Annotated in this window: 53 protein-coding genes (1 of these 53 running past the window's edge); 39 read left to right on the top strand and 14 right to left on the bottom strand. The window is 59.8% G+C overall.

The window, feature by feature from the left end:
• On the bottom strand, positions 1–867 hold the 5' portion of the coding sequence (tauA, locus tag AD669_RS25950) for a taurine ABC transporter substrate-binding protein (protein WP_053124853.1). Its footprint begins 120 nt before the window's first position; 867 of the gene's 987 nt are visible here — the first part of the coding sequence; the start codon lies at positions 865–867; its stop codon lies off the left edge, out of view.
• A gap of 367 nt (positions 868–1,234) precedes the next feature.
• On the opposite strand from tauA, the gene AD669_RS25945 reads away from it, so the two are divergent.
• The 8 genes from AD669_RS25945 to AD669_RS25910 all read left to right on the top strand — a co-directional run bounded on the left by AD669_RS25945 (position 1,235) and on the right by AD669_RS25910 (position 8,601).
• Positions 1,235–2,593 carry an OprD family porin gene (locus AD669_RS25945; protein WP_053124851.1) on the top strand — a complete coding sequence of 453 codons (1,359 nt, stop codon included), beginning with the start codon at positions 1,235–1,237 and terminating at the stop codon, positions 2,591–2,593.
• A gap of 295 nt (positions 2,594–2,888) precedes the next feature.
• Positions 2,889–3,527: a peroxiredoxin gene (locus tag AD669_RS25940; protein WP_053124849.1), complete on the top strand. Its 639-nt coding sequence runs from the start codon at positions 2,889–2,891 to the stop codon at positions 3,525–3,527.
• 334 nt (positions 3,528–3,861) lie between these two features.
• The gene (gene ssuE, locus AD669_RS25935) at positions 3,862–4,455 is read left to right on the top strand and encodes an NADPH-dependent FMN reductase (protein WP_053124847.1); all 594 of its coding nucleotides are present in this window, start codon (positions 3,862–3,864) and stop codon (positions 4,453–4,455) included.
• A gap of 90 nt (positions 4,456–4,545) precedes the next feature.
• Complete coding sequence (locus AD669_RS25930) at positions 4,546–5,511, top strand: sulfonate ABC transporter substrate-binding protein (protein ID WP_053124845.1); 966 nt, start codon at positions 4,546–4,548, stop codon at positions 5,509–5,511.
• A gap of 25 nt (positions 5,512–5,536) precedes the next feature.
• On the top strand, positions 5,537–6,685 hold the full coding sequence (gene ssuD, locus AD669_RS25925) for an FMNH2-dependent alkanesulfonate monooxygenase (protein ID WP_008085337.1): 1,149 nt from the start codon (positions 5,537–5,539) through the stop codon (positions 6,683–6,685).
• 8 nt (positions 6,686–6,693) lie between these two features.
• On the top strand, positions 6,694–7,476 hold the full coding sequence (gene ssuC / locus AD669_RS25920; RefSeq protein ID WP_053124842.1) for an aliphatic sulfonate ABC transporter permease SsuC: 783 nt from the start codon (positions 6,694–6,696) through the stop codon (positions 7,474–7,476).
• Positions 7,473–8,279, top strand: coding sequence for an aliphatic sulfonates ABC transporter ATP-binding protein (gene ssuB / locus AD669_RS25915; protein ID WP_053124840.1), 807 nt, complete (start codon positions 7,473–7,475; stop codon positions 8,277–8,279). The genes ssuC and ssuB overlap by 4 nt, the downstream gene beginning before the upstream one ends.
• A 106-nt stretch (positions 8,280–8,385) precedes the next feature.
• Positions 8,386–8,601: a molybdopterin-binding protein gene (locus AD669_RS25910; RefSeq protein WP_003229256.1), complete on the top strand. Its 216-nt coding sequence runs from the start codon at positions 8,386–8,388 to the stop codon at positions 8,599–8,601.
• A 186-nt stretch (positions 8,602–8,787) separates the two neighbouring features.
• Here the strand turns inward: AD669_RS25910 and AD669_RS25905 are convergent, their stop codons facing one another.
• Positions 8,788–9,420, bottom strand: a complete 633-nt coding sequence (locus AD669_RS25905; RefSeq protein WP_053124838.1) for a TetR/AcrR family transcriptional regulator — start codon at positions 9,418–9,420, stop codon at positions 8,788–8,790.
• 270 nt (positions 9,421–9,690) lie between these two features.
• Positions 9,691–11,067, bottom strand: coding sequence for a glutamine synthetase family protein (locus tag AD669_RS25900; RefSeq protein WP_007913842.1), 1,377 nt, complete (start codon positions 11,065–11,067; stop codon positions 9,691–9,693).
• Between the two features lie 278 nt (positions 11,068–11,345).
• Here AD669_RS25900 and AD669_RS28510 point away from each other — a divergent pair, with 278 nt between their 5' ends.
• From AD669_RS28510 to AD669_RS25865, 8 genes are all read left to right on the top strand, one after another.
• Positions 11,346–11,702: a glutamine amidotransferase gene (locus tag AD669_RS28510; RefSeq protein ID WP_156316191.1), complete on the top strand. Its 357-nt coding sequence runs from the start codon at positions 11,346–11,348 to the stop codon at positions 11,700–11,702.
• Positions 11,703–11,795: 93 nt separating this feature from the next.
• The gene (locus AD669_RS25895) at positions 11,796–13,154 is read left to right on the top strand and encodes a glutamine synthetase family protein (protein ID WP_007913846.1); all 1,359 of its coding nucleotides are present in this window, start codon (positions 11,796–11,798) and stop codon (positions 13,152–13,154) included.
• A 56-nt stretch (positions 13,155–13,210) separates the two neighbouring features.
• Complete coding sequence (locus AD669_RS25890; RefSeq protein ID WP_053124836.1) at positions 13,211–14,575, top strand: aspartate aminotransferase family protein; 1,365 nt, start codon at positions 13,211–13,213, stop codon at positions 14,573–14,575.
• Between the two features lie 171 nt (positions 14,576–14,746).
• The gene (locus AD669_RS25885; protein ID WP_053124834.1) at positions 14,747–15,859 is read left to right on the top strand and encodes a polyamine ABC transporter substrate-binding protein; all 1,113 of its coding nucleotides are present in this window, start codon (positions 14,747–14,749) and stop codon (positions 15,857–15,859) included.
• A gap of 186 nt (positions 15,860–16,045) precedes the next feature.
• Positions 16,046–17,143, top strand: coding sequence for a polyamine ABC transporter substrate-binding protein (locus tag AD669_RS25880; protein ID WP_053124832.1), 1,098 nt, complete (start codon positions 16,046–16,048; stop codon positions 17,141–17,143).
• Positions 17,144–17,209: 66 nt separating this feature from the next.
• Entirely contained in the window at positions 17,210–18,352 is a 1,143-nt protein-coding gene (locus AD669_RS25875; RefSeq protein WP_008085321.1) for an ABC transporter ATP-binding protein, read from the top strand.
• A 35-nt stretch (positions 18,353–18,387) separates the two neighbouring features.
• A complete protein-coding gene (locus AD669_RS25870; RefSeq protein ID WP_172680169.1) occupies positions 18,388–19,269 on the top strand; it encodes an ABC transporter permease subunit in 882 nt (293 codons plus the stop codon).
• Positions 19,266–20,156, top strand: coding sequence for an ABC transporter permease subunit (locus AD669_RS25865; protein WP_053124828.1), 891 nt, complete (start codon positions 19,266–19,268; stop codon positions 20,154–20,156). The genes AD669_RS25870 and AD669_RS25865 overlap by 4 nt, the downstream gene beginning before the upstream one ends.
• An 89-nt stretch (positions 20,157–20,245) precedes the next feature.
• Here the strand turns inward: AD669_RS25865 and AD669_RS25860 are convergent, their stop codons facing one another.
• Positions 20,246–20,887, bottom strand: coding sequence for an HD domain-containing protein (locus AD669_RS25860; protein ID WP_053124826.1), 642 nt, complete (start codon positions 20,885–20,887; stop codon positions 20,246–20,248).
• A 224-nt stretch (positions 20,888–21,111) separates the two neighbouring features.
• Here AD669_RS25860 and AD669_RS25855 point away from each other — a divergent pair, with 224 nt between their 5' ends.
• Complete coding sequence (locus tag AD669_RS25855) at positions 21,112–22,077, top strand: GlxA family transcriptional regulator (RefSeq protein ID WP_053124824.1); 966 nt, start codon at positions 21,112–21,114, stop codon at positions 22,075–22,077.
• A 180-nt stretch (positions 22,078–22,257) separates the two neighbouring features.
• Here AD669_RS25855 and AD669_RS25850 read toward each other — a convergent pair whose 3' ends face one another.
• Together AD669_RS25850 and AD669_RS25845 are read right to left on the bottom strand one after the other, a co-directional pair.
• The gene (locus AD669_RS25850; RefSeq protein ID WP_053124822.1) at positions 22,258–24,669 is read right to left on the bottom strand and encodes a penicillin acylase family protein; all 2,412 of its coding nucleotides are present in this window, start codon (positions 24,667–24,669) and stop codon (positions 22,258–22,260) included.
• Positions 24,670–24,771: 102 nt separating this feature from the next.
• Positions 24,772–25,350, bottom strand: coding sequence for a DUF6436 domain-containing protein (locus AD669_RS25845; protein WP_053124820.1), 579 nt, complete (start codon positions 25,348–25,350; stop codon positions 24,772–24,774).
• Positions 25,351–25,449: 99 nt separating this feature from the next.
• On the opposite strand from AD669_RS25845, the gene AD669_RS25840 reads away from it, so the two are divergent.
• Positions 25,450–26,397, top strand: coding sequence for an alpha/beta hydrolase (locus AD669_RS25840; RefSeq protein ID WP_053124818.1), 948 nt, complete (start codon positions 25,450–25,452; stop codon positions 26,395–26,397).
• Between the two features lie 104 nt (positions 26,398–26,501).
• Here AD669_RS25840 and AD669_RS25835 read toward each other — a convergent pair whose 3' ends face one another.
• Positions 26,502–27,233, bottom strand: a complete 732-nt coding sequence (locus AD669_RS25835) for a DUF2059 domain-containing protein (RefSeq protein WP_053124817.1) — start codon at positions 27,231–27,233, stop codon at positions 26,502–26,504.
• Between the two features lie 108 nt (positions 27,234–27,341).
• Here AD669_RS25835 and AD669_RS25830 point away from each other — a divergent pair, with 108 nt between their 5' ends.
• On the top strand, positions 27,342–27,974 hold the full coding sequence (locus AD669_RS25830) for a 2OG-Fe(II) oxygenase (RefSeq protein WP_053124815.1): 633 nt from the start codon (positions 27,342–27,344) through the stop codon (positions 27,972–27,974).
• A complete protein-coding gene (locus tag AD669_RS25825; protein ID WP_053124813.1) occupies positions 27,974–28,459 on the top strand; it encodes a DUF523 domain-containing protein in 486 nt (161 codons plus the stop codon). The genes AD669_RS25830 and AD669_RS25825 overlap by 1 nt, the downstream gene beginning before the upstream one ends.
• 224 nt (positions 28,460–28,683) lie before the next feature.
• Here the strand turns inward: AD669_RS25825 and AD669_RS25820 are convergent, their stop codons facing one another.
• The gene (locus AD669_RS25820; RefSeq protein WP_053124811.1) at positions 28,684–29,253 is read right to left on the bottom strand and encodes a transporter substrate-binding domain-containing protein; all 570 of its coding nucleotides are present in this window, start codon (positions 29,251–29,253) and stop codon (positions 28,684–28,686) included.
• A 135-nt stretch (positions 29,254–29,388) separates the two neighbouring features.
• Between AD669_RS25820 and AD669_RS25815 the strand changes: the two genes are divergently transcribed.
• Positions 29,389–29,814, top strand: coding sequence for a DUF4399 domain-containing protein (locus AD669_RS25815; RefSeq protein WP_053124809.1), 426 nt, complete (start codon positions 29,389–29,391; stop codon positions 29,812–29,814).
• A 120-nt stretch (positions 29,815–29,934) separates the two neighbouring features.
• On the opposite strand, the gene serA is transcribed toward AD669_RS25815, so the two are convergent.
• Positions 29,935–31,164 (bottom strand): phosphoglycerate dehydrogenase, encoded by a 1,230-nt coding sequence (gene serA / locus AD669_RS25810; RefSeq protein WP_053124806.1) that lies wholly within the window; start codon positions 31,162–31,164, stop codon positions 29,935–29,937.
• A gap of 204 nt (positions 31,165–31,368) precedes the next feature.
• Here serA and AD669_RS25805 point away from each other — a divergent pair, with 204 nt between their 5' ends.
• The 4 genes from AD669_RS25805 (at position 31,369) to AD669_RS25790 (ending at position 35,804) form a co-directional block, all read left to right on the top strand.
• Positions 31,369–32,763 (top strand): FAD-binding oxidoreductase, encoded by a 1,395-nt coding sequence (locus AD669_RS25805; protein WP_053124803.1) that lies wholly within the window; start codon positions 31,369–31,371, stop codon positions 32,761–32,763.
• 41 nt (positions 32,764–32,804) lie between these two features.
• Positions 32,805–33,470 carry a fumarylacetoacetate hydrolase family protein gene (locus AD669_RS25800; RefSeq protein ID WP_053124802.1) on the top strand — a complete coding sequence of 222 codons (666 nt, stop codon included), beginning with the start codon at positions 32,805–32,807 and terminating at the stop codon, positions 33,468–33,470.
• 288 nt (positions 33,471–33,758) lie between these two features.
• Positions 33,759–34,682: an SdiA-regulated domain-containing protein gene (locus tag AD669_RS25795; protein WP_053124800.1), complete on the top strand. Its 924-nt coding sequence runs from the start codon at positions 33,759–33,761 to the stop codon at positions 34,680–34,682.
• Between the two features lie 204 nt (positions 34,683–34,886).
• The gene (locus AD669_RS25790; protein WP_053124798.1) at positions 34,887–35,804 is read left to right on the top strand and encodes an SdiA-regulated domain-containing protein; all 918 of its coding nucleotides are present in this window, start codon (positions 34,887–34,889) and stop codon (positions 35,802–35,804) included.
• 177 nt (positions 35,805–35,981) lie between these two features.
• Here the strand turns inward: AD669_RS25790 and rpiA are convergent, their stop codons facing one another.
• Positions 35,982–36,656 (bottom strand): ribose-5-phosphate isomerase RpiA, encoded by a 675-nt coding sequence (rpiA, locus tag AD669_RS25785; protein WP_007913886.1) that lies wholly within the window; start codon positions 36,654–36,656, stop codon positions 35,982–35,984.
• Between the two features lie 260 nt (positions 36,657–36,916).
• Between rpiA and ilvA the strand changes: the two genes are divergently transcribed.
• Together ilvA and AD669_RS25775 are read left to right on the top strand one after the other, a co-directional pair.
• Complete coding sequence (gene ilvA / locus AD669_RS25780) at positions 36,917–38,431, top strand: threonine ammonia-lyase, biosynthetic (protein ID WP_053124796.1); 1,515 nt, start codon at positions 36,917–36,919, stop codon at positions 38,429–38,431.
• Positions 38,432–38,470: 39 nt separating this feature from the next.
• Positions 38,471–38,896, top strand: a complete 426-nt coding sequence (locus AD669_RS25775; protein WP_053124794.1) for a DUF2269 domain-containing protein — start codon at positions 38,471–38,473, stop codon at positions 38,894–38,896.
• Positions 38,897–39,001: 105 nt separating this feature from the next.
• On the opposite strand, the gene AD669_RS25770 is transcribed toward AD669_RS25775, so the two are convergent.
• The gene (locus AD669_RS25770) at positions 39,002–39,658 is read right to left on the bottom strand and encodes an HAD family phosphatase (protein WP_053124792.1); all 657 of its coding nucleotides are present in this window, start codon (positions 39,656–39,658) and stop codon (positions 39,002–39,004) included.
• A 143-nt stretch (positions 39,659–39,801) separates the two neighbouring features.
• Between AD669_RS25770 and AD669_RS25765 the strand changes: the two genes are divergently transcribed.
• Entirely contained in the window at positions 39,802–40,281 is a 480-nt protein-coding gene (locus AD669_RS25765; protein ID WP_003229203.1) for an RNA pyrophosphohydrolase, read from the top strand.
• A 22-nt stretch (positions 40,282–40,303) separates the two neighbouring features.
• Positions 40,304–42,583 (top strand): phosphoenolpyruvate--protein phosphotransferase, encoded by a 2,280-nt coding sequence (gene ptsP, locus AD669_RS25760; protein WP_053124790.1) that lies wholly within the window; start codon positions 40,304–40,306, stop codon positions 42,581–42,583.
• 249 nt (positions 42,584–42,832) lie between these two features.
• Here ptsP and AD669_RS25755 read toward each other — a convergent pair whose 3' ends face one another.
• On the bottom strand, positions 42,833–43,579 hold the full coding sequence (locus AD669_RS25755) for an NRDE family protein (RefSeq protein ID WP_053124788.1): 747 nt from the start codon (positions 43,577–43,579) through the stop codon (positions 42,833–42,835).
• 130 nt (positions 43,580–43,709) lie between these two features.
• On the opposite strand from AD669_RS25755, the gene AD669_RS25750 reads away from it, so the two are divergent.
• From AD669_RS25750 to AD669_RS25740, 3 genes are all read left to right on the top strand, one after another.
• The gene (locus tag AD669_RS25750) at positions 43,710–44,492 is read left to right on the top strand and encodes a sulfite exporter TauE/SafE family protein (RefSeq protein WP_053124786.1); all 783 of its coding nucleotides are present in this window, start codon (positions 43,710–43,712) and stop codon (positions 44,490–44,492) included.
• 79 nt (positions 44,493–44,571) lie between these two features.
• Positions 44,572–45,387, top strand: a complete 816-nt coding sequence (gene lgt, locus AD669_RS25745) for a prolipoprotein diacylglyceryl transferase (protein ID WP_007913003.1) — start codon at positions 44,572–44,574, stop codon at positions 45,385–45,387.
• Between the two features lie 50 nt (positions 45,388–45,437).
• Positions 45,438–46,409 (top strand): thymidylate synthase, encoded by a 972-nt coding sequence (locus AD669_RS25740; protein WP_008088441.1) that lies wholly within the window; start codon positions 45,438–45,440, stop codon positions 46,407–46,409.
• A gap of 126 nt (positions 46,410–46,535) precedes the next feature.
• Here the strand turns inward: AD669_RS25740 and cadR are convergent, their stop codons facing one another.
• Complete coding sequence (gene cadR, locus AD669_RS25735) at positions 46,536–46,985, bottom strand: Cd(II)/Pb(II)-responsive transcriptional regulator (RefSeq protein WP_053124784.1); 450 nt, start codon at positions 46,983–46,985, stop codon at positions 46,536–46,538.
• An 84-nt stretch (positions 46,986–47,069) separates the two neighbouring features.
• Between cadR and AD669_RS25730 the strand changes: the two genes are divergently transcribed.
• The 7 genes from AD669_RS25730 to AD669_RS25700 all read left to right on the top strand — a co-directional run bounded on the left by AD669_RS25730 (position 47,070) and on the right by AD669_RS25700 (position 56,207).
• Complete coding sequence (locus AD669_RS25730; RefSeq protein ID WP_053124783.1) at positions 47,070–49,379, top strand: heavy metal translocating P-type ATPase; 2,310 nt, start codon at positions 47,070–47,072, stop codon at positions 49,377–49,379.
• Positions 49,380–49,394: 15 nt separating this feature from the next.
• A complete protein-coding gene (locus AD669_RS25725; protein ID WP_053124875.1) occupies positions 49,395–50,258 on the top strand; it encodes a LysR family transcriptional regulator in 864 nt (287 codons plus the stop codon).
• A gap of 224 nt (positions 50,259–50,482) precedes the next feature.
• On the top strand, positions 50,483–51,559 hold the full coding sequence (locus AD669_RS25720) for a putative 2-aminoethylphosphonate ABC transporter ATP-binding protein (RefSeq protein ID WP_053124781.1): 1,077 nt from the start codon (positions 50,483–50,485) through the stop codon (positions 51,557–51,559).
• Positions 51,559–53,283, top strand: a complete 1,725-nt coding sequence (locus AD669_RS25715; RefSeq protein WP_053124779.1) for a putative 2-aminoethylphosphonate ABC transporter permease subunit — start codon at positions 51,559–51,561, stop codon at positions 53,281–53,283. Before AD669_RS25720 ends, AD669_RS25715 begins: the two co-directional genes overlap by 1 nt.
• A 35-nt stretch (positions 53,284–53,318) precedes the next feature.
• A complete protein-coding gene (locus tag AD669_RS25710) occupies positions 53,319–54,344 on the top strand; it encodes a putative 2-aminoethylphosphonate ABC transporter substrate-binding protein (protein ID WP_053124777.1) in 1,026 nt (341 codons plus the stop codon).
• A gap of 169 nt (positions 54,345–54,513) precedes the next feature.
• Positions 54,514–55,647, top strand: a complete 1,134-nt coding sequence (locus tag AD669_RS25705; RefSeq protein WP_053124775.1) for a TIGR03364 family FAD-dependent oxidoreductase — start codon at positions 54,514–54,516, stop codon at positions 55,645–55,647.
• On the top strand, positions 55,647–56,207 hold the full coding sequence (locus AD669_RS25700; RefSeq protein ID WP_053124773.1) for a phosphonate degradation HD-domain oxygenase: 561 nt from the start codon (positions 55,647–55,649) through the stop codon (positions 56,205–56,207). The genes AD669_RS25705 and AD669_RS25700 overlap by 1 nt, the downstream gene beginning before the upstream one ends.
• Positions 56,208–56,273: 66 nt before the next feature.
• On the opposite strand, the gene AD669_RS25695 is transcribed toward AD669_RS25700, so the two are convergent.
• Positions 56,274–56,630: integrase core domain-containing protein (locus AD669_RS25695; RefSeq protein WP_156316190.1), on the bottom strand; the 357-nt coding region annotated here is incomplete at its 5' end.

The raw sequence follows: 56,630 nt of genomic DNA, 5'->3' as shown, positions 1-56,630 counted from the left end.
CAGCAGCGCCGTGGTTTGTTGTGCCTTGGCATCCGGGAATGCGGAACCGGCGAGCAATTCCGGCACGTCGGCGGCATTGGCACCGGTCAGTTTGGCGATTTTCTGTACAGGCACCGAGTCAGCCGTCCAGCTGTCTTTGTGCGCCGCGTAATCAGCAAACGAGTCCAGCGTGACCTTGGCGAATTTGGCCACGACGTCCGGGTGCTTCTCGGCAAAGTCCTTGCGCGCCACCCACACTTCAAAGGTCGGCGCGCCCCACTGGCCAACTTGCGCAGCATCGGTCAACGTCTTGCCGGTCTTGCGGATTTCACCCAGCGCCGGCGACCAGACAAACGCACCATCAATATCGCCACGCTTCCACGCCGCGGCGATTTCTGCCGGTTGCAGGTTCACCACTTTGACTTTCGAAGCGTCCAGACCCCAATGCTTCAGGGCACCGAGCAGGCTGTAATGCGAGGTGGAAACGAAGGGTGTGGCGATGGTCTTGCCGACCAGATCCTGCGGGGAATTGATGCCGCTGCCATTGCGCACCACCAGTGCTTCGGCGGCGTTGATCTGCGCCGAAACGATGAAGGCGACGATCGGCAGATTACGCGAGGCCGCCGCCGCCAACGGGCTGGAACCGAGGTTGCCGATCTGCACGTCGCCGGAAGCAATGGCTGTCACAACTTCCGGGCCGCTGTTGAAGCGACGCCAGTCGATCTTCTCGCCGATGGTTTTCTCGTAGACACCGTCAGCCTGCGGGACTTTGCTCGGATCGATGCCGGTTTGGTAGCCAACCGTGAGGTTGGCCGCCTGTGCGGAAAAAGAAAATATCGCCGATACACAAACTGTAACAAATTGACTCGATAGTGCGCGTTTGGCCATGATGGCGTCGCCTTTTGGATAGGGTTTGACGTGATTTGATACGCCAAAGCTAATCGATCTAAAAAAAGGCTAACAAATACCATTTAGGAATGAGCTTAGTAGCCGATATCCTGTATCCCGCTGCAGGTGGCCATTAATGGGCCATATACTCGAATGGTATTAAAAAGAATGAAATAATTCTTTTTGGGGTTATCAGGAAATCAGTACTGTGCAGGGACCCAAATAACTGCGATTAGACCTTGGTCGTAGACACACGAGGTTACGATTGACTTGTCAGTCACGGTCTGGCGCTAATCGCGCATCTTAGGATCCAGGGCATCAGACCCCGGGCCAGGAACACAAAAATTAGAAACGAGAGGAGCTATACATGAACAAGTCCACCTTGGCCCTGGCTGTGGCCGTAGGGGTTATGGCGCAGCAGGCAGGCGCCGCCGGTTTCATCGAAGACAGCAAGGCCACACTGGGGCTGCGTAACTTCTACATCAACACTGATAACCGTGACTCCGGCACCAAAGCCGCTGGCGCTCAGAGCAAGAACGAAGAATGGGGCCAAGGCTTCGATCTGCGTTTCATCTCCGGTTACACCCAAGGCACCGTCGGCTTCGGTATCGACGCCATCGGCCTGCTGGGCATCAAGCTGGATTCGGGCGGCGGCACTAACGGCGCTACTGCTACCTCTTACGGCGGCACTGTGTTCCCGAGCAAGTCCAACGGCGAAGCGGTTGATAACTACTCGAGCCTGGGCCTGACTGCCAAAGCCAAGATCTCCCAGACCGAACTGAAATTGGGCACCCTGCAGCCAAAACTGCCGGTCATCGTGACCAACGACGGTCGTCTGCTGCCACAAACCTGGCAGGGTGGCCAGATCACTTCCGGCGACATCAAAGACCTGACCCTGGTCGGTGGTCAGATCGAAGCCGTGAAAGGTCGTAACTCCAGCAACAACGAGCAACTGTCGATTGGTGGCGCTAACAGCCCAACCATCACCGGTCGCGACAGCAACAAGTTCATCTACGCCGGTGGTGACTACAAAATCACCAAAGACCTGACTGCCCAGTACTACTACGGCAACCTGGAAGATTTCTACAAGCAACACTTCCTGGGTCTGGTTCACAACTGGGCAATCGGCCCGGGCGTGCTGAAGTCCGATCTGCGTTACTTCAACAGCTCCGATGACGGCGCCAACGGCGACACGCCTGCTTACTACAGCACCGGTAGCTACGCTGGTTTCGCCAACGGTCGCGGTAAAGTCGACAACAACCTGTACAGCGGCTTGTTCCTGTACACCGTTGCCGGTCACACCTTCGGTGGTGGCTATCAGGTCAGCAACGGCAGCAGCGACTTCCCTTGGCTGAACCAGGGCGACGGTTCGTCGAACTACACCATCACCGACATGCAAATCCAGAAGTTCGGCCGTGCCGGCGAGCGCACCTGGCAAGCACGCTACTCCTATGACTTCGCCAAAGTGGGCGTGCCTGGCTTGACCGCTGGCATGGTTTACCTGCGTGGCGACAACATCGATACCTACAACGCCGGTCGCGTTCAAACCTCGAATGGCGCTTCCGAGTGGGAACGCGATTTGACCGTCGCGTACGTGATCCCGGAAGGCCCGTTGAAGAACGTGGGCTTCATGTGGAAAAACGCTTCGTGGCGCAACGACATCGCCGGTCAGCGCGACCAGGACGAAAACCGTCTGATCCTCAGCTACTCGCTGCCGCTGCTGTAATAGCGTTTTCAAGTATCTGACGTAAAAAAAGCCCCGTCCGGCATCGCGCCGGACGGGGCTTTTGCGTTTTCGAGTCAGGCCCACCCCCGTAAGCCCTCCCCGAATTTCCCTCTTTACTGCAACTCAAGGCCTTCTCGAACCTTGCGACCGATGTTCGTCGGGATGCCGTTCAGCGTCCAGTGAACAGATGTTTAATATTCACTTATGATCTAGATATCTGATTATTTATTCTTTTTCAGAATGGCAAATCCCGAGCTACAGTTGAGGTCTCCAACAACTCATCAGGAGCAGCACCATGAGCCTCAGACTCGGCGACATCGCCCCCGACTTCGAACAGGATTCCAGCGCCGGCAAGATTCGTTTTCACGAGTGGCTGGGCAATAGCTGGGGCGTGCTGTTCTCCCACCCGGCGGACTTCACCCCGGTGTGCACCACCGAGCTGGGTTTCACCGCCAAACTCAAAGATGAATTCAGCAAGCGCGGCGTCAAAGCCATTGCGCTGTCGGTCGACCCGGTGGACTCGCACCACAAGTGGATCGAAGACATCAACGAAACCCAGAACACCGTCGTCAACTTTCCGATCCTGGCCGATGCCGATCGCAAGGTCTCGGATTTGTATGACCTGATCCACCCGAACGCCAACGACACGCTGACCGTGCGTTCGCTGTTCGTGATCGATCCGAACAAAAAGATTCGCCTGACCATCACCTACCCGGCGAGCACCGGGCGCAACTTCCATGAGATTCTGCGGGTGATCGATTCGCTACAACTCACCGACAACTACAAAGTGGCCACGCCGGCCAACTGGCAGGACGGTGATGAGGTAGTGATCGTGCCTTCGTTGAAGGACGAGGAAGAGATCAAGCAGCGCTTTCCGAAGGGCTATCGGGCGGTGAAGCCGTATCTGCGCCTGACGCCACAGCCGAACAAGTGATCTCACCGGGCAGATCGTTCCCACGTCGAGACGTCGAACCGTCCGCGTGGGAATGCCGCCCGTGACGCTCTGCGTCACAGTGGACGCGGAGCGTCCATGGATTCATTCCCACGCAGAGCGTGGGAACGATCAGTGGTAGCTACTAAGCAGGGGATTTCAGGCCGTTTCGACGGCCTTTTTTTTCGCCTGAAACAAAGCAATCCGCATATCTCCAAAACGCATAACCAAATGAATAAATATGATTTATGGATATATAAATCAGCTGGTAAGGTCACTCCCATCGAAGCGAGATCGCAACCCGCGAATCGCCTGTAATGCTTAAGGAATCGTCTCAATGCTGGTTGTCTCACTCGGTGGCAGTCCCAGCCTGCGCTCCCGTTCCGGGGTGCTGCTGGAGCGCTCGCAACGTTGGTTGCAGCAGCAAGGCGTGGGAGTGGTGAGTTATCAGATTCGGGATTTCCCGGCCGAGGATTTGCTCCATGCCCGCTTCGACAGCCCGAAGGTGCTCGACCTGCTGCAACAGATTGAAAACGCTGACGGGCTGTTGATCGCCACACCGGTTTACAAAGCGTCTTTTTCTGGCGCGTTGAAGACGCTGCTGGACCTGCTCCCAGAGCGTGCCCTGAATCACAAGATTGTTTTGCCGATGGCCACCGGCGGCAGCATCGCCCACATGTTGGTGGTCGATTACGCGCTCAAGCCTGTGCTGTCGGCATTGAAAGCCCAGGAAATGCTCCAGGGGATTTTCGCCGAGGACAGCCAGATTGCTTACGGCGAAGGCAGTGCTGCCGCGCAACTGGCACCGGCGCTGGAGCAGCGACTGCATGAAGCGCTGGATCAGTTTGTCGGCGCCATGGCCCGCCGCCCGAAACCGCTGGAACCGGGCCTGTTGAACGAACGTTTGTTGAGTGCTCGCTGGAGCATTTAAGCCTCACCCGCATTTGATGTACTTCACCTTACTCAGCCGCTAACGGCCAAGCAGGTGCAGCCAAAACCCAACAGCAAAAAGGAGAGCGCTATGCGCACTGTATTTTTGCGTCGTGGTCTGGTCGCTCTGTTTGCTGCGGCTGTCACCTTCGGCGCCATTACTCAAGCTCAAGCCGAGACACTTCGGATTGGTTATCAGAAATACGGCACGCTGGTGCTGCTCAAAGCCAAAGGCACGCTGGAAAAACGTCTGGCCGCCCAAGGCGTCGACGTGCAATGGACTGAGTTCCCCGGCGGCCCGCAGTTGCTGGAAGGCCTGAACGTCGGCTCGATCGACTTCGGTGTCACTGGCGAAACTCCACCGGTGTTCGCTCAGGCTGCTGGCGCTGATCTGCTCTACGTTGCCTACGAACCGCCAGCGCCCAACAGCGAAGCGATCCTTGTGCCGAAAGACTCGCCGATCAAATCGGTGGCTGATCTCAAGGGCAAGAAAGTCGTGCTGAACAAAGGCTCCAACGTCCACTACCTGCTGGTGCGTGCGCTGGAAGATGCCGGTCTCAAGTACACCGACATTCAAACCGTATTCTTGCCGCCAGCTGATGCTCGCGCTGCGTTCGAACGTGGCAGCGTTGACGCCTGGGTCATCTGGGATCCGTACCAGGCCGCCGCCGAAAAACAACTGCAAGCGCACACCCTGCGCGATGGCAAGGGCATCGTCGACAACCACCAGTTCTATCTCGCCACCAAGCCTTACGCACAGAAAAATCCTGAGGTGATCAAAGCCCTCGTTGAGGAAGTGCGCGCCGTCGGCGAGTGGTCGAAAGCCAACCCTGAAGACGTGACTCAACAAGTCGCGCCACTGCTCGGCCTGCCGGCGGACATCACCCTGACCTCGGTGAAACGCCAGGGCTACGGCGCACTGTTCCTGACCCCGGAAGTGGTCGCCGCGCAGCAAAAAATCGCTGACACGTTCTACCAGCTCAAGCTGATTCCGAAGCCGCTGAGCATCAAGGATGTGATCTGGACACCACCGGCCGCTGTGGCCAAAGCGCTGTAATTCGAATCCCCAAGGAGACCACTCCATGAGCCTCAATATCTTCTGGTTCCTGCCTACCCACGGTGACGGCCATTACCTTGGCACCGCCGAAGGCGCTCGCGCCGTCGACCACGGTTATCTGCAACAGGTCGCGCAAGCGGCGGATCGTCTGGGTTTCGGCGGCGTGCTGATTCCGACCGGCCGTTCCTGCGAAGACTCGTGGCTGGTGGCGGCGTCGCTGATCCCGGTGACCCAGCGTCTGAAGTTTCTTGTTGCGCTGCGCCCCGGGATCATTTCCCCGACGGTCGCGGCGCGGCAGGCAGCGACACTGGATCGTCTGTCCGGCGGCCGTGCGCTGTTCAACCTGGTAACCGGCGGTGACCCAGAAGAATTGGCTGGTGACGGTCTGTTCCTCAGCCACGAAGAACGCTATCAAGCCTCGGTGGAATTCACCCGCATCTGGCGCCGTGTGCTGGAAGGCGAAACCGTTGATTACGACGGCGAGCACATCAGCGTGAAAGGCGCGAAGTTGCTCTATCCGCCGATCCAGCAACCACGTCCGCCGCTGTACTTCGGTGGCTCGTCGGAAGCGGCGCAGGATCTGGCCGCCGAACAAGTGGAAATGGTGCTGACCTGGGGCGAGCCGCCAGCAGCCGTCGCCGAGAAGATTGCCCAAGTTCGCGCCAAAGCCGCCAAACTCGGCCGCACCGTACGCTTCGGCATTCGTCTGCACGTGATCGTTCGTGAAACCAACGCAGAAGCGTGGCAAGCGGCGGATCGGCTGATCTCGCATCTGGACGACGACACCATCGCTCGCGCTCAAGCGTCGCTGGCGCGTTTCGATTCGGTCGGCCAGCAACGCATGGCCGCCCTGCACGGCGGCAGCCGCGACAACCTCGAAGTCAGCCCGAATCTTTGGGCTGGTGTTGGTCTGGTGCGCGGCGGTGCCGGTACGGCGCTGGTCGGCGATGGCCCGACTGTGGCCGCTCGCGTGAAGGAGTACGCGGATTTGGGCATCGACACCTTTATCTTCTCCGGTTATCCACACCTTGAAGAGTCGTATCGCGTTGCTGAACTGTTGTTCCCGCACCTCGACATCGAGCGTCCGGAACTGCCGAAAAGCGCCGGTTACGTCAGCCCGTTCGGCGAGATGGTCGCCAACGACATTCTTCCCAAAGCAGCGTCGCAGAGCTGAGGCGCGCCATGAAAAAAATCATCCACAGCCTCGCGCCCTGGGCGTTGCCGGTGTTGTTGCTGGCGGTGTGGCAGTTGTCGGTGTCGGCGGGCTGGTTGTCGACACGGATTCTGCCGGCACCGGTGGCAGTGATCGAAGCCGGCGTGAACCTGGTGCGCAGCGGCGAAATCTGGACGCACCTGGCGATCAGCGGCTGGCGCGCGGCGCTCGGTTTCACCATCGGCGGCAGCATCGGTCTGGTCTTGGGTTTCATTACCGGCCTGTCGAAATGGGGCGAACGCTTGCTCGACAGCTCGGTACAGATGATCCGCAACGTGCCGCACCTGGCGCTGATTCCGCTGGTGATCCTGTGGTTCGGCATCGACGAGTCGGCGAAGATTTTTCTGGTGGCGTTGGGCACGTTGTTCCCGATCTACCTCAACACTTATCACGGCATCCGCAATGTTGATCCGGCGCTGGTGGAGATGGCGCGCAGTTATGGCCTGTCCGGTTTCAGCCTGTTCTGGCAGGTGATTCTGCCGGGCGCGCTGCCTTCGATTCTGGTCGGTGTGCGCTTCGCACTGGGCTTTATGTGGCTGACGCTGATCGTCGCCGAAACCATTTCCGCCAGCTCCGGCATCGGCTACCTGGCGATGAACGCCCGGGAGTTTTTGCAGACCGACGTAGTGGTGCTGGCGATTCTGCTTTACGCGGTGCTCGGCAAACTCGCCGACCTCGCCGCCCGTGGACTTGAGCGTGTGTGGTTGCGCTGGCATCCGGCCTATCAGGTTGCCAAAGGAGGTGCAGCATGACCGCTCAACAACCTCCACGCCTGCTGCGCGGGATTCCGCTGGCGGTGCGCAACCTGCAGAAAACCTTCGGCGCGCGGCAGGTGCTGCGTGACATCGATCTGCACATTCCGGCGGGGCAATTCGTCGCGGTGGTCGGGCGCAGTGGCTGCGGCAAAAGCACCTTGCTGCGCTTGCTCGCCGGCCTCGATCAACCGACTGGCGGCGACTTGCTCGCCGGTTCTGCGCCGCTCAGCGATGCGCGGGAAGACACCCGATTGATGTTCCAGGAAGCGCGTCTGCTGCCATGGAAAAAGATCATCGACAACGTTGGGCTCGGCCTTAAAGGCAACTGGCGTCCGCAGGCATTGGATGCGCTGGAAGCAGTCGGCCTGGCCGATCGCGCCAATGAGTGGCCGGCGGCTTTGTCCGGTGGGCAGAAGCAGCGCGTCGCACTGGCCCGGGCGCTGATCCATCAGCCGCGCCTGCTGTTGCTCGACGAACCGCTCGGCGCACTGGACGCGCTGACCCGCATTGAAATGCAGCAACTGATCGAACGTCTCTGGCAGCAACACGGCTTCACGGTGTTGCTGGTGACCCACGACGTCAGCGAAGCGGTGGCGATTGCCGACCGGGTGATTCTGATCGAGGACGGCGAAGTCGGCCTTGACCTGCACGTCGAACTGCCGCGCCCACGGGTACGCGGTTCGCACCGACTGGCCGCGCTGGAAACCGAAGTGCTCAACCGAGTTTTGTCCCTGCCCGGCGAACCGCCGGCGCCGGAACCTGTTTCACCACTGCCTACGCAATTGCGTTGGGCGCAATGAAGCAGCTGCGAGCTTCAAGCTACAAGCTACAAGTAGACGCGCTGTGCTTTTGCTTGCCGCTTGAAGCTTGCCACTTGCCGCTTATTTCGACCTCAGGAGAAATATCATGACTATTAAAGCCATCAACGTGCGCAACCAGTTCAAAGGCTCGATCAAGGAAATCGTCCTCGGCGACGTGCTGTCGGAAATCGACGTGCAAACCGCTTCGGGCATCGTCACTTCGGTGATCACCACGCGTTCGGTCAAGGAGCTGGAACTGGTGGTGGGCAGCGAAGTGATCGCCTTTGTGAAATCCACCGAGGTGTCGATCGCCAAGTTGTAAGCCAGTGAGTAAAAAACAACCCCGGAGGGCGTGAGCCCTTCGGGGTTTTTTGTGTCTGGCTTGAAATCGGCGGCGCGGCCTTCGCGAGCAAGCTCGCTCCCACAGGTTCTGTGTTGTTCACAGGTGTTGTGTTCAGCACAAATCACTGTGGGAGCGAGCTTGCTCGCGAAGGGGCCGGTAAGGGCGCTAGAGATCTCTTTTGGGCAGATAAGGTGGCAGATACAGGCCGATATAGGCATCAAACACGCGCATCCCTTCCTCGGCCATGCGCGGGGTGATCTGCCCATGCTGCTGCACCGAGCGCGCATACACCCGGTCGCCCAACTCCATCGCCAAGGCAAACACATCAACATCCTCCGGCAGCCTCGGCAACTCGAAGTGATGATTGAACAGCTTGTGCATCAGGTCGCCCAGCTCAATGTCGTGCTGGCGGTCTGCCTGAGTCACTTCGGTCAAACCGTGCTGAGCGAGAATCAACTGACGTGCGGCGGCGTCTTCGTCGTAGATCTCCAGCATCCGTTGCTCGACCAACCGCGACAGATCGCGCCAGTCGCGCAGCGCTTCGTGATCGATCGGCGCTTGCAGGCAGGCGCGAAACGCCGCATGAACATCCGCCGTCAGCGCTTCGAGCAAGGCCGGTACGCTGGCGAAAAAGTGGTACACGGAGGAGGGCGGAATCTGCGCGCGCTCGGCGACGCTGTAGATCGAAAGACTCGCCACACCCTCGGCGGCCAGCAACGTGCGCGCGGCGTCGAGTATCGAATCGATGCGCGCCTGACTGCGGGCACGGGGTTTGCGAACGGGGGCGGGACGCGTCATGAAAGTCTCCTGCGGGGCAGCGGGCATTGTACGAGCCGGCTTCCGTGTTGTCTGCCAGTACCCTGTGGCGAGGGGATTTATCCCCGATGGGTTGCGAAGCAGCCCCAAAGCCATCCCACTCGGTGTGTCAGGAGTATCCAGCTCTCAGGTTTTACGACTGCTGCGCAGCCGATCGGGGATAAATCCCCTCGCCACAGGGTTTGTGTTTGGCCATAAAAAAACGCCGTTGGCTGAATCAGCCGACGGCGTTCTTTTTGGTGCTACAACCGCTTAAACGGTATGCAAATACCAGTTGTACTCAAGGTCGGAGATGGAGTGTTCGAACTCCTCCAGCTCGCTTTCCTTGCAGGCGACGAAGATATCGATGTACTTCGGATCGATGTACTTGGCCATCACCTCGCTGTCGTCCAGCTCGCGCAGGGCATCGCGCAAGTTGTTCGGCAGGCTTTGCTCGTTTTGCTCGTAGCTGTTGCCTTCGACAGGCGCGCCCGGCTCGATCTTGTTGGTCAGACCGTGGTGCACGCCGGCCAGTACCGAAGCCATCAGCAGGTACGGGTTGGCGTCGGCGCCGGCCACGCGGTGTTCGATACGTACGGCATCGGACGAGCCGGTCGGTACGCGAATCGCCACGGTGCGGTTGTCCAGACCCCAGCACGGCGAGTTCGGCACGTAGAACTGTGCGCCGAAACGACGGTAGGAGTTGACGTTCGGGCAGAGGAAAGCCATCTGCGCGGGCAGGGTCTCGAGCACACCGCCGATCGCGTGACGCAGCGCGGCGTTCTGCTCGGGATCCTCGCTGGCAAAAATGTTTTTGCCTTCTTTATCCAGAATCGAAATGTGTACGTGCAGACCATTACCTGCCTGGCCCGGGTACGGCTTGGCCATGAAGGTGGTGTCCATTTCATGGTCGTAAGCGATGTTCTTGATCAGACGCTTGAGCAGTACCGCGTAGTCGCAGGCCTTGATCGGGTCGGCGACGTGGTGCAGGTTCACTTCGAACTGCGCCGGGGCACTTTCCTTGACGATGGCGTCGGCCGGGATGCCTTGCTCTTTCGCGCCTTCCAGAATGTCCTGGAGGCAGTCGACGTATTCGTCGAGGTCGTCGATCAGGTAGACCTGAGTCGAGTGCGGACGTTTACCGGAGATCGGCGAGCGTGGCGGCTGTGGACGGCCGTTCACGTTTTCCTGGTCGATCAGGTAGAACTCGAGTTCGAATGCGGCGCAGATGGTCAAGCCCAGCTCGTCAAACTTTGCAACAACTTGACGGAGCACTTCGCGCGGATCGGCGAAGAAAGGGTCGCCTTCGAGTTCGTGCATGGTCATCAACAGTTGCGCGGTTGGGCGCTTCTGCCATGGCTCGTTGCACAGAGTATCGGGGATTGGATAGCAGATTCGATCGGCGTCGCCGATGTCCAGACCCAGGCCGGTGCTTTCCACCGTGGAGCCGTTGATGTCCAGAGCAAATAGAGAGGCCGGCAGGTTGATGCCTTTCTCGTAAACCTTGTGGAGACTGGTGCGTTCAATGCGCTTGCCGCGCACCACACCATTCATATCCGCAATCAGAAGGTCAACGTACAGAACCTCAGGATGTTCCTTAAGGAACGCGTTCGCTTCGTTAAGCTGAACGGCACGCGGGGGTACCGACATGATGCAACACCTTTGTTGTTAAAAATATCAATCATTGATCTTTTCTGGTTTCAGTCAACCCGAACGGCCTGCCGAAGTCAAGCGAGGCCTTTTTTGCCCTAAAAAAGCGCTGCAAGGGCATTTATGGGGCACTTTGGGGCGCTTTTGAGACGCCGGGACGCTTGCCACCCGCGGGCTTGAGCAGGCCGTGTTGTATTTTTTACGGGGGTGTTGTGTAAAAAAATGAACAAGGCTAAGCTCGGATCAAACCCATAACAGCAATAATACCGGGGTGCTTCATGTCTCGCCTGCCGTTAATCGGCATCACCGACTGCTCGCAACAGTCCGGTCTGCATGCTTATCACATCAGTGGCGACAAATCCGTCCAACGCTCCGCCAATAAGGCGCGCAGCCTGTCGACGAGGTTCTCGTCAGCAGCAGGCAAAACGGCAGCGTCCGATATTCTGGACGTACGACAAGGCACTCTGTTTATGGCGTCCCCTTCCAATATAGATCTCTTTTACTCTCAAAGCCTGTGCCGGCTGCCAAGCCGTGCTCACGATTCTGCACGCCTGAACTGTGCACAGGAAATGCAACGCCAGCGTAAAGGGCAGGTAAGCTCCTCTTTCATTGTCTATGCGCGGTGCCTGGCGTAAGCCCGCACTGCGCACAAGCAAGCCCTTTATCGCGACGCCCCGGCGTCAAACTTTGCCTGACATAGCGTCAGGAGACTCAGCCCAGAGGCATCTATGAGTAACAACCTCGACCAGCTCACCGATTGGTTGAAAGACCACAAGATCACAGAAGTCGAATGCATGATCGCCGACTTGACCGGGATCACCCGTGGCAAGATTTCGCCGACCAACAAGTTCATCGCCGAAAAAGGCATGCGCCTGCCAGAGAGCGTTCTGTTGCAGACGGTGACCGGCGATTACGTCGAAGATGACATCTATTACGAACTGCTCGACCCGGCCGACATCGACATGATCTGCCGTCCCGACCAGAACGCCGTGTACATGGTGCCGTGGGCCATCGAGCCGACCGCGCAGGTGATCCACGACACCTACGACAAGCAAGGCAACCCGATCGAGCTGTCGCCGCGCAACGTCCTCAAGAAAGTCCTCAAACTCTATGCCGACAAGGGCTGGCAGCCAATCGTCGCGCCGGAGATGGAGTTCTACCTGACCAAGCGCAGCGACGACCCTGACTATCCATTGCAGCCGCCAATCGGTCGCTCGGGCCGTCCGGAAATCGGTCGTCAGTCGTTCTCGATTGAAGCGGCGAACGAATTCGACCCGCTGTTCGAAGACGTCTACGACTGGTGCGAACTGCAAGAGCTGGATCTCGACACGCTGATCCACGAAGACGGCACGGCGCAGATGGAAATCAACTTCCGTCACGGCGACGCACTGTCGCTGGCTGACCAGATTCTGGTGTTCAAACGCACCATGCGCGAAGCCGCGCTCAAGCACGATGTGGCTGCGACCTTTATGGCCAAACCGATGACGGGCGAGCCGGGCAGTGCGATGCACTTGCACCAGAGCATCATCGACATCGAAACCGGCAAAAACGTCTTCTCTAATGAAGACGGCACCATGAGCCAGCTGTTCCTGCACCACATCGGTGGTTTGCAGAAACTGATTCCTGAGCTGTTGCCGTTGTTCGCGCCGAACGTCAACTCGTTCCGCCGCTTCCTGCCGGACACCTCGGCACCGGTGAACGTGGAATGGGGCGAAGAAAACCGCACCGTGGGTCTGCGCGTACCGGATGCCGGCCCGCAGAACCGTCGCGTCGAAAACCGCCTGCCGGGCGCCGACGCCAACCCGTACCTGGCGATTGCCGCGAGCCTGCTCTGCGGTTACATCGGCATGGTCGAAGGCCTCAACCCGAGTGCGCCAGTGGTCGGACGCGGTTATGAACGCCGCAACCTGCGCCTGCCGCTGACCATCGAGGATGCACTGGAGCGTATGGAAAACAGTGCAACCATCGAGAAGTACCTGGGCAAAACTTTCATCACTGGCTACGTCGCGGTCAAGCGGGCCGAGCATGAAAACTTCAAGCGCGTGATCAGTTCGTGGGAGCGCGAGTACCTGCTCTTCGCCGTCTGATACGCCGGGCGCGGCGTGCAGACGCCGCGCCTTCACCGATAACAAGGAGAATTGGCATGACCAGCAACAACCCGCAAACCCGCGAGTGGCAAGCACTCAGCAATGATCACCACCTGGCGCCGTTCAGCGACTTCAAGCAGCTGAAAGAGAAAGGTCCGCGGATCATTACCAGCGCCAAGGGCGTGTACCTGTGGGACAGCGAGGGCAACAAGATCCTCGACGGCATGGCCGGTCTGTGGTGCGTGGCCATCGGTTACGGTCGTGATGAACTGGCCGACGCCGCCGCCAGACAGATGCGTGAACTGCCGTACTACAACCTGTTCTTCCAGACCGCGCACCCGCCGGCACTGGAACTGGCCAAGTCGATCGCCGACGTGGCGCCAGAAGGCATGAACCATGTGTTCTTTACCGGTTCCGGCTCCGAAGGCAACGACACCATGCTGCGTATGGTTCGCCACTACTGGGCGATCAAAGGCCAGCCAAACAAGAAAGTCATCATCAGCCGCAAGAACGGTTATCACGGTTCGACCGTGGCCGGCGCGAGCCTCGGTGGCATGACCTATATGCACGAACAGGGCGACTTGCCGATCCCGGGCATCGTCCACATCGCGCAGCCGTACTGGTTCGCTGAAGGTGGCGACATGTCCCCGGAAGAGTTCGGTATCTGGGCGGCCAATCAGCTGGAAGAAAAGATTCTCGAAGTCGGCGTCGACAACGTCGGTGCCTTTATTGCCGAGCCGATTCAGGGCGCCGGCGGCGTGATCATTCCGCCAGACACCTACTGGCCGCGCATCAAGGAAATTCTCGCCAAGTACGACATCCTGTTCGTCGCGGACGAAGTGATCTGCGGTTTCGGCCGTACTGGTGAGTGGTTCGGTAGCGATTTCTACGACCTCAAGCCTGACATGATGACCATCGCCAAAGGCCTGACCTCCGGTTACATCCCGATGGGTGGCCTGATCGTGCGCGACACCGTGGTGGCAGTGCTCAACGAAGGTGGCGATTTCAACCACGGCTTCACCTACTCCGGTCACCCGGTGGCGGCAGCGGTGGGTCTGGAAAACATCCGCATTCTGCGCGACGAAAAAATTATCGAGAACGCGCACAACGAAACGGCACCGTATTTGCAGAAACGTCTGCGGGAACTGAATGATCACCCGTTGGTGGGTGAAGTTCGCGGCGTCGGTCTGTTGGGGGCCATCGAGCTGGTGCAGGACAAGGCCACTCGCAAGCGTTACGAAGGCAAGGGCGTCGGCATGATCTGCCGTCAGTTCTGCTTTGATAACGGCCTGATCATGCGCGCTGTCGGCGACACCATGATCATCGCGCCGCCGCTGGTGATCAGCAAAGCGGAGATCGATGAACTGGTTACAAAGGCACGCAAGTGCCTGGATCTGACCCTCAGTGCGTTGCAGGGCTAAGTGCTAGGCTCTGAGCGGGGGAGCTGCGGCGCTCTCGCTCAAAGCTGTCAGAAAGGCTGGTCTTTTCTTGAAAGACCGCCTCGGATCTTGCCAGACTAGCCGCGGTTCCAGTTGTCCGGGTTCGGCCGCTGAACAAAGTGGTTCAAAAAAAGAAAATTTGGAGCATTACGCATGAAGGCATTAGGCAAAAAGCTCGCTGGCAAGACTCTGCTCGCCATGTCCCTGATGGGAATCATGGCGGCTGCGGCTCAGGCGGACGACAAGGTGTTGCACGTCTACAACTGGTCGGACTACATCGCTCCGGACACCATCAAGAAGTTTGAAGACGAGTCGGGCATCAAAGTCGTTTACGACGTCTTCGACAGCAACGAAACCCTCGAAGCCAAACTGCTCGCAGGCAAGTCCGGCTACGACATCGTCGTACCGTCGAACAACTTCCTCGCCAAGCAGATCAAGGCCGGTGTTTACCAGACGCTGGACAAGTCCAAGCTGCCTAACTGGAAAAACCTCAACACCGATTTGCTCAAAGCCGTGTCGGTCAGCGACCCGGGCAACGAGCACGCTTTCCCGTACATGTGGGGCTCGATCGGTATTGGCTTCAACGCCGAGAAGGTCAAGGCTGCACTGGGTGCCGACGCACCTGTCGATTCGTGGGATCTGATCTTCAAGCCGGAAAACGCGGCCAAGCTGAAATCCTGCGGCATCAGCCTGCTCGACTCGCCAACCGAGATGATTCCGGTGGCGTTGCACTACCTGGGCCTGCCAACCGACAGCCAGAAGAAAGAAGACATCGACAAGGCTGAAGCGCTGATCATGAAGGTGCGTCCTTCGATCGCTTACTTCCACTCGTCCAAGTACATCTCCGACCTGGCCAACGGCAATATCTGCGTCGCCGTCGGTTACTCGGGTGACATCTACCAGGCCAAGTCCCGCGCGGCTGAAGCCGGTGACAAGGTGAAAGTCAGCTACAACATTCCGAAAGAAGGTGCGGGCAGCTTCTACGACATGGTCGCCATCCCTAAAGATGCCGAAAACGTCGAAGGCGCCTACAAGTTCATGACCTTCCTGCAGAAGCCGGAAATCATGGCGGAAATCACCAACGCCGTACGCTTCCCGAACGGTAACGCCGCTGCAACGCCACTGGTTGATAAAGACATCACCAGCGACCCGGGCGTTTACCCACCGGCTGACGTACTGGCCAAGCTGTACGCGATCGCCGACTTGCCGGCCGCAACTCAGCGGATCATGACCCGCAGCTGGACCAAGATCAAATCCGGTAAATAAGCCGGTTTGAAGCAATAACCGCTGGCCGTCGCCCTCGCGATGGCGGCCAGCGGATCAATTAAATGACAAAAGTTTTGCTGGAACGGTTTTTCGAGGGTAAGTTGCGCGCCGGTTTTGTTGCCGGGCAGCCATGGCTGTCATGCAGCGCGGGGCAACTTGGGCCCAACTAATTTAGAGGACCTCCACTTGCCTATTTTTTCTTCTTTGCGCAATGCCCTGCTGGCCACTGCCGGCCTGACGATTGCTGTCGGTGCCCAGGCCGCCGGTACGGTGCATATTTATAACTGGTCGGACTACATCGGCGAGACGACCCTGGCTGACTTCCAGAAAGCCACCGGGATCAAACCGGTTTACGACGTGTTCGACTCCAACGAAACCCTGGAAGGCAAACTGCTGGCCGGGCGCACCGGTTACGACGTGGTCGTGCCGTCGAACCACTTCCTCGGCAAGCAGATCAAGGCAGGCGCGTTCCAGAAGCTCGACCGCTCACAACTGCCGAACTATTCGAATCTAGACCCGGCGTTGCTCAAGCGTCTGGAGCAGAACGATCCGGGCAACCTGTACGCCGTGCCGTACCTGTGGGGCACCAACGGCATCGGTTACAACGTCGATAAAGTGAAGGCTGTGCTGGGTGTCGACAAGATCGATTCCTGGGGTGTTTTGTTCGAACCAGAGAACATCAAGAAGCTGCAAAGTTGCGGCGTAGCGTTCCTCGATTCGGCGGATGAAATGATGCCGACCGTGCTTAACTACATGGGCCTGAACGCCAACAGCACCAATCCCAAGGACTACGAAAAAGCCACCGCCAAGCTGCTCGCGGTGCGTCCTTACGTGACCTACTTCCACTCCTCGAAATACATCGGCGACCTGGCCAACGGCGACATCTGCGTGGCCATCGGTTTCTCCGGCGATATTTTCCAGGCGAAGAACCGCGCAGCCGAAGCCAAGAAAGGCGTGAACATCGCCTACTCGGTGCCGAAAGAGGGCGGCGCGTTGTGGTTCGACATGCTGGCGATTCCGAAGGATTCGTCGAACGTGAAGGAGGCTCATGCCTTCATCAACTATTTGCTGAAACCTGAGGTGATTGCCCAGGTCAGTGATTACGTCGGTTACGCCAACCCTAACCCTGGGTCGGACAAACTGATGGAACAGTCCATCCGTACCGATGAGTCGGTGTACCCACCGCAGGCCGTTATCGACAAGGCCTACGTGTCGACCGAGTTGCCACCGAACATTCAGCGTCTGATGACCCGCAGCTGGACCAAGGTCAAGTCGGGGATGTAAGGCACACACTATCCTGGGTTCGCCTTGCGGGGCGGACTGCATTGTTTTTATCTGGGAGTTTCGTAAATGGCAGTTGCCTCCGGCGCCTATAAGAAAGCCCTCGAGGGCGACCAGACACCGAAACAGGTGTTGGTCAAAATCGACCGGGTCACGAAGAAGTTCGACGAGACGATTGCCGTGGACGATGTGTCCCTGGAAATCAAAAAGGGCGAAATCTTCGCTCTGCTCGGCGGATCGGGATCGGGCAAATCCACTCTGCTGCGGATGCTGGCAGGGTTCGAACGGCCCACGGAGGGGCGCATTTTCCTCGACGGCGTCGACATCACCGACATGCCGCCGTACGAACGTCCGATCAACATGATGTTCCAGTCGTACGCCTTGTTCCCGCACATGACCGTGGCGCAGAACATTGCCTTCGGCCTCAAGCAGGACAAGATTCCGGCGGCTGAAGTCGATGCCCGCGTGGCCGAAATGCTCAAGCTCGTGCAGATGAGCCAGTACGCCAAGCGCAAGCCGCATCAACTGTCCGGCGGTCAGCGTCAGCGTGTGGCACTGGCGCGTTCGCTGGCCAAACGGCCGAAGCTGCTGTTGCTCGACGAACCAATGGGCGCACTCGACAAGAAGCTGCGTTCGCAAATGCAGCTGGAACTGGTCGAGATCATCGAGCGCGTGGGTGTGACTTGCGTGATGGTGACGCACGACCAGGAAGAGGCCATGACCATGGCCGAGCGCATCGCGATCATGCACCTGGGCTGGATCGCCCAGATCGGCAGCCCGATCGATATCTACGAAACCCCGACCAGTCGTCTGGTCTGCGAATTCATCGGTAACGTCAACATCTTCGAAGGCGAAGTGATCGACGACGCCGAAGGCCACGCGACCATCACCTGCAAAGACCTTGATCGGCAGATCTACGTCGGCCACGGCATCAGCACTTCGGTGCAGGACAAATCGGTGACTTACGCGATTCGTCCGGAGAAGCTGCTGGTCACCGCCGATCAACCGACCTGCGAGTACAACTGGTCGAGCGGCAAGGTGCACGACATCGCCTATCTGGGTGGTCACTCGGTGTTCTACGTCGAGTTGCCGAGCGGCAAACTGGTGCAGTCGTTCGTGGCCAACGCCGAACGCCGTGGCGCACGTCCGACCTGGGGTGATCAGGTTTACGTGTACTGGGAAGACGACAGCGGCGTGGTACTTCGCTCATGAACATGCGCAAATTCAAACGCCGCATCAACCGAATAATCCCCAGTGGCCGGCAACTGGTCATCGGGGTTCCGTTCATCTGGCTGTTCCTGTTCTTCATGTTGCCGTTCTTCATCGTTTTGAAGATCAGCTTCGCCGAAGCCGATGTGGCGATTCCGCCGTACACCGAGATCTACACCTTCGTTGAGCAGAAGCTGCAACTGCTGCTGAACCTGGGCAACTACGCGATGCTGGCGGGCGACGAGTTATACATCGCCGCCTACCTCGGCTCGTTGAAGATGGCGCTGATCAGCACCGTCCTCTGCCTGTTGATCGGTTACCCGATGGCCTATGCCATCGCCACCGCCCGTAAAGAGATGCAAACGGTGCTGGTGCTGCTGATCATGATGCCGACCTGGACGGCGATCCTGATCCGCGTTTACGCGTGGATGGGCATCCTCAGCAACAACGGCCTGCTCAATGGTTTCCTGATGAGCATGGGCTTTATCGACGAGCCGCTGCAGATCCTCAACACCAACCTCGCGGTGTACATCGGTGTTGTCTATTCGTACCTGCCGTTCATGATCCTGCCGCTGTACGCCAACCTGGTGAAGCACGATCACAGCCTGCTGGAAGCCGCTTCCGACCTCGGTTCGAGCACTTTCAACAGCTTCTGGAAAATCACCATTCCGCTGTCCAAGAACGGGATTATTGCCGGCTGCATGCTGGTGTTCATCCCGGTGGTGGGCGAGTTCGTGATCCCGGAACTGCTCGGTGGTCCGGAAACCCTGATGATCGGTAAAGTGCTCTGGCAAGAGTTCTTCAACAACCGTGACTGGCCGGTGGCGTCCGCGCTGGCGGTGGTGATGCTGGCGATCCTGATTGTGCCGATCATTCTGTTCAACCGCAGTCAGGCCAAGGAAATGGAGGGTAAAGAATGAAGCGCATCCGTTTCTCCAGCCTGATGCTGGTACTGGGTTTGTTGTTCATCTACCTGCCGATGCTGATCCTCGTGATCTACTCGTTCAACGCCTCGAAACTGGTGACGGTGTGGGGCGGCTGGTCGATCAAGTGGTACGTTGGCCTGCTCGACAACACCCAACTGATGGGCTCGGTGGTGCGCTCGCTGGAAATCGCCTGCTACACGGCGGTGGCAGCGGTGGCGCTGGGTACGCTGGCGGCATTCGTGCTGACCCGTATCACTCACTTCAAGGGGCGCACGCTGTTCGGCGGCCTGGTGACTGCGCCGTTGGTCATGCCCGAAGTGATCACCGGTCTGTCGCTGTTGCTGCTGTTTGTGGCCATGGCGCAGATGATCGGCTGGCCGCAGGAACGCGGCATCGTCACCATCTGGATCGCGCATACGACGTTCTGTGCGGCGTACGTGGCGGTGGTGGTGTCGGCGCGTCTGCGTGAGCTCGACCTGTCGATCGAAGAAGCGGCGATGGACCTTGGCGCGCGTCCGTGGAAGGTGTTCTTCCTGATCACCATCCCGATGATCGCGCCATCGCTGGCGGCGGGCGGCATGATGTCCTTCGCCCTGTCGCTGGACGATCTGGTATTGGCGAGCTTCGTTTCCGGCCCGGGTTCGACGACCCTGCCGATGGAAGTGTTCTCGGCGGTGCGTCTGGGCGTGAAGCCTGAGATCAACGCCGTGGCGAGCTTGATTCTGTTGGCGGTATCGATCGTGACGTTCCTTGTCTGGTTCTTCAGCCGCCGTGCCGAAGAAGCGCGCAAGAAAGCCATCCAGCAAGCCATCGAAGAAAGCGCTGCCGATTCGTGGAAGCAACCGGACGTACGCCGCGCGCCTGCGCCGGAAGCGGCCTAACAGCAAAAGATCGCAGCCTGCGGCAGCTCCTACAGGGAACACATTCCAATGTAGGAGCTGCCGCAGGCTGCGATCTTTTGATTTTGCCCTCAGTTCACCCAAGGGGAATTGCGGATGACTTCGACGAAGTTCATCGGTTTGAACCCCGGCACCTGATCCTTCAGCACATCGGTCTTCACGTTGCCAAACGTGGTCTGCGGACGATGGCGCAAGCCGTCGGCGAACGCGCAGATGATGCATTCCTTGAAACCTTCCCCACGTGGATGCGCATGCACCACCGCTTCGCGCTGCACGGTGCTGAACGCCGCGTAATCCATGCCCAGCACGTCCATCTCGACACCCGCCGTCACCAGCGCCACGGTCGGCCGCAAGTGTTTCGGCACGCCCGGTGTGGTGTGCAAGGCGATCGATAACCAGACCTGCTCGATGTCGTCATCGCTCAAACCGTACGGCTTGAGAAACGCCGCCGCCGCGTTGGCGCCGTCCACTTCAAAACGCTCGTCAGCGCTGCGATGGCCTTCGACCAGCCCGAGGTCGTGGAACATCGCGCCGACATAGAGCAGCTCTGGATCGTAGGCCAGTTGCTGGCGTTCACCGCTCAGCGCGCCGAACAGAAATACCCGGCGCGAGTGGTGGTAAAGCAGATCGGATTCGATGTCGCGGATGTACTCGGTGGTGGCGCGGGCGAGGGCGCTGTCGGGGATTTTGATGCCGGCGATGGTCGTGCTCATGGTGCTTTCCTTTCTGAAAGCGCCGTCGTGGCGCTGATGGGGAAAGTCTGTTCCCGACGCTGCAAGCGAACAATCGGCGCATGGCTGCGATCCTTGCCAATCCACCTGCAAATCGTGCCAAGCTAAAAGATCGCAGCCTTCGGCAGCTCCTACATGAGAAAGCGGACACCTGTAGGAGCTGCCGAAGGCTGCGATCTTTTGCTCTTGAAAGGGAATCCACAGCCATGAACAAAACCGTCGCCATCGTGGTGTTCGCAGGTGTGCAGTCGCTCGACGTCACCGGCCCCATGGATGTGTTCGCCGAGGCTAACCGCTTCCTCGCGCCGGAAGATCACTATCGGCTGGAAGTGATCGGTCTGGAAAGAATACCGATGGCCTGTTCCAACGGCTTGATCCTCAACGCCCATCGCCATTTCAGCGAAGCGCTGGACGCCTACGACCTGCTGCTGGTCGCCGGCGGGCCGCAACTGCCGTTCATGGATTTCGGTGCGATGTTCGACACCTGGCTGCGCGACGCCTGCGGTCGCGCTGAGCGTTTCGGCTCGATCTGCAACGGCGCTTTCATGCTCGCCCGCGCCGGGTTGCTGGAAGGGCGCACCGTGACCACGCACTGGAACGATGCCGAAGCCTTGGCGCAGTTGTGTCCATCGACGCAGGTGGACGCGGATCGTTTGTACGTCGAGGACGGCACGCTCTACACCTCGGCCGGGGTGACGGCGGGGATCGATCTGTCGCTGTATTTACTGGCGCGTGATCACGGTGCTGAAGTGGCGCTCAGTGTGGCGAAGCGGCTGGTGGTGTTCACTCAGCGCTCGGGCGGGCAGTCGCAGTTCAGCCCGTTCCTCACGCCGCACGCGGAGCCGACGTCGGCGGTGGCGATGGTGCAGTTGTACGTGCTGGCCAATCTGACCGGCGATCTGACCATTGCCGATCTGGCCAACGCGGCGAACATGAGCGCGCGTAATTTCTCGCGCGTGTTTGCCCGGGAAGCGAAGGTGACGCCGGCGGAGTTTGTCGAGCGGGCGCGAGTGGATGCGGCGCGGGTGATGCTGGAGAGCACGGCGGCGCCGTTGAAGACGGTGGCGTATCAGTGCGGGTTTCGCGATGCGCAGCATATGCGCGGGGTGTTCAATCGACGGTTGGGCGTGACGCCGCAGCAGTTTCGGCTGAATTTTGCGGTGATGGTTTGACCCTCACCCCAGCCCTCTCCCAGAGGGAGAGGGGGCCGATTCGGGGATATTGGGGAGATACGCCGACGTGATGTTGCTGTATCGAATCCATAATCGACTCGATCTCTCAAGTCGGTGTATAGCGAAAGACACCTCGGTCAGTCCCCTCTCCCTCCGGGAGAGGGCTAGGGTGAGGGGCTTTTAAGGTTTCGCCCGCATCGGCAACAGCTTCAACGTATTGTGCGTATTCGCCGTCACCTCTTCCTCGCTGAAGTGCGCCTGCACATAAATCCCGTCAACATACGCCTCAGCCTGATCGTCATAGTGACTGTCAAACGGCACACCACTCTGCCCAACCGGGTTAATCGTCAATCCATGCGCCGGATCCGCAAAATCCACCAAGCGCCGCGTCGACGGCCCATACGTCACTGGCCACGGCGCCGGACCGATCTTCGCCGAAAGATTGTTTGGCACCTCATGACTGCCCGGCGCCGCAAACGGCCCGACGTTGAAAATCCGATCCAGCGGCTTCTGCTGCCCCAACGGATGGCCATGCGTGAGCGTATGCGCCGCGCCCCATTTCCACTCGGCAGTGTTGTCGCCGAGGGTCAGCTTCAAGTGCTGCATGCTCGCCTGCCACGCCGTGCGCACAACATCAGCGCGAGTCTCTTTGGCCGGCGTGTTGCGGTTATCCCACCACGGCGAATCAGCGTTCGCCGCCAGTCGTGGCAGCGCCGAATCGATCACCCGCGTCGACAACAGCGTGTCGAAAAACTCATTACCCAATTCATCACGCATCGCCGCATCGGCGAGGTCGTAGAGGAACTGGCTAAACACCGTCGCACTCACCGAATCCAGCGGATAGTCACCCGGCCACTGCGCCAGTTGCTCGACCAGTTTCAACTGCGCCGGATCGCTCACCACTTCACGCAGCACCGGCAGCAAAGGCGCCAACACGCGCGGGCCGTAACCGGTCGCCGTGCCGAGTTGCAGTTTCTGATTGGCCTCGTTCGTCCACTTGATGTTCTTGTCGCTGAGCTGACGATTGAGCTGCTGCCCACGATCGGCGAGGTTGTAGTAACCAGGAATCTCCATACCGGTCGGCGACAGCGGCTGGAAGTTGGCCGAGACGATGTAGCCGCGTGCCGGGTTCTCTTCCTGCGGGTTGGCGCTGAACGGGTAGTAACCGTCCTTGTCGGCCTGATTGCTGCTGCCGTCGAGAATGAATTCCGGCCTTACCCCGGCCGGGCGTTTGGGCAGCAACGCCGACGCCCACCAGGCGATATCACCCTTGGCGTTGGCGTAAACCAGGTTCAGTCCCGGCGCCTGCACTTTTGCGGCAGCCGCGCGGGCCTTGGCCAACGTGTCAGCGCGGTTGAGCTGATAGAAACCTTCGAGGATCGGGTTCGGCGTTTCGAGGAACGCCCACCACATCGCGATCGGCGTCTTGCCCGCTGCAGTGCCGAGCGCGTCGTTGACGATCGGGCCGTGGGGCGATTGGCGCAGGGTGAGGGTCACCGGCGATTGGCCCTTCACATTGATCTGCTGTTCGCTGACGACCATGTCCGTCCACTGGCCGCGATACCAGACCTGATTGGCATTGTCCGGATTGACCTTCTCGGCGATCAGATCCAGATCGTCGTTCTGGAACATGGTCAGGCTCCAGCCGAAATCGAGGTTGTGCCCCAGAAACGCAAACGGCACCAGCGCCTGATGATGGCCGTACAGCTCAAAACCCGGCGCCGACAATTGTGCCTCGTACCACACCGACGGCACCGAGAAACGAATGTGCGGGTCTCCGGCCAGCAGCGGTTTGCCGCTCTGGCTGCGGCTGCCGGCAATCACCCAGGCGTTGCTGCCTTCGAACTGCGGCAAGCCGTTGTCGATCAGCGCTTGTTCGCTGAGGCGGGCGAGGGTGTTGAGGTCTTTCCAGTCACCGGCGGCGAGGGTCGGCGTCGATGTGCTGTGGCCTTTGGCGAGCACGCCTTTGGGCTGCCAGTCGAGATCGAAGACGTTGAGGTAATCGGCGCCGAGTTGATCGCGCACATAGGTCAGCAGCGGCTCGGTACGAAACGCGGCGGCAAAGCTGTAAGCCATGTAACCGGCGACGCTGATGCTGTCTTCAGCGGTGAACGGCCGTTTCGGGATGCCCAGCACGTCGAACTCGATCGGCGCGGCGTGGGTGTCCTGATACTGGTTGATGCCATCCAGATAGGCTTGCAGGGCCTTCCACGACGGCGACTGTTTATCGAGGCTGGCGACGTAACTGGCAGCGCGCTCACGGATGCGCAGGCTGCGGAACAGCTTGTCGGTATCGAGCAGTTTTGGCCCGAGCACCTCGGCCAGTTCGCCACGGGCGAGGCGGCGCATGGCTTCCATCTGGAACAGACGATCTTGCGCATGCACATAACCGAGGGCGCGGTAGAGGTCGGTTTCATTTTCGGCGCGGATGTGCGGCACGCCGCGCTCGTCGTAGCGCACGGTCACCGAACCCTGCAGGTTGCGCAGTTCGACCTGACCCTGTCGCGTCGGTTGTTTGCTGTAGACATACCAGCCGGCGCCGGCGAGCAGAACAACGATGAGCAGGGCCAGTACGGTGAACACGCGCTTCATGGTGACTCCTTGTGCTTGCGGGATTGCCGCCCGTCGGGCTGCAAACAATTAGCACAGTCCATCTGTGCCGTGCAGTGCTGTCCTCGAAAAGTCCGGAATGCCTTACTGCGCTTCCACCGGCCACGGGCAATAACAGCCGACCGCCAAAGTGTGCGTGGCATTCACCGGGCGATCGTCGGTCAGCGCGTTGAGGATTGGTTCGATAAAACTGTTGCTGGAGTTGCAGGTCAGGCCTTCGCTGTACGGGCCGAAGTACGCCAGTTTGCCGCTGCGATCCCAGATCGCCACGGCCGGGCTGGCGGGCACTTGCTCGGAGCCGGGCAAGATCGTGAGGGTTTTCAAGCTGCTGAGCGTGGCGGGCAACTGGCCGTGGCTGCCGGCTCTTTGCACGGCAAAGAACTCGACGCCCTTGGCGCTGAATTGCTCGACCATCTCGGTCAGGTGCTGTTGATTGCCGACGTTGCACGGGCAGGCCGGATCCCAGAAATGCACCAGCCGAATCGGCCCGGGCCCGGCGAGATCATCGGGCAGGCGCAGCGGATCACCGGAAAACACCGCGGTGTGTTCGCTGAACGCGCGCAGGTAACGACCCTGAAACCAGTCGTACGCCGCCCACAGCACCCCGGCACAAATAAGCGCGAGCAGGCTGGCAAACAGTGCGGTGCGGTAGGGCGAACGCATGGTTTTCGATCCCAAAGAGGTGGGCTAGCTTGCCATGCTTGCCTCGACAGATGAATATCGCAGGCCGATAAAGTCTGTTTACCGTTTTGGAATCTTTGCATGCCTGCCACTTTCGACCCCGATCAAATACGCGCCAGCCTCAAGCCGTTGGCTGAGTGGCAGCCGTTGTCGGATGAGGCCAAGGCGTATCAGCGCTTCTATCAGACTGACTTTCCCGAGCGCGATTTGTGGTGCGGCATGGGCCGTTTCGAAGTCGATGGCTACGAACTGGTCAGCCATTGCTGGTGGCCGGAGAAGGTCAAGGCGACGCTGTTTTTGCTGCACGGTTTTTACGATCACGTCGGGCTCTATCGGCATGTGATCGAGTGGGCGCTGGATCAGGATTTTGCCGTGATCGCCTGCGACTTGCCGGGCCATGGTCTGTCGAGCGGGCCGCGCGCGAGCATTCGCGACTTCTCCGAATATCAGGACACCCTGCAAGCGTTGTTCGCCGAAGCGCGTTCGATTGCACTGCCTGAGCCGTGGCATTTGTGCGGGCAGAGTACCGGCGGCGCGATTGTGGTTGATCATTTGCTCAACCATGGCGAGAGCAGTCCGGCGCAGGGTCAGGTGATTTTGTTGTCGCCGCTGGTGCGACCTCGGGCGTGGGGTTGGTCGCAGCTGAGTTATTACGTGTTGAGGCCGTTTGTTCGAGGCATCGCGCGGCGTTTCAGCGAGAACTCGAATGACCCGGATTTCCTGCCGTTTCTGCTGAAAGATCCGTTGCAGCCAAAACGCTTGCCGACGGCGTGGGTCGGGGCGTTGTCACGCTGGATCGTGCGCGTTGAACACGCGAAAAAAAGTCCGCGTCGGCCGCTGATCATTCAGGGGCAGGCGGACATGACAGTGGACTGGCAGCACAATTTGCAGGTGTTGAAATGGAAGTTTGATCGGCCGCAGATTCTGCTGCTGGCGGAGGCGCGGCATCATCTGGCGAATGAGACGGTGGAAATGCGCGAGGAGTATTTCGAGTTTCTGAGCAAGCGGATCAGGGGGCGCAATCTGTAGTGCCTGTGAGGGCCTCTTCGCGAGCAAGCTCAGCTCCTACAAGGGGAGCGTAATCCCGTAGGAGCAAAGCTTGCTCGCGATGGCGGTCTATCTGGCGAAGAAGATCACTGCCCAACCGCCAACCCCGCCCGAATCGCCGCCAGCGCCGCCTGATAATAAGCCTTGCCCTCAGCCGATTCGGCAAACGTCGCAAACTCTTCCAGCTCTTCATCCGACAAGTCGCGATAAACGTAAAGCAGCGTGTTGTTCATGTCCGCGCCAATCTGATCCATCAGGCGCTGACGCTGACCGTTCAACATGCTCTGCGCCTGACCACCGCCGAGCAATCCCGGAATCATCGAACTCAAACTGTCTGCCGCGACGCCGGCAATCGCCAGGCTCACTTCGGCGCCCGCTTCACGCGCGGGCAAGGCTTGAGCGAGGTGGCCGATGATCAGCAGACGGCTGTCGCTGACCTGCATCTTCGGCAGGCCTTTGGCGTTTTTCGCCAGTTGATCGCGACGGGTCGCGAGCAATTCGGCGGCGACGATTTTTTTGCCCAGTGGCGATTGAAAGAAGGTCAGCGCCGGTTTCGGGTCGGCGAGGTTCTGCCGCAGTTGCGCTTCGGCGCGTTGATCCACGGCCTGCGGGGCAAAGCGCTGATTGCTGTTGTTCAGCAGCGCTTGAAACACGGCGGGCGGCAGGCTGTTTTGATAGCGCTGCTGGGCGGCCGTCAGGGCGTCGTTGAAATGCGCGCGTTGTTCTGGCCAGCCGGCGACCTTGTACAGCTGATCGTGGCCGTCCGCCCAGGCGGGCAAAACACAGAACATCAACAGTGAAAAAAGCAAACGGCGCATAGGGACTCCTGTCAGCAGCGGACTATTCTCCGTGCGGTGCCGGTACTTGTCGAGAATTCGTATCAAGCCGCTGCGTGGCTCTGTCGGATTTTTAGCCGGCGGCATACTATGCGCGCCATGCAAATATCCTCTGAACACCCGCTGCTGTTACGCATTGTCGACGACCTGGCCGATCACGGCTGGTCGCAGCAGAACATTTTCCTGCCCGCCGGTTTGACCCGCGAGTTGGCGGCCGAGTGCCGTAAACGCGAGGCCGAAGGTGAACTGGCGCCGGCAGCGGTGGGGCGTGGGCCGTTTTCAGAGATTCGCGAGGGGATTCGTGGCGATCATATCCAGTGGATCGACCCGGGTCAGGCCGAGTCCAGTGACCGTTATCTGAATCTGATGGAGAGCCTGCGCGAGGCGCTCAATCGTGGCTTGTTCCTTGGCCTCGAAGATTTTGAATGCCATTTCGCCCTGTATCCGCCGGGTGCGTTCTATCGCCGGCACGTCGACCGTTTTCGCGACGATGACAAGCGCATGGTCTCGGTGGTGGTTTACCTCAATGACGCCTGGCTGCCGGAGGACGGTGGGCAGTTGCGCATGTACCTGAGCGATGAACGCGTGCATGACGTGCAGCCCACTGGCGGTTGTCTGGTGGTATTTCTCTCCGGTGAAGTGCCGCACGAAGTGCTGCCGGCGAACCGTGAGCGTTTGTCGCTGACCGGTTGGTTCCGCCGTCGTGGCAACGAGCCGTTCTGATGGAAAAGATTCTGGTCAGCCGCTGCCTGTTGGGTCATCGCGTGCGTTACGACGGTGGCGCGAGCGGGCCGTTTGATTCGCTCGAGCAGTGGATTGCCGAAGGGCGCGTGGTGCCGTTGTGTCCGGAAGTCGCGGGCGGTTTGCCGACGCCACGGGCGGCAGCGGAGATTCCCGGAGGGCAGGGCGCTGAGGTGCTGGATGGAACTGCTGCGGTGATCACCACCGAGGGCGAGGACGTCAGTGCGCAGTTTCTGGATGGTGCGCGGCAGGCGCTGGCTCTCGTGCAGAAGCATGGCATTCGCGTGGCAGTGCTGAAAGCCAACAGTCCATCCTGTGGAAACCTGCTGACTTATGACGGGACTTTCAGTGGCGTGAAAGTCACTGGCGAAGGCGTGACGGCTGCACTGCTCAAGCGCCATGGCGTGCAAATCTTCAGCGAACTTGAATTGGCTGAGGCGGCGGTGGCTTTGGCTGCTTTGAACTGATCCGAAATCGTTGCCCTCACCCCAGCCCTCTCCCGGAGGGAGAGGGGGCCGACCGAGTTGTTCGGCGCCTTGCATCGACCTGAAAGACCTTATCGACTATGGATTCGACACAGCCATGACCAGTCGATTTCGGATTCGGTACATCCATTTCAGGTCGGCGTATCCCTTCAGCATCCCCCATTCAGTCCCCTCTCCCTTTGGGAGAGGGTTAGGGTGAGGGGCTTTTAAGGCTTCAACCACTTCTCGGTCAGCGCCGCCAAGCGCCCATCCGCCCTGATCCGCTGCATCGCGCTTTCAAGGCTGGCGTGAAACGCCGGGTTTCCCTTCTGAAACGGAATCGCCAATTCCACCGGCGCGCTCGCCTTCGGTTTGGCATCCGTCAACGCCTGCACCAGCACCATCGGTTGCGGCTGTGCCGGCTCATCCTTCTTCGCCAGCATCTGCGCCTCGACCTTGCCATAAGGCTCTACGTCGAAACGATCCTTGAGTTCGGCGGTCAGTGCTATGTGGTTGAGCGCAACGTCGTATTTGCCGCTTTCAACGCCCTGGTACAGGTCGGCTTCGTCGGTGACGATGAAGTCGGCGCGCACATCCAGCTCGTTGGCGAGCATTTGCCCCAGCTCGACCTCGAACCCCGTGAGTTTGTCGCCATCGTCCTTGTAATTGAAGGGCGGTGTATTAGCCTCAAGGGCTATGCGCAGCTCGCCGCGATCATTGACGTCATCTATAAGTTCGGCGTGAGCCAATGGGCTCAGAAGGGGTAGCAGGCAGATCAGGCCAGGCAGAAAACGCATGGTCACTCCTTTGAAATCATTATCGCGATGCTCTGATTCAGGCTCGCTTTGCTATGGTTGTCGAGTGCCTTCGACAACGAATGGTCATGAAGTTGTCATGACCGTGCGGATTTTACGGAAAAACTGGAGAAGAAAATGAAAAGCTTTATGTCACGTGCAGCATTGGCCGGTGTGCTGATGGGTGTTTCGGTGCTGGCCAGTGCTGCCACCCCTGCGCCAAAAGGTGCCGAAGTGTTCATCGTTTCTCCCGAGGACGGGGCCACGGTTTCCCAGCAGTTCAAGGTCAAGTTCGGTACCAAGGACGTCGCACTGGCACCGGCCGGTGACGTCACCGCCAACACCGGTCACCACCATCTGCTGATCGACGCCAAGGAAATCGTTCCGGCCGGCGCTGTGGTGCCGACTGACGCCAACCACATGCACTTCGGCAAGGCGCAGACCTTTGCTGAAATCAAACTGGCCCCGGGCAAGCACACCTTGCAACTGGAGTTGGGTGACAAGAATCACATGGCGTTCGACCCGCCAATCGTCTCGAAGAAAATCACCATCAACGTCGAATAAAAAAAGGGAGCCCTTTCGGGGCTCCCTTTTTTTATCAGCGGCGAGTTGCGAGCTACGAGCTTCAAGCAAAAGCTAAGCGAACATCACTTGTCGCTTGTCGCTCGCGGCTTGTAGCTGTTCTCAGAAAAGAACGCGGCTACGGATCGTGCCGTTGATGTGCTGCAGCTTCTCTTGCGCCAGATCCGAATACTCAGCGTCGACGTCGATCACCACGTAGCCAACCTTCTCGTTGGTCTGCAGGAACTGACCGGAGATGTTGATGCCGTTTTCGGCGAAGACCTTGTTGATCTCGCTCATCACACCCGGAATGTTCTCGTGGATGTGCAGCAGGCGGTGCTTGCCAGGGTGAGCCGGCAGGGCCACTTCCGGGAAGTTTACCGACGAAACCGAAGTACCGTTGTCGCTGTACTTGACCAGTTTCTCTGCCACTTCCAGACCGATGTTGGCTTGCGCTTCGGCGGTCGAACCACCGATGTGCGGGGTCAGAATCACGTTGTCGAGGCCACGCAGCGGGCTTTCGAACTCTTCGTCGTTGGAGCGTGGCTCCACCGGGAACACGTCGATGGCCGCGCCGATCAGGTGCTTGTCCTTGATCGCGTCCGCCAGGGCGTCCAGTTCGACCACGGTACCGCGAGCAGCGTTGATCAGGATGCCGCCCTTCTTGATGGCGCGGATTTCCTTCTCGCCGATCATCCACTGGGTCGCAGCGGTTTCCGGAACGTGCAGGGTGACGATGTCAGACATGCCCAGCAGCTCGGTCAGGTTACCGACCTGAGTGGCGTTGCCCAGCGGCAGCTTGGTCACGGTGTCGTAGAAATACACCTGCATGCCCAGGCCTTCAGCCAGAACCGACAGCTGAGTACCGATCGAGCCGTAGCCGACGATGCCCAGTTTCTTGCCACGGATCTCGAAGGAGTTGGCTGCGGATTTGATCCAGCCGCCACGGTGGCAGGAAGCGTTTTTCTCCGGGATGCCGCGCAGCAGCAGGATCGCTTCGGCCAGCACCAGCTCGGCAACGGAGCGGGTGTTGGAGTACGGCGCGTTGAACACGGCAATACCGCGCTCGCGGGCAGCACTCAGGTCAACCTGGTTGGTGCCGATGCAGAAACAGCCGACCGCTACCAGTTTCTTCGCGTGATCGAAGATCTCTTCGGTCAGTTGCGTGCGCGAACGAATGCCGATGAAGTGAGCGTCAGCAATCTTTTCCTTGAGCTGGGCTTCCGGCAGAGAACCGGTGAGGTACTCAATGCTGGTGTAGCCCGCCGCCTTGAGGACGTCGACAGCCGATTGGTGGACGCCTTCGAGAAGAAGGAACTTGATCTTGCTCTTATCGAGAGAAGTCTTGCTCATCTGCGTAAACCTGTATCCCGGAGAAAAATGGCAGGAAATGGTCAACAGACGCTGACCCGGACGACAAGAATGTCGTCTCCGCGGATCTGGCCTTAGGCACTGTCCTGCGGGGTCGATATGCTAGCATAGCCTCCCCGCTAAACACTCATTCCTGCGACGTGAAGCGTTCTCAGGATGACCATGAATTGTTCGAGAGTTCTGTCGATGACCAATCCTGCCCTGATTGATGAACTGAAGACCCTGGTTGAGCCTGGCAAAGTCCTCACCGACGCCGACTCCCTGAATGCGTACGGCAAGGATTGGACCAAGCACTTCGCCCCGGCGCCGAGCGCTATCGTGTTTCCCAAGACCATTGAGCAGGTGCAGGCGGTTGTCCGTTGGGCCAATCAACACAAGGTCGCGCTGGTGCCATCGGGCGGGCGCACCGGACTTTCCGCCGCTGCGGTGGCGGCGAATGGCGAAGTGGTCGTCTCGTTCGATTACATGAATCAGATTCTCGACGTGAACCTCACTGACCGCACCGCCGTTTGTCAGCCGGGCGTGGTCACCGAGCATTTGCAGAACGTCGCCGAAGAAAAAGGCCTGTACTACCCGGTCGACTTCGCCTCGGCAGGCTCCAGCCAGATTGGCGGCAACATCGGCACCAACGCCGGCGGGATCAAAGTGATTCGCTATGGCATGACCCGCAACTGGGTCGCCGGCATGAAAGTCGTCACCGGCAAGGGCGACGTGCTCGAACTGAACAAAGACCTGATCAAGAACGCCACCGGTTACGACCTGCGTCAGCTGTTTATCGGCGCTGAAGGCACGCTGGGTTTCGTCGTTGAAGCGACCATGCGCCTCGATCGTGCGCCGAAAAACCTCACCGCGATGGTGCTCGGCACCGCCGATTTCGACTCGATCATGCCGGTGCTGCACGCCTTCCAGGGCAAGCTCGACCTGACCGCGTTCGAATTCTTCTCCGACAAAGCCCTGGCCAAAGTCATGGGCCGTGGCGACGTACCGGCGCCGTTTGAAACCGATTGCCCGTTCTACGCGTTGCTGGAATTTGAAGCGACCACCGAAGAAGTGGCTAACAGCGCACTGGAGACCTTCGAACATTGCGTCGAGCAGGGCTGGGTGCTGGACGGCGTCATGAGCCAGAGCGAAACCCAGCTGCAGAATCTGTGGAAGCTGCGCGAGTACATCTCCGAGACCATCTCGCACTGGACGCCGTACAAAAACGACATCTCGGTCACCGTGTCGAAAGTGCCGGCATTTTTAAAGGAAATCGACGCGATCGTCGGCGAACACTATCCGGATTTCGAAATCGTCTGGTTCGGCCACATCGGCGACGGCAACCTGCATTTGAACATCCTCAAGCCGGATAACTTGAGCAAGGACGAGTTCTTCGCCAAGTGCGCGACTGTCAACAAGTGGGTGTTCGAAACCGTCGAGAAGTACAACGGTTCGATCTCCGCCGAGCACGGCGTCGGCATGACCAAACGTGATTATTTGACCTACAGCCGCTCGCCGGTTGAGATCGAGTACATGAAAGCGGTAAAAGCGGTGTTCGACCCGAACGGCATCATGAACCCGGGCAAGATCTTCGCGGTTTGATCTGTAATCTTTGATGAATCAATGAAGGCAGGAGTCGGTAAATGAGCTATCAGCACCAGTACGTCGACGGCACGCGCATCCACTTCCCGATCGGGAAAGTCGTGTGCATTGGCCGTAATTACGCCGAACACGCCAAGGAACTGGACAACCCGGTGCCTACCGAGCCGTTGCTGTTCATCAAGCCGGGCAGTTGCGTGGTTGAGCTGGAAGGCGGTTTCGCCATTCCGACCGAACGCGGTTCGGTGCACTACGAAGCGGAAATCGCCGTGTTGATCGGCAAGCCGTTGTCGACCAAGCCGAGCCGTGAAGAAGTGCTGGATGCGATCTCCGGTTTCGCCCCGGCGCTGGATCTGACCCTGCGCGACAAGCAGGCCGAGCTGAAAGCCAAGGGCCTGCCATGGGAAATCGCCAAGTCGTTCGACGGCGCGGCAGTGATTGCTCCGTTCGTGGTCGGCAGCACGTTTGCTGACCTGACCGACATCGGCATTCGCCTGACCATCAACGGTGAAGTCCGCCAGGACGGCAACAGCAGCGCGATGCTCAACCCGATCGTGCCGATGATCCAGCACATGGCCGGCTGCTTCTCGCTGCAGGCCGGTGACGTGATCCTGACTGGCACGCCAGTGGGCGTCGGCCCGCTGAATGTGGGCGACGACATCGTCCTGGAACTGGTGGGCGCGAGCAGCTTTAACAGCAGCGTGCGCTAACCCGCCATTTCCTGATGGTGTGAGCTTTTGTGGCGAGGGGATTTATCCCCGTTGGACTGCGCAGCAGGCCCAAGATCTTTGGGGCCGCTGCGCGACCCAACGGGGATAAATCCCCTCGCCACAGAGGCCTGGCCGGTATTTTTGTGTCTTGGCCCACAAACCCACACGGCAATCCCGCCATTTGCCGTTTTTTTCACATCCTGTCTGGATAATTCCGGAAAATCTGGCGTCTGAGCCGGCCTCTTTGTGCTATTACCCATAGCCTGAATTTTCGGAACGCGTCCCTCGATGTCATCTCAAACTCAGCTCAAATCCGCCCGCCGTTCACGTTTTGCCCTGCGTTGGTATTCCTGGCTGGTGTTGGTCCTTATCGCCGCCTATGGCCTGGCGTTCGCCATGCATTGGGATGACCGTGGCGTGCTGTGGGTGCTGGAGCGTTTCGAGAGCCCGACCGAGCAAAAGGAAAGCGTCTGGTTGCCGGACTACCACGCGGTGATCGACGCAAAGTTGCTGCCGGGCATGGAGAAAGACGAAGCCTCCGACCTGTCCTATAACCCGCAGACCAAAACCCTGTTTTCGGTAATGGGCAAAAATCCGTTCCTCGCCGAACTGAGCCTGCAAGGCGACGTGCTGCGCAAAATGCCGCTTAAGGGCTGGAGCAATCCGGAAGGCCTGACCGTGATGGAAAACGGCCTGATGGCCATCGTCGATGAGCGCGAGCACATACTCTCCATCGTCAAAGTCGACGCCGACACCCGCGAACTGAACATCGCCGACTTCCCCAAATACGACCTCGGCCCCTCGAAAGACCAGAACAAAGCCTTCGAAGCGATTGCCTGGGATCCGCGCAATCAGCAACTGCTGCTGGGCGAAGAGCGGCCACCGGCGCTGTTCACCTGGAAAAGCGACGGCACCCAGACGCTGACGGGCGACAAGCAAAAACTCGCCAGCGATGAGCTGGACATCCGCAACCTCTCGGCGCTGGCGGTGGATCCGCGCACCGGCCACACATTGGTGCTGTCCGCTGATTCGCATCTATTGCTGGAGCTGGATGAGAAGGGCGATCAAGTCAGCTTCATGACCCTGCTCGGCGGCTTCAACGGCATCAAAAAAACCATCCCGCGCGCCGAAGGCGTGACCATGGACGAGGCGGGCACGCTGTACATGGTCAGTGAGCCGAACCTGTTCTACCGCTTCGAAAAACAGAAATAACAGCCTCATTGATTCCTGTAGGAGCTGCCGAAGGCTGCGATCTTTTGACTGTGGGACGCAAAGCGTCCCCGGCTGCATTCCCACGCAGAGCGTGGGAACGATCAAATACAGGGTTGTCTTGTGGTTTGAGGCAAGTGGCCATTAAGCTTCAGTTCAGACGGGCGTGATATTTCATCCGCCTGTTTTGATTCCGAGCCTGCCCGAATGCGTCGACTTGCCCGTCCCAAACCTCTGGTCATCATCGTCTCGGTGATTGCCCTGTTCGCGTTGATTGCGATCGGCCAATACCTGCGCCTGTTCGAGCGTGCCTGGTTCAACCTGCACACGCTGTGGCAACCGCAGAGCACCGAATCCATTGGTCTGGATCAATATCGCGTGGAAATCGAAGCGCGGGTCATCGACGGTCTGGACGACGATGTGTCAGCGCTGACCTTCGATCCGGTGCGCAAAAGCCTGTTCACCGTGACCAACAAAAATGCCGAGCTGGTTGAGCTGTCGCTGGAAGGCAAGATCCTGCGGCGCATCTCGCTGATCGGCTTTGGCGATGCGGAGGCTGTCGAATTCATCAGCGCCGACACCTACGTGATCACCGACGAGCGTGAGCAGCGGCTGATCAAGATTCATCTGGAAGAAGGCACCACGTTCCTCGATGCGGCGGATGCCGAGCAGATGACCCTTGGCGTGCACATGAGCGGCAACAAGGGGTTTGAAGGTCTGGCTTACGACTCGGTGGGCAAGCGCCTGTTCGTGGCGAAAGAGCGCGACCCGATGCTGATCTACGAAGTGCATGGTTTTCCGCACTTCAACCCGGAAAAATCCTACGCGGTGCACGTGATCAACAACCCCAAGCGCGATGCCGGGATGTTTGTGCGGGATCTGTCGAGTTTGCAGTACGACGAACGCAGCGGCCATTTATTGGCACTGTCGGATGAATCGCGGTTGATTCTGGAGCTAGACGTCGATGGGCGGCCGTTGAGCACCATGTCCATCAGCGGTGGCCGGCAGGGTCTAAAGAAAACCGTGCCGCAGGCGGAAGGCATTGCGATGGATGACGATGGCACGCTGTACATGGTGAGCGAGCCGAACCTGTTTTACGTCTTCAAAAAACCAACGCCGAACTAACCAACACCACAAAACACTGTGGGAGCGAGCTTTTGTGGTGAGGGGATTTATCCCCGATGGGTCGCGCAGCGGCCCCAAAAAGCAGGACTGCTACGCAGCCCATCGGGGATAAATCCCCTCACCACAAAGTTAGCTCCCACAGGTTTCCATCCGCCCACAAAATCATGGGCGGGCTGATTACTCAGCTTTAAGGGTTTTCACGCCCTCAGATGTACCCAGCAACAACAAATCAGCCGGACGTGCCGCGAACAAGCCGTTAGTCACCACGCCAACAATCGCATTGATCTGCGCTTCCAGCTCCACCGGGTTGGTGATCTGCAGGTTGAACACATCCAGAATGATGTTGCCGTTATCGGTCAGCACGCCTTCGCGGTACACCGGGTCGCCGCCCAGTTTCACCAGTTGGCGGGCAACGTGGCTGCGGGCCATCGGGATCACTTCGACTGGCAGCGGGAATTCACCCAGCACTGGCACCAGTTTGCTGGCGTCGGCGATGCAGATGAAGGTCTTGGCCACGGCCGCGACGATCTTCTCGCGGGTGAGGGCTGCGCCGCCGCCCTTGATCAGGTTCAGGTGCGCGTCGCTTTCATCGGCGCCGTCGACGTAGAACTCCAGATCGCTGACGGTGTTCAGCTCATACACCGGAATCCCGTGGCCCTTGAGGCGCGCGGCGGTGGCTTCGGAACTGGCAACCGCGCCATCGAATGCGCCCTTGTGCTGGGCCAGGGCGTCGATGAAGCAGTTGGCGGTGGAGCCGGTGCCGACCCCAACGATGCTCTTGTCGTCGAGTTTCGGAAGGATGAAGTCGACGGCGGCCTGAGCCACTGCCTGTTTGAGTTGATCCTGGGTCATGCGGGCTCCGGAAGCGGGCAAGGTGAGAACGGAAAGGCCGGCATTATAGGCCCCATGTCTGGGAAGGTCATTGTCCTATTGGCAGATCAAAAGATCGCAGCCTGCGGCAGCTCCTACAGGAATCGCATGCATTCTGTAGGAGCTGCCGAAGGCTGCGATCTTTTAAGGCGCGGCTAAAACCTCTGGATTCGTGTGGTCGCCCGGGCAAAAGCCGGGTTAGACTCCTTGGCCCTGCCCAACCCGCTCAGTGATGCTTTCCGATGCTCGAACAGTACGTCAAAAAGATCCTCACCTCGCGCGTTTATGACGTTGCCGTAGAAACCCCGCTGCAGAACGCTCGCCAGCTCTCCGAGCGGCTGGGCAATGACATTTGGCTCAAGCGCGAAGACTTGCAGCCGGTGTTCTCGTTCAAGATTCGCGGCGCCTACAACAAGTTGACTCAGTTGACCGAAGAAGAGCGCGCCCGTGGCGTGGTCACCGCGTCGGCGGGCAACCATGCGCAAGGTCTGGCCCTGGCGGCGAAAGTGCTGGGCGTAAAAGCCACTATCGTCATGCCCAAGACCACCCCCGAGATCAAGGTCGAAGGCGTGCGTTCGCGCGGCGGCAAAGTGGTACTGCACGGCGACTCGTTCCCGGAAGCCCTGGCCTACTCGCTGAAACTGGTTGATGAAAAAGGCTACGTCTACATTCACCCGTACGACGATCCGCACACCATCGCCGGGCAGGGCACCGTGGCGATGGAAATTCTGCGCCAGCACCCGCAGCCGCTGGACGCGATTTTTGTCCCGGTCGGCGGCGGTGGTCTGATCGCCGGTATCGCCGCGTACGTGAAATACCTGCGCCCGGACATCAAAGTCATTGGCGTCGAGCCGGACGACTCCAACTGCCTGCAGGCCGCGATGGCTGCGGGTGAGCGTGTCGTTCTGCCAACCGTGGGCATCTTCGCCGACGGCGTGGCGGTGGCGCAGATCGGCCAGCACACCTTCGACATCTGCAAAAACTACGTCGATGAAGTGATCACCGTCAGCACTGACGAGATCTGTGCGGCAATCAAGGATATCTACGACGATACACGCTCGATCACCGAACCTGCCGGCGCCTTGGGCGTAGCCGGGATCAAGAAGTATGTCGAACAACGCGGTGTCAGCGGCCAGACCTTCGTCGCCATCGACTCCGGCGCCAACGTCAACTTCGACCGCTTGCGCCACGTCGCCGAGCGCGCTGAACTGGGTGAAGGCCGCGAAGCAATCATCGCCGTGACCATCCCCGAGAAGGCCGGCAGCTTCAAAAACTTCTGCGAAGCCATCGGCAAGCGCCAGATCACCGAATTCAACTACCGCTACAACACCGGCAGCGAAGCGCACATCTTCGTTGGTGTGCAGACCCACCCGGAAAACGATCCGCGCAGCGCACTGCTGGCAAGCCTGACCGAGCAGGGTTTCCCGGTCACTGATCTGACCGACAACGAACTGGCCAAGCTGCACATCCGCCACATGGTTGGCGGGCACGCGGCGCACGTGATTGATGAAGTGGTGTTCCGCTTCGAATTCCCGGAGCGCCCGGGGGCACTGTTCAACTTCCTTAATAAGCTTGGCGGGCGCTGGAATATTTCGATGTTCCACTACCGCAACCACGGTGCCGCTGATGGCCGTGTGGTCGCGGGTCTGCAAGTGCCGCACGACGAGCGTCATCTGGTGCCGGCGGCGCTTGAGGAAATCGGCTACCCGTACTGGGATGAAAGCGAGAACCCGGCCTATCAGCTGTTTCTTGGCTGAGCGGCTACGCTGATGGGCAAGTAATAAGGAATTTTGACAATGGAAACATTAACGGCCCTGAAAATGGCCCATGTGGTCGCCACCGTGGTTTTGCTGGCGAGTGCGCTGGGTCTGGCGATCTGGGTGTTTCTCGCAAAGCGCAAAGGTGATGCGACGGCGGGCAGCCGCACGTTGCAGCGGCCACGGGTGTTTGTCTGGCTGCTGATGGGCCTGGCGCTGCTGAGCATGCCGTTTACTGGCTGGTGGATGGTGCATCTCGTGGGCTGGCCGCTGGGGCAGACGTGGATTCTGGCGTCGAGCGTGCTGTACACCGTCGCGGCGCTGGCGTGGTTGTGGTTGCTGGTGCGGTTGAACCGGTTGCGCAAGGCGCCGGGCGGCGTCGGGCGGTTCAGCTTTGCTTTGGCGTTGTTCAGTTTTGTCTGCTTTGTAGCGATTGCTGGGTTGATGGGCGCAAAACCTGTTTAGGGCTTGAGACCGAGTCGATCCATTCGCGAGCAAGCCCGCTCCCACAGGGGGATTTGTGTACGACACAGATCCAATGTGGGAGCGGGCTTGCTCGCGAAGGCGTAATCAGCCGCGCAGACTGATCACCGGCCAGCCACGCTTCTCGGCCTCAGCCCGCAGATTCGGATCCGGATCAACAGCCACCGGATTCGCCACCTGCTCCAGCAACGGCAAATCATTCATCGAATCGCTATAGAAATAGCTGTCGTCCAACGAATACCCGGTCTCTTCCAGCCAACGATTCAGGCGCGTCACCTTGCCTTCACGGAAGCACGGAATATCCGTGCTGCGCCCGCTGTAACGGCCATCAACCATTTCACATTCGGTAGCGATCAGGGTTTCAACGCCCAGACGCACAGCAATCGGCGCGGTGACGAAACGGTTGGTCGCGGTGATGATCACCAGTTTGTCGCCGGCATCACGGTGCTTTTTCAGCAGTTCCAGCGCTTGCGGCAGCACGATCGGTTCGATGCAGTCGCGCATGTAATCGCTGTGCCATTGCTCGAGCACGGCCATGTCGGTGCGACCGAGGATCTCCAGGCAGAAGTTCAGGTACGCGGCGTTATCCAGTTTGCCGGCCAGGTAATCCTGATAGAACTCGTCGTTGCGCGCTTTGTACGCAATCGGGTCGAGGAAGCCGCGTTCACACAGATAGTCGCCCCAGGCGTGATCGCTGTCGCCGCCCAGAAGGGTGTTGTCCAAATCGAATAGAGCCAGGCGCATTGCAGTTACCCGCTGATAAGTCTGTAAAAAGGCGACAAGAATACGGTCTTTTCACAAGAGTGCACATAAGGTAGGAAGCTTCGTTGCCGCCTCATCAACCTTTGTGGAACAATGCGGCGACATGCGTTTGCGAGGTTGTGCCCGTGATCGACCCCGATGGTTTCCGCCCCAATGTCGGGATCATTCTGACGAATGACGCCGGCCAGGTGCTATGGGCTCGCCGTATCAATCAAGATGCCTGGCAGTTTCCGCAAGGGGGAATCAACCCTGAAGAGACGCCGGAAGACGCCTTGTACCGCGAGCTGAACGAAGAAGTTGGCCTGGAACGTGAAGATGTTGAAATACTGGCCTGTACTCGGGGCTGGTTGCGCTATCGTTTGCCGCAACGTCTGGTGCGTACCCACAGCCAACCGCTGTGCATCGGCCAGAAACAGAAATGGTTTCTCCTGCGCCTGATCTCCAACGAGCAGCGGGTGCGGATGGATTTGACCGGTAAACCGGAGTTCGATGGCTGGCGCTGGGTCAGCTATTGGTATCCGTTGGGCCAGGTGGTGACATTCAAGCGCGAGGTGTATCGCCGCGCCCTCAAAGAGCTTGCCCCGCGCCTTTTAGCGCGCGACTGACGACGGAGTTCGACCCCGAGCCATGCTCAATACGCTGCGCAAGATCGTCCAGGAAGTTAACTCCGCCAAGGATCTCAAGGCGGCGTTGGGGATTATTGTGTTGCGCGTCAAAGAGGCCATGGGCAGCCAGGTCTGCTCGGTCTACCTGCTTGATCCCGAGACCAACCGCTTCGTCCTGATGGCCACCGAGGGCTTGAACAAGCGCTCGATCGGCAAGGTCAGCATGGCACCCAACGAAGGTCTGGTCGGTCTGGTCGGCACGCGTGAAGAACCCCTGAACCTCGAAAACGCGTCTGTTCACCCGCGCTACCGCTACTTCGCCGAAACCGGTGAAGAGCGTTACGCCTCGTTCCTCGGTGCACCGATCATTCACCACCGCCGCGTCGTCGGCGTGTTGGTCATCCAGCAAAAAGAACGCCGCCAGTTCGATGAAGGTGAAGAAGCCTTCCTCGTGACCATGAGCGCGCAGCTCGCCGGCGTTATCGCCCACGCCGAGGCCACCGGTTCGATCCGTGGTCTGGGCCGTCAGGGCAAGGGCATTCAGGAAGCCAAGTTCGTCGGCGTGCCGGGTTCACCGGGTGCGGCGGTCGGTACGGCGGTAGTCATGTTGCCACCGGCCGATCTCGACGTGGTGCCCGATAAAAACATTACTGACATCGACGCTGAGCTGGCGCTGTTCAAGACCGCCATCGAAGGCGTGCGCGCCGACATGCGCGCGTTGTCCGCCAAGCTCGCGACCCAGCTGCGTCCGGAAGAGCGCGCGCTGTTCGACGTCTATCTGATGATGCTCGACGATGCCTCGCTGGGCAGCGAAATCACCACCGTGATCAAGACCGGCCAATGGGCCCAGGGCGCGCTGCGTCAGGTGGTCACGGAACACGTCAACCGTTTCGAACTGATGGACGACGCCTACCTGCGTGAGCGTGCCTCGGACGTCAAAGACCTCGGTCGCCGTCTGCTCGCGTATTTGCAGGAAGAGCGTCAGCAGAACCTGGTCTACCCGGAAAAAACCATACTGGTCAGCGAAGAACTGACGCCGGCAATGCTCGGCGAGGTGCCTGAAGGCACGTTGGTCGGTCTGGTTTCGGTACTCGGTTCGGGTAACTCGCACGTGGCGATCCTTGCCCGGGCGATGGGCATTCCGACGGTGATGGGTCTGGTCGACCTGCCGTACGCCAAGGTCGACGGCATCGAAATGATCGTCGACGGCACACGCGGCGAGGTTTACACCAACCCGAGCGAAGTGCTGCGCAAGCAGTTCGCCGAAGTCGTCGAAGAAGAGAAACAACTGGCGCTGGGCCTCGACACCCTGCGCGACCTGCCGTGCGTGACCCTCGATGGCCACCGCATGCCGCTGTGGGTCAACACCGGTCTGCTCGCCGATGTGGCGCGGGCGCAGAAGCGTGGCGCCGAAGGTGTCGGCCTGTACCGCACCGAAGTGCCGTTCATGATCAACCAGCGTTTCCCGAGCGAGAAGGAACAACTGGCGATCTACCGCGAGCAACTCGCCGCGTTCCACCCGCAACCGGTGACCATGCGCAGCCTCGACATCGGCGGTGACAAGTCGCTGTCGTATTTCCCGATCAAGGAAGACAACCCGTTCCTCGGCTGGCGCGGCATCCGCGTCACCCTCGACCACCCGGAAATCTTCCTGGTGCAGACCCGCGCAATGCTCAAGGCCAGCGAAGGCCTGAACAACCTGCGGATTCTGCTGCCGATGATCTCCGGCACCCATGAACTCGAAGAAGCCCTGCACCTTATCCACCGGGCCTGGGGCGAAGTGCGCGACGAAGGCACCGACGTGCCGATGCCGCCGATTGGCGTGATGATCGAGATTCCGGCGGCGGTTTATCAGACCAAGGAACTGGCGCGGATGGTCGATTTTCTGTCCGTCGGCTCCAACGACCTGACCCAGTATTTGCTGGCGGTCGACCGTAACAACCCGCGTGTGGCCGATCTTTACGATTACCTGCATCCGGCGGTGCTGCAAGCTTTGCAAACGGTGGTGCGTGATGCGCATGCGGAAGGCAAACCGGTAAGTATCTGCGGCGAGATGGCCGGTGATCCGGCGGCGGCGGTGCTGTTGATGGCGATGGGTTTTGACAGTTTGTCGATGAACGCCACCAACTTGCCGAAGGTGAAGTGGATGTTGCGTCAGGTGAATTTGAGCAAGGCCAAGGATCTCTTGGCTGAGCTGATGACCATCGACAACCCGCAAGTTATCCACAGCTCGCTGCAATTGGCGCTGAAGAACCTTGGGTTGTCGAAGATGAATCCGCCGGTGGTCGTCAAGGCCCTCTGAAGATCAAAAGCCCCTCATCGGAACGCCGCCCGCCTAACCCTCTCCCGGAGGGAGAGGGGACTGATTGGGGGATGCTGCAGAGATACGCCGACCTGAAAGTGCTTTGCTGAATCCATAATCGACCTGCACCGACCTGAAAGTTCTGTGTTGAATCCATAATCAACTCGGTCTTTCAGGTCGATGTATGGCCCAAGACGCCTCGGTCGGCCCCCTCTCCCTCCGGGAGAGGGCTGGGGTGAGGGTCAGCTCTTAGACACAAACCTCAACTTCCCCAAGATGCCCGCCATACGGCCCAAAACTCCGCTCGACCATCCGCCGCGTCCCATCCGCCTGCACCACCAACGCCGTACTCGCCCGCGTCCCATAACTCTGGCTGGCAATAAACACACTCGACAACAAAGTCTCCGTCGCCATCCCCACACCGGTATCCGGCAGCTCAGCCGACGGCGCAACCTGCGCATCACTCAACAACCCCAACAACCGCTCAGGCGTCGGATCATCCAGCGCCGCACTCAACGCAGCCTTGGCCTTGAGCAACTTCGGCCACGGCGTATCCAGCCCTGCATTGGATAACCCATAGACGCCAGCCGCCAACATCACCGGCTCCGACAACCTTGCATTGAAATGCCACAACTCATGGCTGTTGCCGAGCAGCAGGTTAAACCCGGCATATTCCGTCGAACGCCCAACCACATCGATCAAATAATCATCAATCGACAGATCACCGGTCAGAAACCGCGCCACCAGTTCCCCTCGCGATTTACGCGCCGGCGGCTGTTGCGGATCACGAATATTGGTCAGCGCCGCAAAGCGCCCATTAGCGCCAATCCCCAGCCAGGTGCCCCCAGCCTCAAGATCGCGCCCCGCGTGCACGTGCGGCGCTTCGGGCCATGGCGCCAGCGGCAGGCTCGGTCGGGCGTAGAATTCGTCACGGTTGGCCGCGACGATCAGCGGCTGGGCATGGCCCGGGCGCCAAGCGAAAACAATCAGGCACATAAGGTGATCCTTGTGTGTTTTTTGCTCACTCTACGCATCCAGCGCCCGTGCATCCATCGTAAGTGGAGCCGAAGGCCATGCATCCGTTACCATGCCGCTCCGGTTTTCGGGATGCGTCTGGGAGAGGGACATGGAATTTCTGCTCTATCTGGCGCTGGGCGCCTGTGCCGGCGTGTTGGCCGGGCTGTTCGGGGTAGGCGGCGGGATCATTATTGTCCCGGTGCTGGTGTTCAGTTTTACCTTGCAGGGCTTCGATCAGTCGATCCTCACGCATCTGGCAGTCGGCACTTCGCTGGCGACGATTATTTTCACCTCGGTCAACGCCGTGCGTGAACATCATCGTCGAGGTGCAGTGCGCTGGCCGATCTTCATGTGGATGGCCGTGGGTATCCTGCTTGGCGCCGGTTTCGGTGCAGTGACGGCCGAGGCGATTTCCGGGCCGCACCTGCAAAAGATCATCGGCGTGTTCGCGTTGGTGATCTCGGTGCAGTTGGCGCTGGACGTCAAACCCAAGGCCAGTCGAACCGTGCCGGGCAAATTCGGTCTGACCGTGGCCGGCAGTGTTATCGGTTGGGCCTCGGCGATTTTTGGCGTTGGCGGCGGATCGCTGACCGTGCCGTTCCTGACCTGGCGCAGCGTGCCGATGCAGCAAGCAGTGGCAACGTCATCGGCTTGCGGTCTGCCAATCGCTTTGGTCAGTGCATTAAGTTTCATGATTCTGGGGTGGCACGATCCGTTGTTGCCGGCCCATAGTCTCGGTTTTGTGTATTTGCCGGCGCTGTTGGGCATCGCCCTGACCAGCATGGTCTTCGCCCGTATCGGCGCGCGTTTGGCGCATCGGTTGTCGCCGCGCTTGCTGAAACGGCTGTTCGCCGCTTTGCTGTTCAGCGTAGGTGTGAGCTTCCTGATTTAACCGCGTCGCAATCCTGGCTTAATCCTGAGGTGGCAGCGTCGCCCGGGAATTCTGGTTTCAACTCTAACGAGGAGTCGCAATGCTGCCTTACCCGCAGATCGACCCGGTGGCCCTGGCCATCGGTCCGCTGAAAATCCACTGGTACGGTCTGATGTACCTGATCGGCATCGGCGGTGCGTGGCTGCTGGCGTCGCGCCGGCTCAACCGTTTCGACCCGACCTGGACCAAGGAGAAACTCTCCGATATGGTCTTCTGGATGTCGATGGGCGTGATCGTCGGCGGACGTCTGGGCTACGTGCTGTTTTACGATCTGAGCGCCTATCTGGCCAACCCGACGCTGATTTTCGAAGTGTGGAAGGGCGGCATGTCGTTCCACGGCGGTTTCATCGGCGTAATGCTGGCCGCGTTGTGGTTCGGCAAGCGCAACGGCAAGTCGTTTTTCCAGTTGATGGACTTCGTCGCGCCAATGGTGCCGATCGGTCTGGGCGCCGGGCGCATCGGTAACTTCATCAACGCCGAATTGTGGGGCAAAGCCACCGACGTGCCATGGGCCATGGTCTTCCCGCCATTCAGCGATCCGGCACAACTGCCGCGTCACCCGTCGCAGCTGTATCAGTTCGCGCTCGAAGGTGTAGCGCTGTTCCTGATCCTGTGGATTTTCTCGCGCAAGCCGCGCCCGACCATGGCCGTTTCCGGCATGTTCGCGCTGTTCTACGGCATCTTCCGTTTCATCGTCGAATTCGTTCGCGTACCGGATGCGCAACTGGGCTATCTGGCCTGGAACTGGCTGACCATGGGCCAGGTGCTCTGCGTGCCGATGATCGTCGGCGGGCTGTTCCTGATCTGGCTGGCCTATCGTCGCGCGCCGGCAGCACCGCTCGCGCCGACGGCTTAAACTACGAACCCCGGCGCGCGACGCCGGGGCTCAAAGGACACAGGTAACTCATGAAGCAATATCTCGAACTGGTCTCGCACGTTATTCAGAACGGCACCAAGCAGGCCAACCGCACCGGCATCAACACCATCAGCTTCCCGGGTGCGATGCTGCGTTTCGATCTGCAGGAAGGTTTTCCGGCGATCACCACGCGCAAAATGGCCTTCAAATCGGCCATCGGCGAGATGTGCGGATTTCTCCGTGGCGTCAACAACGCCGCTGAATTCCGTGCGCTGGGCTGCAAGGTCTGGGATCAGAACGCCAACGAAAACGCGCAGTGGCTGGCCAACCCGTTCCGTCAGGGCGACGACGACCTCGGCGAAATCTACGGCGTGCAATGGCGCAAATGGCCGGCGTACAAGCAGATCCCGCTGAGCAACACCGCCGCCATCGAACAGACTCTGAGCAACGGCTACAAGCAGATCGCTCAAGGCGAAGAAGACGGCCAGGCCTACGTGGTGTTGTACAAAGCCATCGATCAGGTGCGCCAGTGCGTCGACACGATCATCAAGGATCCGGGCAGCCGTCGCATTCTGTTCCACGGCTGGAACGTCGCTCAGCTGGATGAAATGGCCCTGCCGCCGTGCCATCTGCTGTACCAGTTCCACCCGAATGTCGAGACCAAGGAAATTTCCCTGACCCTCTACATCCGTTCCAACGATCTGGGTCTGGGCACGCCGTTCAACCTTACCGAAGGCGCAGCGCTGCTGAGCCTGATCGGTCGCCTGACCGGCTACACGCCGCGCTGGTTCACCTATTTCATCGGTGATGCGCACGTCTACGAGAACCATTTGGACATGCTCAACGAACAGCTCAAGCGCGAGCCGTTCGCCATGCCTAAGCTGAAAATCTCCGATCGTGTGCCGGAGTTTGCCAAGACTGGCGTGTACCAGCCGGAATGGCTGGAACTGGTCGAGCCGAGCGATTTCTCGCTGGAAGGCTACGAACACCACGCGCCAATGACCGCGCCAATGGCGGTCTAGTCGGTAGGATCGTTCCCACGCTCTGCGTGGGAATGAATCCCGTGACGCTCTGCGTCACTTTGGACGCGGAGCGTCCATGGCGGCATTCCCACGCGGAGCATGGGAACGAGCGTTATGCGGTGTTCTTTAGTGGCCGTGGCTGCGGCCTACGTGGGAGTGTTCGACTTCGGTGGCGACGACTCCGCCGCTGACCTCCAGCCGCTGCAATATCCCGCATTGCTCGGCCCCCGGCCCTTCGCCACAGCGTTGGCGCAGGTCGAGCAGTTGTGTCTGCAACGCCAACAACCCATCAATCCGTGCCTTCACATGTTGGATGTGTTCATCGATCAGCGTGTTCACGCTTTCACACTGATCCTGCGGACTGTCACGCATGGCCAGCAGGCTGCGGATTTCTTCGAGGGTCATGTCGAGGGTGCGGCAGTTGCGGATGAAGGTCAGGCGTTCGGCGTGCGCCTGGGTGTAGACGCGGTAGTTGCCGTCGCTGCGGGCCGGTTCCGGCAGGAGGTTTTCGCGCTCGTAGTAGCGGATGGTTTCCACGGCGCAGTCGGTGAGTTTGGCCAGTTCTCCGATCTTCATGACGGCAATCTCCAAAAGGGTGCTTGACCCTATAGTGGCTACAGGGTCTTTACTTGGCAACAGGCACCTTCATGGACGCGACCAATGAGCGATTCCCAGCACACCCACAAGCCCGGCGACGGCCACGATCACAGTCATAAATTGCAGCCTGTGCATAAGCATTCACAGGGCGGCGATTCTTGCTGCGGGTCGAAAGTCGCGGCGCCGGCACCGGTTCATGCGCACGAAGACTCTTGCTGCTCGTCGACAGCCGCCGCGCCTGCGTTGGTGCAACTGAGCGAGAAAACCAGTGCCGATGCGCGGCTGAGCAGTTTCCGCATCGAGGCGATGGACTGCCCGACCGAGCAGACGCTGATCCAGAACAAGCTCGGCAAACTCGCCGGCGTGCAGCAACTGGAATTCAACCTGATCAATCGCGTACTCGGCGTGACCCACAATCTGCCGGGCACCGAGCCGATCACCGAAGCGATCAAATCCCTCGGCATGCACGCCGAGCCGCTGGAGGCGGGCGTCGATTCGCCAGCCCCGGCGCCAGTGAAAAAACACTGGTGGCCGCTGGCGTTGTCCGGCATTGGTGCGCTCGCCGCTGAAGTCATTCATTTCACCAACGCCGCGCCCACCTGGGTGGTGGCGATCATTGCGCTGGTGTCGATCCTCAGCGGTGGCCTGACCACCTACAAAAAGGGCTGGATCGCCCTGAAGAACCGCAACCTCAACATCAACGCGCTGATGAGCATCGCCGTGACCGGTGCCATCCTCATCGGCCAGTGGCCGGAAGCGGCGATGGTGATGTTCCTGTTCACCGTCGCCGAGCTGATCGAAGCGCGCTCGCTTGACCGTGCGCGCAATGCGATCAGTGGCCTGATGCAGATGACGCCGGAGCAAGCCACGGTGCTGCAGGCTGACGGTTCGTGGGTCGAACAGGACGTGAAAAGCGTCGAACTCGGCGCCCGTGTGCGAGTGAAGCCCGGCGAGCGCATTGCGCTAGACGGCGAAGTGCTCAGCGGCAACTCGACCATCGACCAGGCGCCGATCACCGGTGAAAGCCTGCCGGTCGAGAAAACCGTCGGCGACAAAGTCTTCGCTGGCACCATCAACCAGGCCGGTTCGCTGGAATACGCGGTCACTGCTGCGGCGAACAACTCGACGTTGGCGCGGATCATCCACGCCGTCGAACAAGCCCAAGGCGCGCGTGCGCCGACCCAGCGTTTCGTCGATCAGTTCTCGAAAATCTACACGCCTGTGGTGTTCGTCTTTGCCTTGGCCGTGGCGATCATTCCGCCGCTGTTCATGGGCGCTGTGTGGTTCGACTGGATCTACCGCGCGCTGGTGTTGCTGGTGGTCGCGTGCCCATGTGCATTGGTGATTTCGACTCCGGTGACCATCGTCAGCGGCCTCGCCGCAGCGGCGCGCAAAGGTATTCTGGTCAAGGGCGGCGTGTACCTGGAGGGCGGTTTCAAACTCGACTATCTGGCGCTGGATAAAACCGGCACGATCACCCACGGCAAACCGGTGCAGACCGATTACCTGTCCCTCGATCCAACCGCCGATGCCACCGCACCGGCCATCGCCGCTGCCTTGGCCGGACGTTCCGACCATCCGGTGTCGCTGGCCATCGCCAACGCCGCTGTGGATAAAAACTTCGCCGCGCTGATTGTGGATAACTTCGAAGCGCTGGGCGGGCGTGGCGTCAAAGGCGACATCAACGGCCAGACGTATCATTTGGGCAACCATCGTCTGGTCGAAGAGCTCGGCCTGTGCTCGCCAGCACTGGAAGAAAAACTCTTCGCGCTGGAGAAACAGGGCAAATCCGTGGTGCTGCTGCTCGACAGCTCCGGCCCACTGGCGCTGTTCGCCGTGGCCGATACCGTCAAGGAAACCAGCCGCGAAGCGATCCGTCAGTTGCATGAACTCGGGGTGAAAACCCTGATGCTCACTGGCGACAACGTCCACACCGCGCAGGCGATTGCCGCGCAGGTCGGCATCGACGAGGCTCGCGGTGATTTGCTGCCAACCGACAAACTGCAAGCCATTGAAGATCTGTACAAGCAGGGCCATCGTGTCGGCATGGTCGGCGACGGCATCAACGACGCGCCAGCACTGGCCCGCGCCGAGATCGGTTTCGCCATGGCCGCTGCTGGCACCGACACCGCGATCGAAACCGCCGATGTCGCCCTGATGGATGACGATCTGCGCAAGATCCCGGCGTTCATCAGCCTGTCGCGCAACACCGCCAGCATCCTGAAACAGAACATCGCCTTGGCGCTGGTGATCAAAGCGATCTTTCTTGCGGTAACCTTCGCCGGACTCGCCACCATGTGGATGGCGGTGTTCGCCGACATGGGCGTGAGCCTGTTGGTGGTGTTCAACGGTTTGCGCCTGCTGCGCAAATAACGATGAGGGATGGTTGTGCTGAGTGCCGAGCTGAAAGCGTTTTACATGGTCGCCCGCCTGGGCAGCATCACGCTGGCGGCGAAAAAACTCGGCCTCAGCCAACCGACCGTGACCACCCAGATACGTAATCTGGAAAGTCAGTATTCGGTGGAGCTGTTCTACCGTGGCGGCCGGCGCCTCAGCGTCAGTGATGAAGGCGCCCGGTTGTTGCCGATGGTCAAGACGCTGTTGCAGCAGGAAGCCGACATCGAGTTTTTCCTGCGCAACAGCGGTCAGGTGCAGGGCACGTTGCGCATCGCCGCCACGGCGCCGTATTACATCCTCGATCTGGTAAAGACCTTTCGCGAGCGCTTGCCGCAGGTGGAAGTGTCGGTGGAAATCGGCAATTCGCAGCAGGTGCTGGAAGCGCTGGAGGACTATCGGGTGGACATCGCCGCGTCGTCGCAATTGCTCGATGACGCGCGGTTGATTCGTCGGGTACTCGGTACTGATCCGCTGGTGCTGGCGGTGCATCGCAATCATCCGCTGGCTGTGCAGGAACATGTGGCGTTGAGTGCGTTGGCCGGGCATACGTTGTTGATGCGCGAGTCGGGATCGACTACGCGGCGGTTGACCGAAGAATTGCTGGCGAGTGCCGGGGTGAGTTTCGGTCCGTTGCTGGAGATTGGCAGCCGTGAGTCGATTCGTGAGGCGGTGTTGCGCAATATCGGCATCAGCATTATTGCGCGGCAGGAAGTGCCGCATGACCCGCAGTTGCGCGTGCTGACGATCGAGAATGCGCCGCAGATTCCTGAGTATCTGTATTGCCTGAAAGAGCGCAAGGGCGCGCGGTTGCCCGCGGCGTTCCTGGGCCTGGCCCAGGAAATGTCCCCGGCCTAGCAGATGATCGTTCCCACGCTCTGCGTGGGAATGCCTCTACGGACGCTCCGCGTTCGGCTTTGGGACGCAGAGCGTCCCGGGCTGCATTCCCACGCGGAGCGTGGGAACGATCTCTTCTGAACCAAAATCCCTGAATACCACTATCAGCAGTTTTTGCCTCACTGCCACATGACGGACGCATTACAACTCTAGGATTGGCCCCATCTGCTTGATGAGGTCTGTCCATGAATCCTGCCATTGCAACTGCCCTGACCAACCCCGGTGCGCCGATGAAAGTGCGCGGCGTGCAGAAACGCTTCGGCGCTTTCACCGCGCTGGATAACGTCTCCCTCGACGTCGCTGCCGGTGAACTGGTGTGCCTGCTCGGCCCGTCGGGCTGCGGCAAAACCACGTTGCTGCGCTGCATCGCCGGTCTGGAGAAACAGGACAGCGGCGAGCTGTACCTCGGTGACCGCGACGTCTCGCACCTCGCCCCGCAGGCCCGTGATTACGGGATTCTGTTCCAGTCCTACGCGCTGTTCCCCAATCTGACCGTCGAAGCGAACATTGCCTACGGCCTCGCCGGCAGCGGTCGCGACGAAGTGCGCCGTCGCGTCGGCCAGATGCTGGAACTGGTCGGCCTCACCGGCAGCGAGAAGAAATACCCCGGCCAATTGTCCGGCGGCCAACAGCAGCGTGTCGCACTGGCCCGTGCTCTGGCACCAGCTCCCTCGCTGCTGTTGCTCGATGAACCGATGTCTGCCCTCGACGCCCGCGTCCGCGAGCATCTGTGCACCGAACTGCGCCAACTGCAACGCAGCCTCGGCATCACCACCCTGATGGTCACGCACAATCAGGACGAAGCCATGCTCATGGCCGACCGCATCGCGGTGATGAACAATGGCCGCGTCGAGCAGTACGCCACCCCGCAGGAAATCTACAACCGCCCGGCCACGCCGTTCGTGGCCGAGTTTGTCGGGCAGGGCAACTGGCTGCCGTTTCAGCGCAGCAGCGACAGCCACGCGCAGGTCGGCGGGATGAACCTGCGCCTCAGCGACGGCAGCGTCCAGCGCGCCTCGGGCCGTTTGTTCTGCCGCCCGGAAGCGATCAACGTCAACCCGCCGGTGCACGAAGAGAACCTGTTCCCGGCCAAAGTCCGCGAGATCACCTTTCTCGGCAACCGCTGCCGCATGAGCTTCGAACTCGATCAACTGCCGGGCCACGCGCTGCTCGCCGAACTCGCCCCGGAAGCCATGCCACGCCTCGGCGCCCAGCAAATCATGGTCGCCTTGCCGCCGCGCAGCCTGCAGGTGTTTGCCTGATGAACAGCAACCTCGCGCTGCCGCTACCGCACAAGCAGGTGCGACAGTCCTCGAAAGCCGAGATCGGCGATCGCATTTTTGTCGTCGGCGGTAAAGTCCTCTTGCTGCTGTTGCTCGGCGTCGCGGTGTTGCTGCCGTTGCTGGCGATCTTCTGGCGTGGCTTTAGTAATGAGGCCGGGCAGGGCGGTGGCTGGATCGCGGCGAAGGAGATGGTCACCAGCGAGAATTTCCACTGGCTGCTCGGCAACAGCCTGAAAGTTTCCCTCAGCGTTGCGGCCATCGTCGTACCGCTGGCCTACCTGTTTGCCTACGCGCTGCAACGCACAATGATTCCGGCGAAGGGTATCTGGCGCGGGATTTCCTTGTTGCCGCTGATGGCGCCGTCGATGCTGCCGGGGATTGCACTGGTCTATCTGTTCGGCAACCAGGGCATGTTGCGCGGGCTGCTCTCGGACAACATCTACGGGTTCTGGGGGATTGTGCTGGGCGAGGTGATTTACACCTTCCCCCATGCGCTGATGATTTTGCTCTCAGCATTGTCTCTGGCCGATGCGCGCCTTTTCGATGCCGCGTCGAGCATGGGCGCCAGTCCGGCGAAGGCGTTTCGCAGCATCACTTGGCCGGCGACGCGGCAGGCTGTGTTCGCTGCGTTCTGTCTGGTGTTCACCCTGACCATCACCGATTTCGGCGTGCCAGTGGTGGTCGGTGGTGACTATCAAGTGCTGGCGCTGGAAGCCTACAAAGCCGTGGTCGGCCAGCAACAATTCGGTCGCGGCGCGTTGATCGGCATGGTGCTGTTGCTGCCAGCGCTGTTCAGCTTCGGCGTCGATGCCTGGTTGCGTCGGCGTCACGGTGACTCCATGAGCGGTCGGGCGCAGGTGTTCAAACCGGCGCCGTCGAAGCTGCGCGATGGCTACTATCTGGCGATTGTTGTGTTGATCAGCGCGGCGTTGATTCTGGTGTTCGGCATGGCAGTGTTTTCGTCGCTGGTTAAGTTCTGGCCGTACAACCTGTCGCTGTCGCTCAACCATTACCAGTTCAACGAAACCGCTGGCGGTGGCTGGCTGGCTTACAGCAACAGTTTGAAAATGGCGCTGGGCACGGCGTTGATCGGCAGCGTGCTGATCTTCACCGGCGCTTATCTGATGGAGAAAACCCGCGACCAGCGCGGCCTCAACCTGGCGTTGCGCATGCTCAGTTTTGTGCCGATGGCGGTGCCGGGGCTGGTGCTCGGTCTCGGTTACGTCTTCTTCTTCAACCTCACGGGTAACCCGCTGCATGTGCTGTACGGGACGATGACGCTGCTGATCGTCTGCACCATTGCGCACTACCTGACCACCGCACAAATGACCGCGACCACCGCGCTGCGCCAACTCGACGCCGAGTTCGAAGCCGCCGCGCTGTCGCTGAAGGCGCCGCTGTACCGCCACTACCTGCGCGTCACCGTACCGATCTGCCTGCCGGCGTTGCTCGACATCGTGCGCTACCTGTTCGTCTCTGCGATGACCACGGTTTCTGCCGCGATCTTCCTCTACAGCCCCGACACCATCCTCGCGGCGGTCGCAGTGCTGAATATGGATGACGCCGGCAACGTTGGCGGCGCGGCGGCGATGTCGACCCTGATTCTGTTCACCTCGGCGGGCGTGTCCTTGCTGCTGGCGTGGGCGTCGCGCGGCTTGCTGCGCCGTTCTCAAGCCTGGCGGCAAACCGCGCCCGGTCACTGATTCACACCCTCAACTCAAAAGACAGGATACCGATCATGTTCAAGCCTTTGGCCCTGGCCGCTGCTGTGCTCGCTACTTTCAGCCTGAATGCCTTCGCGGCAAAAACCGAGTTGACGGTGTACACCGCCCTCGAAGCCGAGCAACTGAAGTCCTACAAAGAAGCCTTCGAAAAAGCCAACCCGGACGTCGAGATCAAATGGGTGCGCGATTCCACCGGGATCATCACCGCCAAACTGCTCGCCGAAAAGGCTCGCCCGCAGGCTGACGCGGTGTGGGGCCTTGCGGCTTCCAGTCTGGCGATTCTTGATCAGCAAGGCATGCTGCAAAGCTACGCGCCGAAGGATCTCGGCAAGATCGGCGCGAATTACCGCGATGCCGCCAACCCGCCAGCGTGGGTCGGCATGGACGTCTGGGCTGCGACCATCTGCTTCAACACTGTCGAAGCCGAGAAGCAGGGTTTGACCAAGCCAGTGAGCTGGCAGGATCTGACCAAGCCTGAGTACAAGGGCAAGATTGTTATGCCGAACCCGGCGTCGTCCGGCACCGGTTTCCTCGACGTCAGCGCCTGGCTGCAAACCTTCGGCGAGAAGCAGGGCTGGGCGTACATGGACGGTCTGCACCAGAACATCGGCCAGTACGTTCACTCCGGTTCCAAGCCTTGCAAACTGGCGGCGGCGGGCGAGTTTCCGATCGGGATTTCCTTTGAATACCCAGCGGTACAGCTCAAGCGTCAAGGCGCGCCGCTGGACATCATCCTGCCGAAGGAAGGTCTGGGCTGGGAGATCGAAGCGACTGCGGTGATCAAAGGCACGCCGCATGAAGAAGCGGCGAAGAAACTGGCGGACTTCTCGGCGAGTGCTGAGGCGATGGATCTGTACAAGGAGAACTTCGCTGTTCTTGCGCAGCCGGGGATTGCCAAGCCGCAGACTGAATTGCCGGCGGATTATGAGCAGCGTCTGATCAAGAACGACTTTGCCTGGGCCTCGAAGAATCGCGACGAGATTCTGACTGAGTGGCGCAAGCGTTATGACGGCAAGTCCGAGAAAGTGGCTGCCAAGTAAGATCTTTATCGACTGACAGGGCCCCTTCGCGAGCAAGCTCGCTCCCACACTGATCGTTCCCACGCTCCGCGTGGGAATGAATCCCGTGACGCTCCGCGTCACTATGGACGCAGAGCGTCCTTGGCTGCATTCCCACGCGGAGCGTGGGAACGATCATCGAGGTAGCCTCATGACACACCACAAAGACCTGCTCATCGTCGGCGCCGGCATTCTCGGCCTATCGCACGCATACGCCGCTGCCAAACGCGGCCTCAAGGTCGCCGTTTTCGAACGCACCGCCACGCCCCTCGGCGCCTCGGTGCGCAACTTCGGTCAGGCCTTGGTCACCGGCCAGCCGCCCGGCCCGATGCTTGAACTGGCCAAGGCCAGCCGCGAGATCTGGGGCGATTGGGCGCAACTCGCCGGGCTGCAAATCAAGCGCAACGGTTCTTACCTGTTCGCCAGAACCGAAGCCGAAGAACACCTGCTCGAAACCTTCTGCGCCACTCGCGCCATTGAACACAACTACAACGTCGACCTGCTGCGCGGTGCCGCCCTGCGCGATCTCTACAACGGCCAGTTCCGCCATCACCGCGCCGCGCTTCATGGCATCGACGATCAACAGCTGTATTCGCGCGAAGCGATCCCGGCGCTGATTGATTACCTGCGTCGCGACCTCGGCGTCGAGTTTCACTTCTCCACGCTCGTACGCGACGTCGAGCCGGGGCGCTTGCACAGCACCGCCGGCAGCTTTACCGCCGAGCAGATCATCGTCTGCTCCGGCCACGATTATCAAACCCTGCTGGCCGAACCAATCGCCGCGCTCGACCCGCAAATCTGCCGTCTGCAAATGCTCCGCGCCAAACCTGCGACCGAGCTGAATCTGCAACACGCCTTGCTCACCGGCCTCAGCTGCGTGCACTACGGCGCCTTCGCCGATCTACCGGAAGCGGCGGCGGTGCAGGCGCAGATCCTGCGTGAACAACCGCACCTGCACGACAACGGCATCCACCTGCTGATCAGCCCGACGCCGTACGGCGAACTGATCATCGGCGACTCGCACCATTACGGCAGCGACGCTTCACCGTTCAACGCCGAGCAAGTGGACAACTGGATGATCGAATTGGCCGAGCAGACCCTGGGCTGCAAGGTGCAAGTGGTCGAGCGCTGGCAGGGCGTCTATGGTGCTCGGGGGCCGGGGCCATTTTCGTTGCTGCGCCCGGCACCGGGGTTGAGTGTGGCGCTGATGCACACCGGCGTCGGCATGAGCGTCGGCCCGGCGATGGCCGAACGCAACGTTGCACAGTTGTTGGAGGAAATTTGATGACAGGTCACGAACAAACCGTCGCCACGGTATTCGCGCTGTATGAGCGTTTTGGCACCAGCGATTACATCGGCGAACCGGTGTCACAGATCGAGCACATGTCCCAGGCCGCTGAACTGGCGATCGCCGAGGGTTTTGATGATGAAGTGGTGCTGGCGGCGTTCTTCCATGACATCGGCCATTTGTGTGGCGAAGGCGCGGAGAACATGGGCGGCTATGGCGTGGTCAGCCATGAACGGCTGGGTGCGGATTATTTGCGCGAGGCCGGTTTCAGCGAACGTATGGCGCGGCTGGTGGAATATCACGTGCAGGCCAAGCGGTATCTGACGTTGCGTGAGCCGGGGTATTTCGAGCGGCTGAGTGAGGCGAGTCGGCGGACGCTGGAGTATCAGGGTGGGGTGATGACGGAGGCGGAGGCGGAGGTGTTTGAGCGGGATCCGTTGTGTGCGGTCAGTCTGCGGATGCGGCAGTGGGATGAGCTGGCCAAGGAGAGGGCGGTGCCGGTGATGGATTTGGCGGTGCTCAAGCGCAAGGCTGAGGTTTTGTTGTCGGCAGGGTGATTGTCGCCCTCACTGTAGAGACCGGTACATCCTTTACAAATTAGACCGGGGACATCGTTTACACCTTTACAGGCTTGAAACGCGTTTGGCGCCCCTTTCAAGCCTGCCTAAACAGTGGCTGCAAAGATACAGTTCCCAAGCATCATCAGCCACCTCCTTCAGCGCGATGTCCTCTCCAATCAGAGCCTCTCCTAGAAAAATCAGCTGTCCTTTCCATTTGATTTCCCCATTTGACCGAACCTTGCGCACTTCAACATCGGAACCATATTCAAGCGCAGGCAAGTAACCCGGATAAGCGCGTATCGACGGGCTATAGACAGATGCCGGTGGTTTCATGCCCAGCGCGGTATGCGGTCGGTGGTGGTTGAAGTCTTGGATGAAATCCTGAAAAGCCAGCTGCTGGCGCACCAAGTTTTCCGCCGG

Origin of the sequence: Pseudomonas sp. P1.31 (assembly GCF_001269815.1) — a bacterium.
GTDB classification, from domain to species: domain Bacteria; phylum Pseudomonadota; class Gammaproteobacteria; order Pseudomonadales; family Pseudomonadaceae; genus Aquipseudomonas; species Aquipseudomonas rustica.
This window is presented reverse-complemented; position numbering and strand designations above follow the sequence as displayed.

What these genes read in the sequence shown, in the direction of transcription:
- AD669_RS25800 (WP_053124802.1), top strand. Translation starts at nt 32,805, where the DNA reads ATGAGCTATCAGCACCAGTACGTCGACGGCACGCGCATCCACTTCCCG.
- AD669_RS25710 (WP_053124777.1), top strand. Translation starts at nt 53,319, where the DNA reads ATGTTCAAGCCTTTGGCCCTGGCCGCTGCTGTGCTCGCTACTTTCAGC.
- AD669_RS25790 (WP_053124798.1), top strand. Translation starts at nt 34,887, where the DNA reads ATGCGTCGACTTGCCCGTCCCAAACCTCTGGTCATCATCGTCTCGGTG.
- ilvA (WP_053124796.1), top strand. Translation starts at nt 36,917, where the DNA reads ATGCTCGAACAGTACGTCAAAAAGATCCTCACCTCGCGCGTTTATGAC.
- AD669_RS25835 (WP_053124817.1), bottom strand. Translation starts at nt 27,233, where the DNA reads ATGCGCCGTTTGCTTTTTTCACTGTTGATGTTCTGTGTTTTGCCCGCC.
- AD669_RS25885 (WP_053124834.1), top strand. Translation starts at nt 14,747, where the DNA reads ATGAAGGCATTAGGCAAAAAGCTCGCTGGCAAGACTCTGCTCGCCATG.
- AD669_RS25795 (WP_053124800.1), top strand. Translation starts at nt 33,759, where the DNA reads ATGTCATCTCAAACTCAGCTCAAATCCGCCCGCCGTTCACGTTTTGCC.
- AD669_RS25775 (WP_053124794.1), top strand. Translation starts at nt 38,471, where the DNA reads ATGGAAACATTAACGGCCCTGAAAATGGCCCATGTGGTCGCCACCGTG.
- AD669_RS25840 (WP_053124818.1), top strand. Translation starts at nt 25,450, where the DNA reads ATGCCTGCCACTTTCGACCCCGATCAAATACGCGCCAGCCTCAAGCCG.
- AD669_RS25705 (WP_053124775.1), top strand. Translation starts at nt 54,514, where the DNA reads ATGACACACCACAAAGACCTGCTCATCGTCGGCGCCGGCATTCTCGGC.
- AD669_RS25845 (WP_053124820.1), bottom strand. Translation starts at nt 25,350, where the DNA reads ATGCGTTCGCCCTACCGCACCGCACTGTTTGCCAGCCTGCTCGCGCTT.
- AD669_RS25860 (WP_053124826.1), bottom strand. Translation starts at nt 20,887, where the DNA reads ATGAGCACGACCATCGCCGGCATCAAAATCCCCGACAGCGCCCTCGCC.
- cadR (WP_053124784.1), bottom strand. Translation starts at nt 46,985, where the DNA reads ATGAAGATCGGAGAACTGGCCAAACTCACCGACTGCGCCGTGGAAACC.
- ssuC (WP_053124842.1), top strand. Translation starts at nt 6,694, where the DNA reads ATGAAAAAAATCATCCACAGCCTCGCGCCCTGGGCGTTGCCGGTGTTG.
- AD669_RS25715 (WP_053124779.1), top strand. Translation starts at nt 51,559, where the DNA reads ATGAACAGCAACCTCGCGCTGCCGCTACCGCACAAGCAGGTGCGACAG.
- AD669_RS25730 (WP_053124783.1), top strand. Translation starts at nt 47,070, where the DNA reads ATGAGCGATTCCCAGCACACCCACAAGCCCGGCGACGGCCACGATCAC.
- ssuE (WP_053124847.1), top strand. Translation starts at nt 3,862, where the DNA reads ATGCTGGTTGTCTCACTCGGTGGCAGTCCCAGCCTGCGCTCCCGTTCC.
- AD669_RS25815 (WP_053124809.1), top strand. Translation starts at nt 29,389, where the DNA reads ATGAAAAGCTTTATGTCACGTGCAGCATTGGCCGGTGTGCTGATGGGT.
- AD669_RS28510 (WP_156316191.1), top strand. Translation starts at nt 11,346, where the DNA reads ATGTCTCGCCTGCCGTTAATCGGCATCACCGACTGCTCGCAACAGTCC.
- serA (WP_053124806.1), bottom strand. Translation starts at nt 31,164, where the DNA reads ATGAGCAAGACTTCTCTCGATAAGAGCAAGATCAAGTTCCTTCTTCTC.
- AD669_RS25820 (WP_053124811.1), bottom strand. Translation starts at nt 29,253, where the DNA reads ATGCGTTTTCTGCCTGGCCTGATCTGCCTGCTACCCCTTCTGAGCCCA.
- AD669_RS25700 (WP_053124773.1), top strand. Translation starts at nt 55,647, where the DNA reads ATGACAGGTCACGAACAAACCGTCGCCACGGTATTCGCGCTGTATGAG.
- ssuD (WP_008085337.1), top strand. Translation starts at nt 5,537, where the DNA reads ATGAGCCTCAATATCTTCTGGTTCCTGCCTACCCACGGTGACGGCCAT.
- AD669_RS25905 (WP_053124838.1), bottom strand. Translation starts at nt 9,420, where the DNA reads ATGACGCGTCCCGCCCCCGTTCGCAAACCCCGTGCCCGCAGTCAGGCG.
- AD669_RS25830 (WP_053124815.1), top strand. Translation starts at nt 27,342, where the DNA reads ATGCGCGCCATGCAAATATCCTCTGAACACCCGCTGCTGTTACGCATT.
- AD669_RS25910 (WP_003229256.1), top strand. Translation starts at nt 8,386, where the DNA reads ATGACTATTAAAGCCATCAACGTGCGCAACCAGTTCAAAGGCTCGATC.
- AD669_RS25825 (WP_053124813.1), top strand. Translation starts at nt 27,974, where the DNA reads ATGGAAAAGATTCTGGTCAGCCGCTGCCTGTTGGGTCATCGCGTGCGT.
- AD669_RS25940 (WP_053124849.1), top strand. Translation starts at nt 2,889, where the DNA reads ATGAGCCTCAGACTCGGCGACATCGCCCCCGACTTCGAACAGGATTCC.
- AD669_RS25850 (WP_053124822.1), bottom strand. Translation starts at nt 24,669, where the DNA reads ATGAAGCGCGTGTTCACCGTACTGGCCCTGCTCATCGTTGTTCTGCTC.
- AD669_RS25720 (WP_053124781.1), top strand. Translation starts at nt 50,483, where the DNA reads ATGAATCCTGCCATTGCAACTGCCCTGACCAACCCCGGTGCGCCGATG.
- rpiA (WP_007913886.1), bottom strand. Translation starts at nt 36,656, where the DNA reads ATGACCCAGGATCAACTCAAACAGGCAGTGGCTCAGGCCGCCGTCGAC.
- ssuB (WP_053124840.1), top strand. Translation starts at nt 7,473, where the DNA reads ATGACCGCTCAACAACCTCCACGCCTGCTGCGCGGGATTCCGCTGGCG.
- AD669_RS25900 (WP_007913842.1), bottom strand. Translation starts at nt 11,067, where the DNA reads ATGTCGGTACCCCCGCGTGCCGTTCAGCTTAACGAAGCGAACGCGTTC.
- AD669_RS25855 (WP_053124824.1), top strand. Translation starts at nt 21,112, where the DNA reads ATGAACAAAACCGTCGCCATCGTGGTGTTCGCAGGTGTGCAGTCGCTC.
- AD669_RS25930 (WP_053124845.1), top strand. Translation starts at nt 4,546, where the DNA reads ATGCGCACTGTATTTTTGCGTCGTGGTCTGGTCGCTCTGTTTGCTGCG.
- AD669_RS25755 (WP_053124788.1), bottom strand. Translation starts at nt 43,579, where the DNA reads ATGTGCCTGATTGTTTTCGCTTGGCGCCCGGGCCATGCCCAGCCGCTG.
- AD669_RS25895 (WP_007913846.1), top strand. Translation starts at nt 11,796, where the DNA reads ATGAGTAACAACCTCGACCAGCTCACCGATTGGTTGAAAGACCACAAG.
- AD669_RS25750 (WP_053124786.1), top strand. Translation starts at nt 43,710, where the DNA reads ATGGAATTTCTGCTCTATCTGGCGCTGGGCGCCTGTGCCGGCGTGTTG.
- AD669_RS25945 (WP_053124851.1), top strand. Translation starts at nt 1,235, where the DNA reads ATGAACAAGTCCACCTTGGCCCTGGCTGTGGCCGTAGGGGTTATGGCG.
- AD669_RS25770 (WP_053124792.1), bottom strand. Translation starts at nt 39,658, where the DNA reads ATGCGCCTGGCTCTATTCGATTTGGACAACACCCTTCTGGGCGGCGAC.
- ptsP (WP_053124790.1), top strand. Translation starts at nt 40,304, where the DNA reads ATGCTCAATACGCTGCGCAAGATCGTCCAGGAAGTTAACTCCGCCAAG.
- lgt (WP_007913003.1), top strand. Translation starts at nt 44,572, where the DNA reads ATGCTGCCTTACCCGCAGATCGACCCGGTGGCCCTGGCCATCGGTCCG.
- AD669_RS25875 (WP_008085321.1), top strand. Translation starts at nt 17,210, where the DNA reads ATGGCAGTTGCCTCCGGCGCCTATAAGAAAGCCCTCGAGGGCGACCAG.
- AD669_RS25865 (WP_053124828.1), top strand. Translation starts at nt 19,266, where the DNA reads ATGAAGCGCATCCGTTTCTCCAGCCTGATGCTGGTACTGGGTTTGTTG.
- AD669_RS25805 (WP_053124803.1), top strand. Translation starts at nt 31,369, where the DNA reads ATGACCAATCCTGCCCTGATTGATGAACTGAAGACCCTGGTTGAGCCT.
- AD669_RS25740 (WP_008088441.1), top strand. Translation starts at nt 45,438, where the DNA reads ATGAAGCAATATCTCGAACTGGTCTCGCACGTTATTCAGAACGGCACC.
- AD669_RS25890 (WP_053124836.1), top strand. Translation starts at nt 13,211, where the DNA reads ATGACCAGCAACAACCCGCAAACCCGCGAGTGGCAAGCACTCAGCAAT.